Source organism: Salinicola sp. 4072 (genome assembly GCF_036663415.1).
In the GTDB taxonomy this organism is placed as follows: Bacteria; Pseudomonadota; Gammaproteobacteria; order Pseudomonadales; family Halomonadaceae; genus Salinicola; species Salinicola salarius_A.
This window is the reverse complement of the sequence record NZ_JAXOVV010000001.1, coordinates 162,905-220,575: the sequence shown is the minus strand read 5'-3', so window position 1 is coordinate 220,575 and position 57,671 is coordinate 162,905. Positions and strand designations below refer to the sequence as shown.

Here is a 57,671-nt window from a genome sequence, read left to right as displayed (position 1 = left end):
GCAACGTTGAATTCATCGCGTTCGACATTCAAGAGCACCGAAGCGGGTCAGGATGTGGAACGCGGCGATCTGCTGCCGCAGGCCAGCGCCACCGGGAGTCTGTATCGCTATGACTCGCTGGAGAGTCAAAGCTACGCTGGTTCGAGCGGTAGCCAGGCCGCCGCCGGTACCGGCTCATCATCCAGCGGCGAGGATTACAACGGCAGCAGCATCGGTGTCAGCGTTACCCAGGCGCTGTTCGATGCCACCAACTGGTACGAGTACCAGCAGAGCAAGAAGCAGGTCGGCCAGCAGGCGCTGCAGCTGGAAATCGACCAGCAGCAGCTGCTCTACGATGTCTCCGAGGCCTATTTCGAGATTCTGCGCGCCAAGGAAGTGCTGGAAGCACGCCAGGCCCAGGAAAAGGCGATCGGGCGGCAGCTCGAGCAGTCCAGAGAGCAGTTCAACGTCGGCCTGGTGGCGATCACCGATGTCAACGAGGCCAAGGCTGCCTTCGACTCGGCACGTGCGCAGCGTATCGCTGCCAAGAGCGACCTGCAGGTGAGTTTCGAGACGCTCGAGCGCCTGACGGGGCAGCAGTACGACAGCATCGAAGGGCTCGATGACGAGCTGCCGATCCAGCCTCCCGTACCAGCCAGTCGCGACGACTGGGTCGAGCTGGCGCTGTCCAGCAGCCCGTCCATTCAATACGCCCAGGCTGCGGTCGAGCTGGCGAAATCCGGCGTCGATATCGCCGAGGCCGGCCACCTGCCGACGCTGGACGCGTTCGCGGATTACTCCTACTCGAACAACGACCGCGACGAGCTTCGCGGCCATAACGAAGACCTGCAGATCGGCGTGCAGGCCAACCTGCCCATCTACACCGGTGGTTCGACCAGCGCCGCGGTACGCGAGAACACCTACACGCTGGAAGCGACCCAGTACGACTTCGAGGACCAGCGTCGCTACACCATGCAGCAGGTGCGTTCCCTGTTTGCCCAGGTCAGCAACGACGTGGAATCGGTCGAGGCGCAGCGTGAAGCCATCGTCTCCAGTCGCAGTGCCCTGGAAGCGACACGAGCCGGATACGAGGTGGGGACGCGAAACATCGTCGACGTGCTGGATGCCGAGCAGTCGCTCTACGAATCCATCTCCAACTACGCCGACGCCCGTTACACCTACGTCACCGACCTGCTGCAGCTGCGCCAGCAGACCGGCGTGCTGAATCTCGACGTGATCCGTGCGACCAACCGCTGGCTGCGCGACAGCAATCCCGTGTCGCTGACGGAGGTCGACGATGCCGGCGTCTCGTCTTCCGTCGAGGATATCGGTGCGCGGCCCACGCCGCCGCCGGCGTCCTGATACGGTTCTGATAGCGTCCGCAGGAAGTCGCCTCGACGCCGCTGCCCCAGCAGCGGCGTCGTCGTTTCCGGAGGCAGCCTTTATCGTCTCCCGATGCCGCGAAGGCTGTCAGGCAGGGTAAAATGACCACGATCGACCGGTGGCAGCCGCCGGTTTTCCTCTGCCCGTTTCGAAGGAAGTTTCATGGCCCGGCCTCTCATCGCCGATATCGATCTCGACGCGCTGCGCCACAACTACGCCATTGCCAGCGAACTGGCACCCGGAAGCCGTTCCATGGCGGTGATCAAGGCCAATGCCTATGGTCACGGTGCCGTGGCGTGCGCCCAGGCGCTCGAGAGCGCGGCGCCAGCGTTTGCGGTCGCCTCGCTGGAAGAAGCCGAGAGCCTGCGTGAAGCGGGCATCCAGCGGCCGATACTGCTGCTGGAAGGCATCTTCGAGACCGAGGAACTGGCCCGCGTCGAGGCCTTGCAACTGTGGCAGGTCGTACACAGCGACTGGCAACTGGACGCCGTCCTGAACCATCCCGCCGCGCAACCGTTGACGGTCTGGCTCAAGCTGGATTCCGGAATGCATAGGCTGGGTTACGATCCCGAGTCGTTCGTCGACCGCTGGGCGCGATTGAAGGCGGCTTCTCACCGAGTTCGGGATATCCACCTGATCAGCCACTTCGCCAGTGCCGATCAGTCCGACACGTTACAGTTCGAGCGCCAGCGGCGGCTCATCGACCATGTCCGACAGCGTCTCGACGCACCGGTCTGCATTGCCAACTCGCCGGCCACGCTGACCAGACCCTGGGCTCACGGCGAGTGGAATCGCCCCGGGATCATGCTTTACGGCAGCAATCCGCTGGAAGGGGAACTGCCTGCCGATATCTCGCTGAAACCGGTGATGACGCTGCGCTCGCGGCTGATCGCCGTGCAGTCATTGGCCGACGGAGAGCCGGTCGGCTATGGCGCGCGCTGGTACACCTCGCGCCCTTCCCGAATCGGCGTGGTCGCTGCTGGCTATGGCGACGGCTATGACCGCCACGCTGCCGACGGCACGCCGATACTGGTCGATGGTCACCGCTGCCCGCTGGTGGGGCGCGTCTCGATGGACATGTTGACGGTGGATATCAGTCACCTGCCCGACGCCGGCATCGGCAGCGAGGTGGTGCTGTGGGGCCGAGGGCTGAGCGTCGACGAGGTCGCGGGCCACTGCAATACCATCGGCTATACGTTGCTGACCGGGCTGCTGCCGAGGGTGCCGCGACGTTACCACGAAGGCGCGTAGAGGTCGTTTGCTGCAGTTCGCTACACTATTCGGCATTCATAGACCGGCACGCATAGAGAATCGGAAGGAACATGGCCAAGAAAACCTATCCCCCCAATCGCGCTCACCCCCGTTACTGGGGAGCATGGCTCGGCATCGGCCTGATGCGAGCGGGGGCGATGCTGCCCTGGCGTCTCAAGCTGGCACTGGGGCGAGGCATCGGATTGTTGACCTGGAAGCTGGCCAAACGACGCCGCCATATCACCGACACCAACCTGGCGCTGTGCTTTCCCGAGCTGGACGACCGGCAGCGCGCGGCGCTGGTCAGGAAGACCTTCATCGCCAACGGGATCGGCATTCTCGAAACCGCTACCGGCTGGTGCCGCGATCCCGAGCATCTGCGTCACCGCGTGACCTTCAAGGGAACCGAGCACATGGAACGGGCCATGGCGCAGGGAAAGGGCGCGTTGATCATCGGCATCCATTTCTCGACCCTGGATCTCGGCGGCGCGCTGCACTCGCTGTTCTTCCCCGCCGATGTGGTCTACCGGCCGCACGACAACCCGGTGTTCGAGGACTTCATGACCCGCGCCCGGCGTGGCATCTTCGGCGCGGCCATCGACCGTCACGACCTGCGCGGCGTCGTCCGCCGGATCAAGTCGGGCCATGCCGTGTGGTACTCGCCGGATCAGGATTTCGGCCGCGAGGTGAGCGTCTTCGCGCCGTTCTTCGGCATCTCCGCCGCGTCGATCAAGCTGACGGCCAAGATCGCCAGAATGACAGGCGCCCCCGTCATGCCGCTGATGTTTCACCGCAACCCCGACGACCGGACCTACACGCTCGAATACCTGCCGCCGCTGGAGAACTTCCCGAGTGGTGATGATGTGGCCGACGCCGCGCAGGTGAATGCGTTCATCGAGCAGGCGATCCGCCGCCATCCGGAGCAGTACCTGTGGCTTCACCGGCGTTTCAAGACCCGCCCGCCGGGCGAGGCGTCGTTTTACTGAACGGGCACGCGAGCGCGGAACTTGACGAAAATGCAATAAACGACAAGGCTTAGTTTGCCCTCACGGAACGAGAGGGTGGCTTGGCAGGCGGCTGATATCACCGTCGCCAGCAAGTCCAATGGGTCAGCACAGGAAGAGTTGCCATGCTTAGCTATGCCGTGATTTTTCTCATCGTCGCTATCATTGCCGGGGTTTTGGGTTTCGGCGGTATCGCCGGTGCCGCAGCGACGATCGCCAAGGTCTTGTTCGTGATCTTTCTGATCCTGTTCGTCGTCTCGCTGATTCGCGGACGAGGTCGCTGAAGACTGGCAGGACCGCAGTCGCCAATCAACATGGACTTCAACAGGCATAGCCTCCAACAGACATAGTCTCCAACAAATACCCCGCCTTGATGGCGGGGTATTTGGTATTGCCGGATGAAGACGGGCAGCGAATCAGGCGTCGATACGCTTGTACTTCATTCGCTTCGGCGTGTCGTTGCCGACCCGCTTGTGGTAATCCGCTTCGTACTCGGTGTAGTTCCCTTCGAAGAAGACGACGTTGGAATCGCCTTCGTACGCCAGGATATGCGTGGCGATACGGTCCAGGAACCAGCGGTCGTGCGAGATGACCAGCGCGCAGCCGGGGAAGGCCAGCAGGGCCTCTTCCAGCGCGCGAAGGGTCTCGATATCGAGATCGTTGGACGGCTCGTCGAGCAGCAGCACGTTGGCGGCCTGCTTCAGCGTCTGGGCCAGCTGCAGGCGTCCGCGTTCCCCGCCCGAGAGTTCGCTCAGGCGCTTCTGCTGGTCGGTTCCCTTGAAGTTGAACCGGCCGACGTAAGCGCGTGAAGAGACCTCGTAACCATTGATGTTGAGGATGTCCTGGCCGCCGGAGACGGCTTCCCACACGGTCTGGGAGTTGTCGAAGTGGTCGCGCAGCTGTTCGACGTAGGCCACGTCCACCGTATCGCCCAGTACCACTTCGCCGCCGTCCGGCTGCTCGTTGCCGGCGATCAGCTTGAACAGGGTCGACTTGCCGGCCCCGTTGCCGCCGACGATCCCGACGATCGCGCCGGTCGGTATCTGGAAGGAGAGATTGTCGAACAGCATCTTCTCGTCGAAGCGCTTGCTGACATCGTGGAACTCGATGACCTTGTCACCCAGCCGCGGCCCGGGCGGAATGTAGATCTCGTTGGTCTCGTTACGCTTCTGGTAGTCGCCGGACTGCAACTCCTCGAAGCGGTTGAGACGCGCCTTGCTCTTGGCCTGTCGGCCCTTGGCATTCTGACGGACCCACTCCAGTTCCTGCTTGATCGCGCGCTGGCGGCCCGCTTCCTGCTTGGATTCCTGGGCGAGACGCTGCTCCTTGGACTCGAGCCACTGGGAGTAGTTGCCTTCGAACGGAATGCCGTGGCCGCGGTCGAGCTCCAGGATCCAGCCGGCGACGTTGTCGAGGAAGTAACGGTCGTGGGTAATGGCCACGACGGTGCCCGGATAGTCGTGCAGGAAGCGCTCGAGCCAGGCGACGGATTCGGCATCCAGGTGGTTGGTCGGCTCGTCCAGCAGCAGCATGTCCGGGCTGGAGAGCAGCAGGCGGCAGAGTGCCACGCGACGACGCTCGCCCCCGGAAAGATGACCGACGCTGGCTTCCCACGGCGGCAGGCGCAGCGCTTCGGCGGCGACTTCCAGCTTGCGCTCGATGTTGTGCGCGTCGGCCGCCTCGATGATGTTCTCCAGACGCGCCTGTTGCGCGGCCAGCGCATCGAAATCGGCATCCGGCTCGGCATAGGCGGCGTAGACGGCTTCCAGTTCTACCTGGGCCTGCTTGACCTCGCCGAGGGCTTCCTCGACCGTCTCGCGGACATTCTTGCTGTCGTCGAGCTCGGGCTCCTGCGGCAGGTAGCCGATGTTGATGCCCGGCATCGGCCGGGCTTCGCCGTTATATTCGGTGTCGACGCCGGCCATGATGCGCAGCAGCGTCGATTTTCCCGAGCCGTTGAGACCGAGCACGCCGATCTTGGCGCCGGGGAAGAAGGAGAGCGAGATGTCTTTCAGGATCTCGCGCTTCGGGGGGACGATCTTGCCCACCCGGTTCATGGTGTAAACATATTGCGCCATGGAAATCCGATAGTAATTCGCAGTGGATAGAAAGTAATTCGCAGTGGATAAAAACAGGCAGTCATCGCTGCAGCGCCCGTCAACGGGGCCCAGCGTCTGACAGGCAGGGTAAACGAGTCATGCCGACAATGCGAACGGGCGCCTGGAGGCGCCCGTCGGGGGTAATGCGGAAAGCCGCTGTCGGCCTACTCTTCTTCGTCGCCGAAATCGTTGTACCAGTCATCTTCGATGGCACGTTTCAGACGACGCTCTTCCAGCAATGCCTCGACCTGGCGCCTGGCACGCAGCGTATCCGCCTTGCTGCTGCGTGGACGTTCGAACTGCTCGTCGTTGATGGCTTCGGAAAAATCCTGATCCTCGACGTAATCCTCACGGCTCATGTTTTAGCCCTCCCGTGAAATCGCATCTCAGTGACGCTCCGGGCTATATATCGTCGAATGCCGCCGGGTACAAGATTTTCCTGGTTAAAAAAAACTATCGCCGCGCAAGGCGGCGATAAGTTCAGGATTCTGCTGAGGTTTCAGGCCGGATCGCGCTCGGCTTTCAGCGCCTCGAGTTCCTGCAGGGTCTCGATCAGACTGGTGACATCCTTCTGCACGCCGACGAAATAGGTGAGCCTGTCTTCCTCGTCGTAGACCGGCGTGATCGAGAGCTCGTTCCAGAACTGGCTGCCGTCCTTGCGATAGTTGCGCAGCACTTCGCGGCACGGCTTGCCTTCGCGCAGGGCGGTGCGCACCCGGTCGATGGCCGGCTGGTCGCGATCGCCATTCTGCAGAAAGCGACAGTCGCGATAGAGAATCTCGTCGACGCTGTAGCCCGTCAGGCGTTCGAAGCCCTGATTGGCGTAGATCAGAATGTTCTCGTCGCCTTCCTGTTCAGCCACCACGATGCCGTCATCCGAGGCGTTGACGATACGTTCGAGTAGCGCCGGGCTGATCATGGGCGGTCGTTTACTGGTACTGGCCATCCTTGCCTCCAGACTGGGCATTCGACGGGTTGTAGGGTCGATACGATCGAACATCATGCCACGGCGTCTCGGGATTACAACGCTTCACGCGTCGTCCGCGTCCTCGACCTCCGTCAGAGCATGAGAGCTGAGCGCAGCCGCCACGGCCAGCGCCGCAAGCAGCAGCAGAAGGCCGGCGCTGCCCAGCCATTGCGCCAGGCCACCGAGCAGCAGCCCGACGACGAGCATCAGGACGCCGGTGAAGGTATTGGAAAACGCGACGTAGAGCGCCCGGGTGTTGCTGTCCGACAGATCGACGACGTAGGTCTTGCGGCCCAGGCGTATTCCCGCATGGGCGATCATCAGCAGGCCGTAGATCAGCGCATAGGGCCAGACGCTTTCGCGTGCCGCTGCTGGCAACCACACGCAGGCGGCGCCCGCCAGGCAGCATACCGCCGCACCGATGGCGCTGTTGCGCATCACCCGGCGGCTGGAGCGATCGGCCAGACGCCCCCAGATCGGGCCGGCGACCATGCTGGCCGCGCCGGAGGTCACGATCAGGATGCCGAGACTGGCCAGGTCGGTGCCGCTGTTCTGCTGGCCCAGCAGGGCGAGGTAGGGCAGGGCGAGCGCGCTGGACAGCAGCAGCGCCCGCGAGAGATTGAAATGCAAAAAGCGACGATCGCGGCGCATCAGCGAAACGCCCTGCTTGACGCTGTCCCAGGCGTTGGCACCGCCTTCGGTGGCCCCCGGCGCTTCGCGTATCGCGGCGGCGCAGAGTGCGTTCAGGCCCCAGCCCAGCGCGGCGGCGAACAGCAGGATGGCCAGCGCCCAGGTGCCGGGCTGATCCCCGATGACGACCATGGCGGCGCCGACGAGCAGGGTGAGCGCCCCCGCGACGCTGGCGCTCCATCCCATCAGCGTGCCTCGGCGCTGCTTGGCGATGGTCTTGCCCAGCACGTCCTTGGTGGAAACCGACGACAGCCCCCGGCCGAGCGACAGCCCGGTCAGCGCGACCAGTACCAGCGCGCCGCCCCAGCTGCCGTGACCGAAAAGCGCCAGTAGCGCCAGCAGCAGGGCGCCGATCGCCTGGACGATGCCGCCGGTGACCCAGACCCATTTGCGGATCGGGCGCAGCCGGATGTAGCCGGCGATCAGCAGTTGCGGCAGCAGGGCGCCTGCCTCGCGGATGGGTACCAGCAGCCCGACCATCCACACCGGTGCTCCGATCGCGCCCATCAGCCACGGCAGGATCAGGCGAGCGTTGGAGAGTTCGTCGGCGAGCTTGTTGCCGAGTGCGGCGACGAGATGACGGAAGAAGTTGCCGGGTTGTTCCTGACACGCCTCGTCGGAGATGTCGCGACACATGCGGCTGTCTTCATCACCGGTGACGCGTTCGAAGAGGCGAGTGAGGCTGGCTTCATTGGCTGACATGCAAAACGTTCCCTGTTTTCTGTTATCCCAGTGACAAGCTATTGGCGACAGGCAGTCTACGAGGAACCCTGGGCGCCGAACGCGACGCTGCCGACACGACGTTTCCCTCTCTCTGCTTGAGCGAGCCGTCCGGCCGAGCGCATCATGGGCGTTTTCAACGCTGTCGGCATGAGTGCGGCAGATTCGTGCCACCGGCTCGGGAGAACAGAGAGATGGCCAAGGTTCGTATTCATTATTGTACCCAATGCCAGTGGTTGCTGCGTGCGGGCTGGTATGCCCAGGAACTGCTGCAGACCTTCGGCGAAGATCTCGAGCAGGTAGCTCTGGCGCCCAGCCACGGCGGGCATTTCGAAGTGCTCTACGACGAAGAGACGCTGTGGGAGCGCAAGCGCGACGGCGGCTTTCCCGATATCAAGGAACTGAAGCGGCGCGTTCGCGACCGTCTCGATCCCGAACGGGATCTGGGGCATACGGATAGAGTTTGAAGCTGGAAGAGCGGCGCTACGCGTCTGGAAGCGGGAAGAAAAAGCAAAGCCAACCCCTTACGGCAATAGCGATAATCGCATCCTGTCTTCGAGCTTCGAGCTTCGAGCTTCGAGCTTCGAGCTTCGAGCTTCGAGCTTCGAGCTTCGGGCTTCGGGCTTCGGGCTTCGGGCTTCGGGCTTCGGGCTTCGAGCTTTGCGGATTTCCGGAGGCCACACTCTGCTTTTCGCGGCTCGCGGCTCGCGGCTCGCGGCTCGCGGCTCGCGGCTCGCGGCTCGCAGCTCGCAGCTCGCAGCTCGCAGCTCGCAGCTCGTCTCACCACCAATGCTTACGCTTGAGCAACCACATCACCCAGCCGCCGACCAGGACGGTAATGGTGAGGAAGATCATGAAGCCGTAGGGGCTTTCGGCGCCGGGGATGCCGCCGACGTTGATGCCCAGCAGGCCGGTCAGGAAGCTCAGCGGCAGGAACACGGTGGTGACGATCGCCAGCATGTACATCCGCTGGTTCAGGCGCTCGTTGTGTTCGCTGAAGAGTTGTTCCTGCAGGATCAGCGCGCGCTCCTGCATGGCGTGGAAGTCTTCCACGTAGCGTGAAAGCTGGTTGGCGCTCTCGCGGATCGATACCTTGGTGTCTTCGTCGAACCACTCCGGCCCATGGGCGATCTGGTCCAGGCAGTCACGCTGCGGGCCCATGAAGCGCCGCAAGGTGATCAGCGAACGTCGCAGCCGGGAAAGGTCGTCCGGCTCGATCTCGCGATCGCTCAACTGATCCTCCTCGAGTTCACCCAGGCGGTCGTCGAGTTCGTGGGCGACATCGCCGACCCTGTCCACCAGGGTCTCCGTCAGCCATGCCAGCAGGTCCGGCACCGAAAGCGCGCCGTCGCCGTTGTCGATACGTTCGCGCACGTCACCGACCGATTTCAGTGGTCGTCGGCGCAGGGTGATCAGGCGGTTGGGGGAAATCCAGATACGCAGTGAGATGAGATCTTCTGGCGCGGCGCCGGGGTTGAGGTTGATACCGCGCAGCGTGCTGACGGCGCCATTGCGAAACTTGGCGACGCGGGGGCGAGTGTCTTCTTCCAGTAGTGCCTCGACCGGTGCCTCGTCGAGCCCGGCGATATCCACGAGGTAGGTGCGAACGTCTTCATGCCGAAAGTCGAGATGCATCCACAGCGGACGCTGGGGATCGGCCCAGGCCTCGCGCAACTGGCGAACGCTGAGCAGGGTGCCGCCGCCTTTTCCATCCAGTTCGTAGGCTGCGACCAGCGCCGTTTCTGCCTCCATCGTCAAACTCCTCGTCGAAGCGTGTCTCGTCTCGCCATGCTGCGAGTCTTTTCAAGGCGTTAACGATAGCATGCCGGCGAAATCGGCGGGCATGAGGGCTGGCGCAGATCCAGTCCGACGGACAACAGACTCGACGCGAAGAGGATCACTCATCCTCGTCCGAGGAGGAGAGCATTGGTTCCAGTTGCGACCAGACGTTCTCGAGGATGATCGGCTGTGCCTCGGCAGTGGGGTGGATGCCATCACTCTGGAGCATGCCGTCGAGGTCGACGCCCTCGAGCAGAAACGGCACCAACGGCACGTCGTGCTCGCTGGCCAACTGCGCGAAGACTTCACGGAAGGCCTGGGTATAGGCGGGACCATAGTTGGGAGGGACCTCGATACCGAGCAACAGGACCTCGGCGCCTTTCTCCTGGCTACGCTCGATCATCTTGGCCAGATTGACCTGCATCTGCTGGGGGGAGAGCCCGCGCAGGCCATCGTTGCCACCGAGCTCCAGCAGAACGATATCGGGATGGTATTGTCCCAGAATGTCGGGTAGCCGTGCCGAGCCGCCGGATGTCGTCTCGCCGCTGATGCTGGCGTTGACGACCTCGTGCTCATCGCCGAGCCGCTGTTTCAGGAGATTGACCCAGCCCGCCTGCGGGTCGATGCCGTAGGCCGCGCTCAGGCTGTCGCCCATGACCAGAACGGTATCGGCACGCGCCGCGCCGGGCGTCAGCGACAGCACGGCAAGACACAACAATAGCGCGGCACCTGCACAGCGCCTTGCCATCCTGGCGAAAGGCATCTTGGTGAAAAGCACCTTGGTGACAGGCATATTGGCGAAAGGCAACTCGAACTCAGGCACAGGGAAACCAGGCACCATGTCTCACTCCTCGGACGATCAGCAAAAGCGAATTTTATACGCCAACCAACTCGGTAAACGGGTGACGAGCGGGGAACGAGAGCTCGTTATCCTCGAATCGCTGGCGCTGGATGTCGAACGCGGTGAGAGTGTCGCCATCGTGGGAAGTTCCGGTGCCGGCAAGTCGACGCTGCTCGGCCTGCTCGCAGGGCTCGATTCGCCCAGCTCGGGAGAGCTCGAAATGTTCGGCCAATCCCTGAGCGCTCTCGACGAAGACGGGCGGGCGGCACTGCGTGCGGGGCGCGTCGGCTTCGTTTTTCAGAACTTCCAGTTATTACCCACTCTTACCGCCATGGAAAACGTTATGTTGCCGTTGGAACTGTCGCCACGGCAAGACATAGCGGCCAAAAGTCGTCAATGCCTGGAGCGCGTTGGCCTGGGCGCGCGCCTCGACCACCTGCCGAAGCAGCTTTCCGGTGGCGAGCAGCAGCGGGTGGCGGTGGCGCGTGCCTTCGTGACCGACCCTGACCTCGTCTTCGCCGACGAGCCGACCGGCAACCTCGACGAGGCAACCGGCAAGCGTATCATCGATCTGCTGTTCGAGCTCAACCGAGAGTCCGGCACGACTTTGATCCTGGTGACGCACGACATGGCCCTCGCCAGACGATGCGATCGCTGCCTGCAGCTCGAAGGCGGCAGGTTGCAGGCGCTCGAACGGCAGCGGCAAGAGGTCGATGCATGAACCTGATCGCACTATCGCTCAAGGGGCTCCGGCGCGATCTGCGCGCTTCCGACGTGCGGGCCCTGTTCGTGGCGCTGGCGCTGGCCGTAGCCGCAACCACCATGATCGGCTTCTTCCTCGACCGGCTCGACCGCGGGCTGACCCGCCAGGCGGGCCAGCTGCTTGGCGGGGATCTGGTGCTGGAGCAGGGCCAGGCCTTCGACGACGAACTCCGCCAGACGCTGCGCCAGGCCGGGCTCGAATTGAGCGATCAGGTCGACCTGGTATCGATGGTCAGCCAGGCGGATGCCTTCCAGCCGGCCGGGCTCAAGGTGGTGGACGACCATTATCCGCTCTACGGGCAGGTTCGCGTCGACCGGGGCAACGGTATCGAAGGGCTGGCGCACGGCCCGCCACCTGGTAGCGCCTGGATCGCGCCACGGCTGGCGCAACTGCTGGATGCCGGTATCGGCGACACGGTGCAGGTCGGCTCGCTTTCGCTGACCGTTGCCGGGCTGATCGAGCGCGAGCCTGACCAGCAGGGCGGATTCTCCGGCCTGGCGCCGCGCATCATGCTCAACCTGCAGGATCTCGAGGCGACCGGATTGGTCCGGCCCGGCTCGCGGATCGAATACGAGATACTGGCCGCCGGGCCGCCGGCGGCGATCGATGGTCTCGAAAGCCGGCTCGATGCGCTGCGCGACGCGGGCGTCGAGATTCGCGACGTGCGCGTGGACCGCCCCAGCCTGGGCCGCTCGCTGGATCGGGCGCAGAAATATCTGAGCCTCGCCGGGCTGGCTGCGGTGCTGCTCGCCGGTGTCGCGGTCGCCATGGCCACGCGACGCTATGTCGACCGCCATCTGGACACGGCGGCGCTGCTGCGCTGTTTCGGCGCGTCCCAACGCCAGCTGGGTCAGCTCTTCGCCTGGCAGCTGGCGTGGCTGGGGCTGGTCGCGGCGGCCGTCGGGGCGCTGCTGGGGCTCGCTGGGCAAGCCGCGCTGCTGGCACTGCTGACGCGTTTCCTGCCGCTGGAACTGCCCCCGCCCGGCGGCATGCCCTGGCTGATGGGCGTACTCACCGCGCTGGCGGTGCTGGTTGGCTTCGCCGGCCCGACCCTGCTGCGGCTCAAGCGGGTCAGCGCACTCAAGGTACTGCGCCGGGAGCTCGACCCGATCCCGGCGTCGGGCTGGGTGGTGGTGGTCGTCGCCAGCCTGGTCTTCGGCGCGCTGCTCTGGCTCTACTCCGGCGATCCGCTGCTGTCGGTGGGCATTCTGCTCGGCGGTCTGGTGGCGCTGGTCGTGCTGTGGGGGCTCGGCCAGTTGATGCTCACCTTGCTGCTCGCCGTGCTGGCGCGGCTGCCGCAACGCAGCCAGAAGGGCAGGGCGTGGCAGCTCGGCGGCCGCCAGCTGGCGAGACGACGCAACGCCAGTCTGGGCCAGCTGCTGGCGTTCTCGGTCACCTTCGCAGCGATGGCGATCATCGCACTGGTGCGCGGGGACCTGCTGACGACCTGGCAGGCCCAGCTGCCGGCGGATACGCCCAACTACTTCGCGATCAACATCCAGCCGCAGGAGCGCGACGGCGTCGAAACGTTGATCGACAGCGCCGCCGATACCACTAGCGGCCTCTATCCCATGGTGCGGGGGCGGCTGACCGCCATCGACGGCGAACCCCCGCAACAGCAGGTGCCGGAGGAACATCAGACCGACGGCGCGTTGCGGCGTGACCTCAACCTCACCTGGCGCGAGACGCTGCCGGAAGGCAACCGGATTACCGAAGGGGCCTGGTTCGACGCCGAGAGCGGCTCCGATGCCGACAGTGCGACAGCGAGCGACGGCTCGGTGCCGATATCGGTCGAAGAGGAGCTGGCGGGCCGGCTCGGCCTTTCGCTGGGCGACGAGCTGACGTTCACCATCGGCAGCGACAGCGTGACCGGCCGGGTCACCAGCCTGCGCCATCTCGACTGGGAGAGCTTCCAGCCCAACTTCTTCATCATCTTCCCGCCCGGCGCCCTGGACGGCTTCGGCCACAGCTACATCACTTCGTTCCACCTGCCCGATGCCGGCAACGAGATGCTTGGCGAGAACGAGATGCTGGGCGAGATGGTGCAGCGGTATCCGGGGGTCTCGGTGCTCAATGTCGAGGCGCTGCTGGAACAGGTGCGCGGCATTCTCGGCCAGGTGACGCGGGCCATCGAGTTCGTGCTGGGCTTCGTGCTGCTGGCCGGCATTAGCGTGCTCTACGCGGCGCTCACCGCCAGCCGCCCGGCGCGTGCCCACGAAGGCGCTTTGCTGCGGGTGTTCGGCGCCGGCAACCGCACCCTGGCGCGCATGCAGTGGGCCGAGTTCGCGCTGCTCGGCTTTGCCAGCGGGCTGCTGGGCGCGGCACTGGCCGAGGCGTCTGCCCTCGGCATCTACGGCTGGCTGGGTCTGGCGCCTCGGATGCACTGGCTGATGTGGGGCGTCATGCCCGTACTGGGCGCAGCGATCGTGGGCGGGATCGGCTATCTGCTCTCGCGGGGCTGCCGCCGCCAAGCGCCGATGGCCAGCCTGCGGCTGCTGGGAGAGACCTGAGCTGCATGTTTTAACGAAGCTAAAGCCAACGTGAGAAATTATGGTCCAGCGCATGACCCACTTTCATAGGAAAGGGTGTTGGCGCTGGGGTATCATGCGCCCACCAAATCCGAGCCTGTGCCGTCAGTAGCGGTTCCCTGTTGGCGCCAGGACGAATCATCCCCGAGCCGAGGATACCCGCCGATGTTCAACCGAGACATGCAGATTGCCGGATTCGATGACGCCCTCTGGGACGCGATGCAGCAGGAAGTCGCGCGCCAGGAAGCCCACATCGAGCTGATCGCTTCCGAGAACTATGCCAGCCCGCGGGTGATGCAGGCCCAGGGCACGCAGCTGACCAACAAGTACGCGGAAGGCTATCCCGGCAAGCGCTACTACGGCGGCTGCGAGCATGTCGACGTGGTCGAGCAGATGGCGATCGATTACGCCAAGGAGCTGTTCGACGCGACCTACGCCAACGTGCAGCCGCACTCCGGCTCCCAGGCCAACGGCGCGGTTTTCCAGGCGCTGGTCAAGCCCGGCGACACTGTCCTCGGCATGAGCCTGGACGCCGGTGGTCACCTGACCCACGGCGCCAAGCCGAGCTTCTCCGGCAAGCACTACAACGCGATCCAGTACGGCATCGACGAGAGCGGCCGGATCGACTACGAAGAAGTCGCCAGGCTGGCGCGCGAGCATCAGCCGAAGATGATCATCGCCGGCTTCTCCGCCTACTCGCAGATCATCGACTGGTCGAAATTCCGCCAGATCGCCGATGAAGTGGGCGCCTTCCTGCTGGTGGACATGGCGCACATCGCCGGGCTGGTCGCGGCCGGCCTCTATCCGAGCCCGCTGCCGCATGCGCACGTGGTCACCACCACCACCCACAAGACGCTGCGCGGCCCGCGCGGTGGCCTGATTCTCTCCGCCGAGAACGACGCCGACATCGAGAAGAAGCTGCAGTCCGCCGTCTTCCCCGGTGGCCAGGGCGGCCCGCTGATGCACGTCATCGCGGCCAAGGCGGTCTGCTTCAAGGAAGCGATGGACCCCGAGTTCAAGACCTACCAGCAGCAGGTGATCAAGAATGCCCAGGCGATGGCCGGCGTGTTCATCGAACGCGGCTTCGAAGTCGTCTCCGGCGGCACCGAAGACCACCTGTTCCTGCTGTCGCTGGTCAAGCAGGGCCTGACTGGCAAGGACGCCGATGCCGCGCTCGGCCGTGCCCACATCACCGTCAACAAGAACGCCGTACCCGGCGATCCGCAGAGCCCGTTCGTCACCTCCGGCCTGCGTATCGGCACCCCGGCGGTGACCACGCGTGGCTTCGGCGAAACCGAATGCCGCGACCTGGCCGGCTGGATCTGCGACATCCTCGACGCCATGCAGCAGGGCGACTCCAGCCAGGCGGAAGCCGCAGTCAAGGCCAAGGTCGAAGCCGTCTGCTCGCGCCTGCCGGTCTATCGCTGAGTGGTGTCCCGCAGCGCGCCAACGGCGCGCTGCGGTAAATGATACGTGTTAGTAAACGACACGTGCAGTAAACGACACGTGCAGTAAACGATAGAAGGGGAAGGCGATGGAGATCCGTTGGCAGCAGCGATTTTCCAACTATGTCAATGCGCTTTCTCAGCTGGAACAAGCTGTTGAAGCTTACGGCGACACGACATTGGATATCATCAAGGAAGGCGTTATCCAGCGCTTCGAGTTCACTCACGAGCTGGCCTGGAAGGTCATGAAGGACTACCTGGAGCATGAAGGTATCCAGAACGTGACCGGATCACGCAGCGCGGCCCGTCATGCCTTCAATATCGGCCTGCTGGAAGACGGGCAGGTATGGATGGATATGATAGAAACCCGTAATCATACGGTGCATGCGTACCGCCACAGCATTCTGGAGACAGAGTTCAGGAACATCGTCGAGCGTTATTACCCGGCTCTGAAACAGTTTCGGGAGACAATGGGGCGGTATCGCTGATGTTTGGCTTACCAGAAAGTGCGATAGAGGCCATTCGTCGGGTCTTGGCTGAATGTCCCGGTATAGAAAAGGTCGTCATCTATGGATCGAGAGCCAAAGGCACGTTCCGCCCCGGCTCCGATATCGATCTGGCACTGTACGGCGATATCCCCGATGATGACTTGTCCGCGCTCATGAATCGCCTGGACGAGCTCAACACTCCCTACCTGTTCGATATCGTGCGCTATCGCGATATCGATAACGAAGCGCTACGCGACCATATAATACGGGTAGGGCAGAGGTTCGATGAGAGCCACTCGCCGCGTAGCCCTGGCTGAGCACTCCGCCTGCCTGACCGGCGATCTCTTCGAATATATGGCGTCAAATTGGCTATGAGCAACGTCGCAACTCGACCTGACAGAACGCCTTGCCGGGATGGATGAACACCATGCGCCTGACAGATACCCAACGACAGACCATCCAGAATATCGTCACTGACGAGCTTGGCCCTGGCGTCTCCGTAAAGCTATTCGGCTCACGGCTGGACGATGCCGCTCGTGGTGGCGACATCGACTTGTTCATCGAGCTCGACGAGCCAGTGAAGCATCCCGCACAGCTTGCTGCCCGGCTAAGCGTACGCATCACACGCGCCATGTACGGGCGCAAGGTAGACGTGCTTCTGAGTGCGCCGAACCTCAGCGAGCAGGCGATACACAGGCTGGCGCGAGAACAGGGAGTTTTTGTATGAACGACAATCTTTCGGAGCGGCTGCGCTTCCTGAAACGCGTGGTCGAGCGTGAGATTCACCATCTTCGCTACTCATCGGGTAGCGTATTCGTCTCGCCGTTTACCGAGAAGCGTGCCGCCATGCTGGGTGAAGACGAAGCATTGGCAGAAAAACTGGAAGCCTATACCAGCCGCTTTTGCCGGCTTCAGGATACGACCGGAGACAAGCTGCTTCCGCTCTGGCTACGTGCCTTGGGCGAAAGAACGGGCGCCGTGGCCGATAACCTGGACCGCGCCGAGAAACTTGGCGTACTCGATTCTGCCGACAAATGGCTCGAGATTCGTCAGACACGCAATCAAATGATCCATGAATATATCGAGTCTCCTCAGGTTCTGGCCGACGCGATCAATACGGCTCATGGCTATGAGGAAACGCTTGTGGCGTTTGCCCTCGCCATGCTCACTGATGCCGAGCAGAGGAACCTGCTGGAATAGGCCGTGAAAATCCGGGCCGTTCCTGAAGCGACCCACAACCCGCTCAAATCGCCGCCTGCGAACGGGTCAATCGGCCGATCGATCGAATAGCCGTATTCCGGACCAGCTAATCGAGGCGTCGCTTGCGACGCCTCGATCTATTCTATGACTTCTCATGATTCCCTCTTACGATGCCGCCCTCATGATGCGGATGAGAATCTGGTATCCTTTGCGCCCTGTCAGCATTGGCCTGGACGCCTACTGACCTTACATCCTCCGTTTTATCGTCCTTATAGCGAGCGATTGCATGGCCACCCAGAAAGAAGCCACCGATCTGCAACGCGCCCTCAAGGTGTGTCGCGGGTCATTCTTCTCGGTGGGGTTCTTCAGCATGTTCATCAATTTGTTGATGCTGGTTCCCCCCTTGTACATGTTGCAGGTTTACGACCGCGTAATCAGTTCCCGCAGTGAAGAAACCCTGTTCATGCTGACCCTGGTCGTGGTCTTCCTGTTCATGGTCATGGGTGGGCTGGAGCTGGTGCGCTCGCGGATTCTGATTCGCGTCGGCAACCGGCTGGACAAGATGGTCAACCAGCGGCTTTATAGCGCAATGTTCCGGCGCAGCGTGCTGACCCAGGGCAAGCAGACGGCCCAGCCGCTGAGCGATCTGACCAACCTGCGCCAGTTCCTCACCGGCAACGGCCTGTTTGCCTTCTTCGATGCGCCATGGGCGCCGATCTACCTGGCCGTGCTCTATCTCTTCCACCCGTGGCTGGGTGTTTTCGCCACCGTGGCAGGTCTCATTCTGCTGACGCTGGCGATCGCCAACGAGAAGGCCACCAAGTCGCTGCTGGCCGAAGCCAACAGCGACCACATCAAGGCCCAGGATCTCGCCAACTCCAACCTGCGCAACTCCGAAGTGCTGCACGCCATGGGTATGCTGCCTGGCATCATGGGGCGTTGGGCCGGCAAGCATCATGAATTCCTCTCCAAGCAGTCGCAGGCCAGCGACCGTGCCGGGGCGTTGACCAACGCGTCCAAGGTGCTGCGCATGCTGTTCCAGTCGCTGATTCTCGGTCTCGGTGCGCTGCTGGTACTCGAAGGCGAAATGACGCCGGGCATGATGATCGCCGGCTCCATCCTGATGGGCCGGGCACTGGCGCCGATCGACCAGATGATCGGCAGCTGGAAGGGCTTCGTCAGCTCGCGCAGCGCCTATCATCGCCTCAACGAACTGCTCGAGCAGATCCCCGAAGAGCAGCGTCGCATGTCGTTGCCCGCCCCGCGTGGCGATATCGCCATCGAGACCGTCGCCGCAGCGCCGCCGGGCGTACGCATGGCGACGATTCGCGGCATCAACTTCAACGTCGACAAGGGCGAGCACATCGGCATCATCGGCCCCAGCGCCGCCGGCAAGTCCACCCTGGCGCGGGTGCTGCTGGGTATCTGGCCGTCGCAGGTCGGCACGGTGCGCCTCGACGGTGCCGAGATCGCCCAGTGGAACCGTGACGAACTCGGCCCCTATATCGGCTACCTGCCGCAGGATATCGAGCTTTTCGACGGCACCATCAGCGAGAACGTCGCCCGCTTCGGCGAAGTCGATCCCGAGAAGGTCGTCAGAGCGGCCAAGAAGGCTGGCGTCCACGAGATGATCCTGCAGCTGCCCAACGGCTACGACACCTATATCAGTGCCTCCAGCGGCGCCTTGTCCGGCGGCCAGCGCCAGCGCGTCGGGCTGGCGCGTGCGCTCTATGGCGATCCAGTGCTGGTGGTGCTAGACGAGCCCAACTCGAACCTCGACGACAGCGGCGAGCGGGCGCTGGGCGAATCGATCAAACAGCTCAAGGCCGAAGGCGTCACGCTGTTCGTGATCAGCCATCGCAATAGCGTACTCAAGCATGTCGACAAGCTGCTGGTACTCAAGGACGGGCAGGTCAGCATGTTTGGCCCGCGCGATCAGGTGCTGGCCCAGTTCGCCAAGACCCCGGCGCAGAAAGGCCGCAGCGCTCTGGGGCGGTCGAATGCCGGCCGGCTGACCGCCGTTTCGGGCGCGAACCATTCTGGCAACGCCGACAATTCCGGTAATTCTGGCAATTCCGACAAGCCGCAATCTCGGGGGCATGAGTAGCATGGCAGGCGATAATTCCCGCAGTATCGATATCACCCCGCCCAAGCAATCGACGCCCGACGAATCGGCACCGGCCAGCCCCTTGCCCACCAGCGGCAAGGGCTATCTTCGCCTCGGGCTGGTGATCCTGCTGATCGCCTTCGGCGGCTTCGGTGGCTGGGCGGCCAGTGCCGATCTGGCGGTGTCGGTGGTGGCCCCCGGTGCGGTCTCGGTCGAATCGTTCAAGAAGACCATTCAGCATCTCGAGGGCGGCATCGTCGACGAGATCAACGTCGACGATGGCGACCACGTCGAGGCCGGCGACACCCTGCTGGTGATCGACAACACCCAGGCACGCTCGCAGCTCGCGATTTCGCGCTCCCAGTACCTGATCAACCGTGCTGCCGAAATTCGCCTGCTCGCCGAGCAGAAGGACGCCGACACGCTGACCTTTCCCGATGAACTGCTCGAGAGCGACGCCCAGCGGGTCAAGGAAGTGCTGGCCGTCCAGCGGGCGCTGTTCCAGGCACGTCGCGGGGCGCTCGAAGGCGCCCTCAGCGCGCTCGACGAACAGATGGCCCAGATGCGCGAGCAGATCGATGGCCTGCAGGACGTGATCAACGTCAATCAGGAGCGCATGAACTCGTTGCAGCAAGAAGCCCAGGACTATCGCTCCCTGTTCAAGGAAGGTCTGGGCGACAACCAGCGCCTGCGCGAGCTGGAGCGTCAGGCTCTGCAGTTCAAGGGCGATATCGCCCAGAGCCGATCCAGGATCGCCGAACTCAAGTCCCAGATCAGCGAGAACAAGGTTCAGAAGCAGGTCAAGATCCAGGAATTCCAGAAAGAAGTCGGCGAGCAGCTGCGCGAGGCCCAGGGCAATATCGCCGATGCCGAGGAACGCATCACCGCACTCAGCGACCAGGTCAAGCGAACCACCGTGACCGCGCCGGTATCCGGCACCGTCGTCGGGCTGAAAGTGCATACCGTCGGCGCCGTCATCAAGCCGGGCGAGCCGATCATGGAGATCGTGCCCTCCGGTGATGACTTCATCGTCGAAGCGCGCGTTCCCGACCGCGACATCGACAACATCTACCCCGGCCAGTACGCCGAAATCCGGTTCAGCGCGTTCAACCAGCGACTGTCCAACGTCATCGACGGTGAAGTGACCAACGTCAGCGCCGACTCGTTCGAGGACGAAGCCACCGGCGCCAAGTACTACAAGGCGCGGGTCAAGGTGACCGAAGACGGCAAGCGCGAGATGACCGAGAACATGCAACTGCTCGCCGGCATGCCCGCCGAGGTGATGATTCGGACCGGCGAACGCACTTTCGCCAGCTACATGACCAAGCCCATCACCGACATGCTGGCACGCGCCATGCGGGAGGAGTGAGCATGGGTCAGGACCGTAAGCTATGGACGACGCTGCCTGGCCTGTTGTTGCCTGGTCTAGCACTGCCTGGTCTAGCGCTGGCAGCGCAGCTGTTCTCGCCGCTGGCCGCTGCCCAGACCTCGATGATGGACGAAGTCGACGCCAGCCTGCCGGCGCTGAACGGCCAGACGGTCGCGAGCAACGAAGCTGCGCCCGTGGTCGACGAGGACGCCGCTCTGCCGTCGCTGCCGCGGTTGTTCGCCCTGGCATTGCAGAACGACGCCGATCTCACCAGCCAGCGCTTCGAGGCCGAAGCCGCTGCACAGGACGTGCCCATGGCGCAGGCCGCGCTCAAGCCGCAGATTCAGGCCTCCGCCGGCTACGTTTATCAGGAGTCGGACAACTACTACACCGACAACCCGTCCTATAACCCCGACAACGAGCTTGGCGGCAACGACGACTACGAAGCGCGCTATCAGGGCACGACCCGCGATCAGACATGGCAGGTACAGCTGTCGCAGTCGCTGTTCAGCCTCGAACGCTGGCGCAAGGTCGGCAAGGCCGAAGCGCAGAGCGATGCCGCCGAGTTGAAAGTGGCTGTTGGCGAGCGCGATCTGGCGCTACAGGTTGCCGAGGCGTATCTCGATGCCTTTCTCGCCTCGCGCAAGCTCGGCCTGCTCGACTCCAAGCAGGAGTCGCTGAATCTACAGGTCAAACAGGCCAGCCGCGCCTACGACCTGGGCGTCGGCAACCGTATCGACCTGCTCGAGGCGCAATCGCGGCTCGACCAGGCGGTCGCCGACACCGTGAGCGCCCAGAACGAACTCGACAACGCCTTGAGCCTGCTGGAACGCCTGACCGGCGAGCTGCCCCGGTTCAGCGGGGCCACGCTCGGCGACCTCGGCGAACTGACGCTGCCGGGTGACTGGGATGACGCCGATCCCTGGCTCGAGCGCACCATCAACAACGTCGAAGTCGCCCTGGGCAAGCAGCAGATGAAGGTCGCCGACGCGGAAACCGACGTGCGGCGCGCCGGGCACTATCCCGAGCTCGATCTCACCGTGGGCTACTCGGACCGCGACTCCAACGACCCCTTCCGTGAAAGCAAGGACGCCTCCGCCAACCTGCGCCTGAGCGTGCCCCTCTACGAAGGTGGCTATACCAGTGCCAGCGTCAGGCAGGGCGAACTGAGCCAGCAGGCCGCCAAGGCGAGTTACACCAACGCGCTCAACCTGGCACGCCAGGAGGTTCGCCAGCGTTTGCGTGGCCTGCGCGGTGACGAACGCCAGATCGAAGCGCTCAAGCGCTCCATCGAATCCAGCAACCTGTTCCTGCAGGCGGCCGAGAAGGGCGAACAGCTCGGGCTGCGCGACCTGGTCGACGTGCTCGATGCGCGCGCCGATCTGTATGACCTGCGTATCCAGTTCGTCGAAGTGGTCCGCCAGTACCTGCTCGACCGGCTCAACCTGCAGGCAGCCGTCGGCGATCTGGGCACCCAGGATCTGGTCGATACCATGGCGTTGCTATCGCGCGTCACCGGTTGAACCGGCATGGCGTCGCGAACGAGCAATGAAATGTTGCGTCTGGTCATGCGCGGCTTCGATGCCGCGCTGGCCATGCTCGTTGGTGCCTTGTACTTGTGGTGCCTGCCCGAACTCGACTCCATACAGGGTATCGAATATCCGCTGCTGATCGTGACCGGCGCCTTGCTCTTGCCGACAGTCGGCGAAATGCTCGGCCTTTATCAAGCGTGGCGCGGGCGGAGCATATTCAGCATGTTCGGCACCTTTCTGGTCAGCTGGGCAATGACGGGGCTGCTGATCAGCGCCTTCCTGGTCGTCACGCAAAGCGGTGGTGTCTATTCGCGGCTCTGGATGGGGCTATCCTGCCTGAGCGTGCTGGTGATCGGGCTGCTGGCCCGTGGGCTGCTGTACGTCTATCTGCGTCGGATACGGGCCGACGGGCGTAACCTCAAATCGGTGCTTTTTATCGGTCGGCCCGAGAATGCGGCCTACGTGCATCGACGGCTCGCGGCAATGCCCTATGCAGGCTATCGCATCGACCGGATGATCGTGCACGAGGATGAAGCCCAGGTTCTCGAGCAGGTTCTTAGGCTGGTGGAGGATTCCGTGTTCAGCCGTTCCTTCGACGAAATATGGCTGAGCTATCCCCTGAATCACGGCAACACCGTCAAGGCTCTGGCCGATCAGCTCATTGCCGTGCCTGTCAGCGTGCGCTACTTCCCCGATCTTTCGGACGTGCGGCTTCTCAACCACCGCATGACGCAGGTCGCCGACATGTTCTCGATCGACCTGAACTACAGCCCGCTGCACGGACCGGCGCGAATCGTCAAGGCGATGGAAGACCGGCTGCTGGGCACGCTATTATTCGTTCTTTTTCTACCGGCCATGCTACTGATAGCCATCATCGTATGGGCGGTAATGGGACGTCCGGTACTGTTCAAACAGCACCGCCACGGACTGGATGGCAAACGCTTCAGAATTTACAAGTTCCGCACCATGCACAAGCATGAGCCGGGCATCAGTAACCGCCAGGTCCGGCATCAGGACGGCCGTGTTACCCGGTTTGGCCATTGGCTGAGACGAACCAGTCTTGACGAGCTTCCGCAGTTCTATAACGTATTGCAGGGGCGCATGTCACTGGTCGGACCCAGACCACACGCAATGGACCATAATGCCTTGTACAAGGATATGATCGGTGCTTACATGCAGCGTCATCGTGTCCGGCCGGGGATGACCGGCTGGGCGCAAGTTCATGGCCTGCGTGGTATCACCGAAGATGTCAGCGACATGGAAAAACGTATCGACTACGACCTGTATTACATCAACAACTGGTCGTTGGGATTCGATCTCAAGATACTGTTACTGACAGTTACGCGGGGATTTGTCAACGACAAACCCTAAATCCAGGAGTTTTCATGATCATACCCGTCATTTTGTCCGGCGGCTCCGGCTCGCGTTTGTGGCCGGTCTCTCGCGAGCACTATCCCAAGCAGTTTCTCAAACTGAACTCCGATACCCACAGCCTGCTGCAGGAAACCGTATTGCGCCTACAGGGCCTTGCGGATTGTCGGGAACCATTGATCGTCTGCAACGAGCAGCATCGCTTTCTCGTCGCCGAGCAACTCAACAGCCTTGGGGTTCAGCCAGCGCATATCCTGCTCGAAAAGGAAGGCCGCAATACGGCGCCGGCACTGGCCCTGGCGGCTCTGGCGGCACTCGAGCTGGAAGATGACCCCCAACTGCTGGTCTTGCCGGCCGACCATGTCATCGAACAGACGGAAGCCTTTCTTGCCGCCATATCCAATGGCGTTTCCATGGTCGAAAGCGGCAACCTGGTGACCTTCGGTATCCAGCCGGCGAATGCCAATACCGGTTATGGCTATATCCGCAAGGGTGAGCAGCAGGGCGCCGGCTTTACTGTCTCCGCGTTCGTCGAGAAGCCGGATGCGGAGCGTGCCCAGCAATACCTGGATAGCGGCGACTACCTATGGAACAGCGGTATTTTCCTGTTCCGGGCGCGGCAATACCTGGCCGAACTCGCCGAGCACGCGGCAGACATCCTGCAGTCCTGTGAAACTGCCTATCATAACCGCCGCGAGGATCTCGACTTCCTGCGTGTCGATAACGACGCCTTTGGCAAATGCCGCAGCGACTCCATCGACTACGCGGTCATGGAGCATACCCAGCACGCGGCCGTCATCCCCATGGATCCGGGCTGGAACGATATCGGCGCCTGGGATGCCCTCTACGACCTCAAGGCGCGACATGCCGGAGCCGAAGGTAACGCGATCCAGGGAGACGTGCTGCTGCATGACTCGCACGACAACTTCGTGCGCAGCGAATCGCGACTGGTCGCCGCTGTCGGCGTAAGCAACCTGATCATCGTCGAGACGGATGACGCCGTCCTGGTCGCCGATCGCGACCACGCCCAGGACACCAAGCAGATCGTCAACGTGCTCAAGGCCCGCAAGCGTAGCGAATGCCAGAGCCACAAGCGCGTCTATCGGCCCTGGGGGCACTATCGCACCATGGTGATCAGCGAAGGTTTCCAGGTGAAGGAGATCGTCGTCAACCCGGGCCAGACGCTATCGCTGCAGATGCACCACCACCGTGCCGAACACTGGATCGTCGTCCAGGGCACCGCCCGTGTTACCCAGGGCGAAGACGGCAGCGACACGCTGAAGGACTTTCTGCTCTCCGAAGATGAGTCGACCTATATCTCGCTGGGCACCGTGCATCGGCTGGAAAACCCCGGCAAGATCCCGCTGCGGCTGATAGAGGTTCAAACGGGCAGCTACCTGGGAGAAGACGACATCGTCCGTTTCGACGACGTGTACGGCCGCGTAGAGACTCAAGCTGCCGATGCGAATGCATGACGTGGCGATAGATCCCCAAGAGGCTCACGAAACGACGGTAGTGAATTCGCTCGAATCCTTGCGCCAATCGACAGCGTCGATGCGCGTGGCAATCGTTCACGACTGGCTGGTCGCGCGCGGCGGGGCCGAAAAGGTGCTCGACGCGCTGCTCGATGCCTTTCCCCAGGCCGAGATATTCACTGTCGTCGACTTCATGCCTGAATCGATACGCGAACGGATTGGACGTCACCGCGTCCATTCCAGTCTGATTCAGCGCCTGCCGTTTGCGCGGCGTCATTACCGGCGCTATCTGCCGCTGATGCCCTACGCCATCGAACAGCTGGACCTGCGTGACTTCGATCTGGTCATCTCGTCCAGTCATGCCGTGGCCAAGGGTGTCATGACGCATTCCGGCCAGGTGCATGTCTGTTACTGCCATACGCCGATGCGCTACGTATGGGAGATGAAAGAGGCCTACCTGGCCGATGCGGGAATCAAGTTCGCCCCGCTGGAATGGTGCATGCGCTACACGTTGCATCGCCTGCGCCAGTGGGACTACGTGACCGCCGGCCAGGTCGACCTGTTCATCGCCAATTCGCACAACGTCGCGCGCCGCATTGCCAAGTACTACCGGCGTTCGGCAGCCGTCGTACCCCCGCCGGTCGACCTGGATGCCTTCCAGTTCAACCCCGGCCCGCGGGAAGACTATTACCTGACCGCATCGCGAATGGTCCCCTACAAGCGTATCGACCTGATCATTGAAGCCTTCCGCGAAACACCGCAGAGGCGGCTGGTCGTGATCGGCGACGGCCCCGAGCGAAAGCGGCTGGAGCAGTTGGCGCAAGGGGCCGGGAATATCGAGATTCTGGGTTACGTCCCCATCGCCGATCTGCAACATCGGCTTTCGCACGCGCGAGCGTTCGTCTTTGCCGCCGACGAGGATTTCGGTATCGCACCGCTGGAAGCGCAGGCGTGCGGCACGCCGGTCGTCGCCTACGGCAATGGCGGGGCACGGGAAACGGTGCGGGGGGAAGAGGGCGACATCCATGCCACGGGATGTTTCTTCCAGGAGCAGAGCATACCCAGCCTGTTGGCGGCGCTCGAGCGTTTCGAAGCGCGCACGTTCGACCCCATGGATTGCCTGACTCAAGCTCGGCAATTCCGGCACGATGCTTTCTTCGAACATCTCCATCAGCAGTTGGCTGGCTGCATGCCGGCGCTTGTACCCAATGACTGAGTAGCCCATGCAAGTCATCGTCAATCTGCAGCCCTTGCTGAGCCCGTTGACGGGTATCGGCCATTACACGCGGGAGCTCACCCGCGAACTGGTGGACCGGCAGCACTCGCCAGACGGTGTTTCCTCCGTGCTCGGCCTGGCCGGGCTGCGTCTGAACACCGTCACGGCCGATCACCCGTTGCTGGTGGGTGCCGGTGCCTCGCAGGGCGCCGATAAAGCGGCCGCTGTCCATGCCACCCACACTGCCCGCACCACGTACGCTGCCACGACCCATGGCGCCCGCGCCCGTGCCTGGCGCTTCGCCAGGCGGTATCTGCGCAATCCGGCTACCCGGTTCGTCTATCGCCAGGCCTTCGCGCAGCGACTGCGTCTGCATGCTGCGCTCAGTCGCGACATGCAAGACACGCTCTACTGGGAGCCGAATTTCATTCGGCTGCCCTGGCCAGGGCGTAGCGTCGTCACGCTTCACGATCTGTCGCACTGTCGATTCCCCGAGTACCATCCCAGGGAGCGAGTTGCCTTTTTCAATCGCTATCTGGCGCAGAGCATCGCCCAGGCAACGCGGATCAACGTGGTCTCGCAGTTCACCGCCAACGAAGTGACCGAGCTGTTCGATGTCGCACCCGAGCGGATCGATCTCGTACCGCCCGGCGTGGCCGCGCGGTTTTTCGAGGTCGATCCGGCCCAGCGGGAGCGCGTTCGCGAGCTTCATGCGCTGCCGGCCCGCTATTGCCTGAGCGTCGGCACGCTCGAACCGCGCAAGAACCTGGCGACATTGCTGCGTGCCTTTTTAAGCCTGCCCCTCGAGCGGCAGCGCGACTGCCCGTTGCTGGTCGTCGGCATCGCCGGCTGGGGTGATGAATCGTTACCCGAGGGCGCCACGCGAGCGCTGGAGGAAGGGCGGGTTCGTCGGCTCGGTTATGTCAGCGACCGGGACCTGCCGGCGCTCTATGCCAACGCCACGCTCTTCGCCTATGTCTCGCGCTACGAAGGCTTCGGCATGCCGGTGATCGAAGCCATGGCCGCCGGCGTGCCGGTCATCACGGCGGATCAGACAGCCACGCGCGAAGTGGCCGGCGATGCCGCGCTCAAGGTGGGCGCAGACGATGCCGAAGCGATCCGCGACGCCCTGATCCGGTTGCAGGACGACACCGCTCTGGCCCAGCAACTACGGGAAGCAGGGCGACGACGCGCCCGATCCTATACCTGGCAGAAATCCGTCGGTGCCCTGGAAGCTTCGTTCCTGGCAGCCATGCGTTAACTAGCCACCCTTTAATTAGCGATACGTTTCCATGCGACAACACCTTCGCGCCATCCGCGCCAGCCTGCCGGTCATTCTGCATTTGACCCGGCAAGACCTCATCGAGCGCCACTCCGGCTCACTGCTCGGGGCCACATGGACCTTCATCGCGCCGCTGGTCAATATCCTGGTCTTCGTGCTCGTCTTCTCGCGGATCATGGGCGCCAAGCTGGAAGGCTTCGGCGCCGAAATCGACCAATACTCCTACAGCATCTACCTGATCTGCGGTGTGCTCGCCTGGACAGCTTTCGCCAACAGCCTTGGCCGCATCACCAACCTCTACAAGGACCAGAGCCATCTGGTCACCAAGGTCAACGTATCGCTGCTGGCGTTGCCGCTGTCGGTACTGCTCGCCGAAACCATCGTCTACCTCATCAGCATGGGGTTCTTCATCGGCTTTTTGCTGTTGATCGACTTCCCACTATCCGCCTACTGGATCGGGGTGCCGATCGTCTATGGCCTGCAGTGCCTGAGCGTCTATGCCGTCGGCCTGAGCCTGGCGATCATGGCCGTCTACCTCAAGGACATCAAAGAGGTCGTCGCCGTGGTGCTTCAGGTCTGGTTCTGGGTCACCCCGATCGTCTACGTCACCCAGATCCTGCCCCCCTGGGTGCTGGGCTGGATGCAGCTCAATCCGTTCTTCACGCTGGTCAACGCCTACCGCGACCTGATCATGTACCAGCGCTTGCCCGAGCTGTTGCCACTCGGCATCTTTACCGCTGTCACCGTGCTGATACTGTGCCTGTCTTTATGGTTGCTGGGTCGGACCGAACGCGACCTTCGCGACTGCCTCTAGCTTCGTCCGAAAATTAGGCGAGCGATGCTCAGACAAGGCAAAAATCAGCGAGAAAGAGGAGTTTACATGGGGTAAATGAGCATTTTGAGCTGATTTTTAACGCCGTATGAGTGAGCGCAGACATTTTTCAGGCTAAGCGTAGGGAGAGAGCCATGATCGAAATCCAGGGACTCAGCAAGACCTTCAAGCTCTTTCACCGCCCGCTCGACCGCCTTTTCGAAGCGGTGACCGGCAAGTGCCGGCATACCAGCTATCCTGCCCTGCAGGACATCAGCTTCCAGGTCGCGCCCGGCGAAGTGCTCGGCGTGCTGGGGCGTAACGGTGCCGGCAAATCGACCCTGCTCAAGCTGCTCACCGGCGTGTTGCTGCCGGACAGCGGCACGATCCATATCGACGGCCGAGTCACCGGCCTGCTCGAGCTCGGCACCGGCTTCAACCCGGAGCTTACCGGCCTGCAGAACATCACCGCCAACGGCCTGATGCTGGGCATGAGTCATGAAGAGATCGACGCCAAGCGCGACACCATCGTCGAATTCTCCGAGCTCGGCGGCTACATCGACGAACCGCTGCGAACCTACTCGTCCGGCATGTCGATGCGTCTGGCTTTCTCCATCGCCATTCATGCCGACCCGCGCTGCTTTCTGGTCGACGAGGCGCTCTCCGTGGGCGATGGCTACTTTCAGCAGAAATGCATGAAGCGCATCCGTGAATTCAAGGAAAGCGGCGGCTCGATCCTGTTCGTCTCGCACGACCTCAACGCCGTCAAGATGCTCTGCGACCGCGCCCTGGTCATCGAAGGCGGGCAACTGGCCTACAACGGCAACGCCGACGATGCCGTCAATCTCTACAACCGCATCATGGCGCGCCAGGCCGAAGAGGAAGAAGGGCGCCACCAGCAGCGAAACGACCGTTCCTACGGCAGCGGCGAGATCAGCGTGATCGACGGCTCGCTGTGGGGCGAAAACAGCCTCAGCACGACGCTGGCCAGTGGCGAGCGGCTCGAACTGGACCTCACGCTGGAAGCCCGCGAGGCGGTCGAAGACGTCACTCTCGGCGTATTGATCCGCGATCGATTCGGGCAGGACATCTTCGGCGTCAACACCTTCCAGCTCGGCCAGACGGTCAGCCTCCAGGCGGGCGAGCGCCAGCAGGCCCGGCTGAAACTCGACGCCAACATCGCCCCCGGCAAGTACACGGTGACCGTGGCGCTGCACAGTCGCGAACATCACCTCGATGACTGCTACTGGTGGTGCGATAGTTACCTGCAATTCGAAGTGGCCGGTTTCAAGCAGCATCTCTTTTCCGGTATCTGCCGCCTCCCCACTGATATCCAGATGACCCCGGTCGCCGCCGCACCGCAGGCAGGCCAGCCGACCGAACGCCAGGAAAGCCAGTCATGACCCAGACTTTCGATTCCATCGACAGCCTGATCGGCCGTCTCAAAGCCGTGGCCCGCCAGATCGAGGCCGACGAAACCACCACCGAGCCGCCGCCGTTCGCCTATCGCGAGCGTTTTGCCGAACTGCTCGACGACTCCGTCGACCCGTTGCGCGTCAGCGACCCGTGCCGGCCGCGCCTCGAAGAGCTCGTTGCCGCCCGCTACGGCGATGAAGTCTTCCTGCAGCGCGTCTATCGCACCCTGATGGGCCGCGACGCCGACCAGGACGGGCTCAGCCATTATCTCGGCGTGCTGCCCCGTGCCGGGCGCTTGTACGTGCTTGCCGAACTGCTGTGTGCCGACGAGGCGCGTGATTATCTGGCTCGCCACGGCGTGACCATACCGCGGCGTGGCCTGCTCACGCTGCCATTGCGGCTGGCCGGACGCCTGGGGCCGCTGGGCCGCGTGCTGCGTCCGCCGATGCGCTTCGCCTACCGGCTGGCCTCGATCGCCCTGCGCCCGCGCATGCAACTGCTGGAGCGCATCGCCTCGCTGGAGGATCGCGCCGAGCGTCGCGACACCCTGGTGCGCGATGTGCTGATCGAGCTCGACGGCGAGCTGCAGCGCCAGCAGCACGCCGGCAGCGCGCTCGACGAACGCAGCGCCCGGCACGACCGACAGATCGACGAGATCGAACGCCACCAGCCGGCGCTATGGAGCGCCTTGCAGCAGCATCGGCGCGCCGTGGAGCGGCTTGTCGAGCCCCCCGCGCCAGCGCCCACGGCGCAAGCGGGCAAACTGCTCGACCAGGACCTGATGGACGCCTACTACCTCGCCTTCGAAGATGCCTGTCGCGGTAGCGAAGCGGCGATCTACACCCACCTGCGCCAGTACCAGCCGCAATGGGAACAGGCGCTGGAAGCCGGCAACCGCGCGCTGGATCTGGGTTGCGGGCGCGGCGAATGGCTCCAGTTGCTCGCCGAGCAGGGTTTCAGCTCCCACGGCGTCGATCTCAACATCGCCATGATCGACCACTGCCGCGACGCCGGTTTCGAGGTCGAGCACGGCGACGTCATCCAGGCGTTGCAGAAGCAGGGCGAAGACACCCACGCGCTGATCAGCGCCTTCCATCTTGCCGAACACCTGCCGTTCGACGTGCTCTACACCATGGTCGACGAAGCGCATCGCGTGCTCGCCCCCGGTGGCGTGCTGATCCTCGAGACGCCCAACCCCGAAAACGTGCTGGTGGGCAGCCACACCTTCTATCACGACCCCACGCACCGCAACCCGCTGACCCCCACGGCAATGACGTTCCTGCTGCGCTACCTGGGCTTTGCCGATGTCGAGGTGCGCCGCTTCAACCCCTACCCGGAAGAAGCCAAGGTGCCGGGCGACGACCCGCTCACCGAGCGCGTCAACGGCCACCTGTGCGGGCCTCAGGACTTCGCCGTCGTGGGCCGCAAGGCCGCACCGGCCGATACCCGAGCGCTTCGGGCCGCAAGCCGCGCCGACGACACCCCGACCGACGACACGTCAAGCGGGGGGACGCAACCGTGAAAGTGCTGGTAACCGCCAATCTCGTTCCGTTCATGCGCGGGGGCGCCGACTACCACATCGAAGGCGTGACCCGCGCACTGCGCCAGCACGGCCACGAGGTCGAGCTGCTCAGGCTGCCGTTCCGCTTCCAGCCCGAATCCGATATCCGCAACGCCATGGATTACGCCGAGACGCTGGATTTCACCGCCCCCAACGGCGTCGCCATCGACAAGGTGATCAGCCTGCAGTTTCCCGGCTACGGCGTGCAGCACCCGGATCATGTCGTGTGGGTGATGCACCAGCACCGCGCCGTCTATGAGCTCTGGGAAGACGAGCAGGGGAAAGACGAGCAGGGGAAAGACGAGCAGGCCACCGCCGCCCAGCGCGAGCTGCGCGACGCCATTCACGCCTACGACAACCGTCATCTGGCCCGCGCCAGCCGGCTGTTCGCCAACTCGCGGCGGGTCGCCGAGCGTCTGGCGCACTACAACGACCTTGCCGCCACGCCGCTGTATCACCCGCCGTTCGACGCCGAGCGCTTCTACTGCGACGAAGACTGGGGCTACGTGTTCTGCCCCAGCCGGCTCGAAAGCCTCAAGCGCCAGGACCTGCTGATCGAAGCCGCACGCCATCTCAAGACCCCGGCGCGCATTCTCATCGCCGGGGACGGCGGCCAGCGCGGACGCTACCAGCAGCTGATCGATCGTTATCGCCTGCAGGACCGCGTGCGCCTCACCGGGCGCTTCAGCGAAGCCGAAAAGCGCGCCTGGTACGCCCACGCGCTGGCGGTCTTCTTCGGCCCGCGAGACGAGGATTACGGCTACATCACCCTCGAAGCGATGCTCTCCGGCAAGCCGGTGATCACCTGCGAGGATAGCGGCGGCCCGCGTGAATTCGTCGAGCACGACGAAACCGGCTGGGTCTTGCCGGCCGAACCCGAGGCGATCGCCGCCGCCATCGACGAAGCCTGGGCCAACCGCGCCCGCAGCGCCGAAATGGGCCGCGCCGGCCAGGCCGCCTATTACCGCGCCGGCATCGGCTGGCCGCAGGTCGTTGCCACGCTGCTCGGGGAGGGCACATGAAGATCGCCCTCGTCGCGCCCAGTGGCGTGCCGTTTACCGTCGGCGGGGCCGAAAAGCTCTGGTGGGGCCTGCAGCATCACGCCAACCAGCTCAGCGACCACCAGCTCGAACTGATCAAGCTGCCCAGCGCCGAGCGCAACTTTCCCGAACTGATCGCCAGCTACCAGCGCTTCGCCGAGCTGGATCTGAGCCATTTCGACCGGGTGATCTCCACCAAGTACCCGGCCTGGATGGTCGAGCACCCCGATCATCACCTGTACCTGCAACACACCCTGCGCGGGCTCTACGATACCTACCCCTGGCCGCAGCGGGCCGAACACGCGCCGTTCGAGCCCGAAGCCTGGCCGGGCGAGAAGGGCCGCCAGGCCATTCGCCTGCTGCGCCACCACCCGCGGCTCAAGCGCCTGAAACGACTGCTCGAGGCCACGCCGGAGCGTGCCCAACTGCCTGAGCTGTTCGGCCTCGTCCACGCGCTGCTGCACGGCAGCGGCCTGCCGGAAGCCGCCCGCGACGGGTTGTTCGCCTTTCCCGGCCCGCTGACCCGCTCGATCGTTCACCATCTCGACGCCATTGCCCTGGCGCCGAGCGCGATCCGCCGTTACGCCGCCATCTCGCGCAACGTCACCCGCCGTGCCGACTACTTCCCGCGTGGCGTGCCGGTGCAGGTGATCCATCACCCCTCGGATCTGCCGGTGTTCGAAGGCCGCAACCACGATTACCTGTTCACCGTCAGCCGGCTCGACGGCCCCAAGCGGATCGATCTGCTGCTGCGCGCCTTCCTGCGCAGCGACGCCGATATCGAACTGCGCATCGCCGGCACCGGCCCGCAGGAGGCCGAACTCAAGGCGCTCGCCGGCGATGACCCGCGGGTACGCTTTCTCGGCTTCGTCCGCGACAGCGAGATCGTCGCCCAGTACCGTGATGCGCTCGCCGTACCGTTTTTGCCGTTTGATGAGGACTACGGGCTGATCACCGTCGAAGCGATGGGCGCCGGCAAGGCCGTGATCACCTGCATCGACGCCGGCGGGGTCAACGAATTCGTCGAACACGGTGTGACCGGCTGGAGCGTCGCCCCCACCGAGCAGGCGCTGGCCAACGCGCTCAGCGAAGCGGCCGCCGACCGTGACCGCACCCGCCAAATGGGCGAGCAGGCGCGAACGCGCGTTGCCCACGTCAACTGGCGCCAGACCGTCGATCACCTGCTGGCGGACACCCCGGCCCAGGGCGACCCGCAATTTCCCATCGTCACCGGCATCGGCGGCGGGGCGCACTGGCTGGTGCTCAACACCTTCCCGGTCTACCCGCCGATGGGCGGCGGCCAGAACCGCATGTTCCATCTCTACCGCCATGTCGCCAGCGAACTCGGCGTGCGCGTCACGCTGCTTTCGCTGACCGGCCCCGACGACCCGGAGCGCGAACAGACCATCGCCCCCGGCGTCTGCGAGCATCGCGTGCCGCTCAGCCGCGCCCAGGCCCGCCGCCTGCAGGACATGACCCAGGCGCTCGACGCCCCGGTCGACGATATCGCCGCCATTCAGGGCTGGCGCGACAACCCCGCGTTCATCAGTGCGCTCCAGCGCCACGCCGCCAACGCCACGCTGGGCGTCTGCGCCCACCCGTATCTCGTTCACGCCTTGAGCGAGCATTTCGACGGCCCCTGGCTGTACGAATCCCACAACGTCGAAACCGATCTCAAGCGGGCCATTCTCGAAGACGCCCTGAACCATGGCGTGGCCGAAGCCGAAGCCGCGCTGGCCGAGGTCGAAGAGGCCGAGCGCCTCGCCTGCCGGCAGAGCCGCGACGTGCTGGCCTGCGCCGAGGGCGACCTGCGGGTCTTCCGCGAGCGCTACGACCTGCCCGCCGACAAGGGCCGGGTCGTGCCCAACTGCGCCGACCTGACGGCGCTGCCGATGATCGATATGCCAACGCGGCGGCGCTGGCAGACGCGGCTCGACCAGCACCAGCCGGTGGCGCTGTTTCTGGGTAGCTGGCACGGCCCCAATCTGCAGGCGGCGGAGTTCATCTGCCGGCGGCTGGCGCCGGCCCACCCCGGGGCGGTCTTCTATCTCGCCGGCAGCCTCTGCGAACACCCCGGCTTTCGCCATCTGCCGCCCAACGTGCGTGCGCTGGGCCGGGTCAGCGATGCCGAACTGCGCGTGCTGCTGGCCAGTGTCGATGTCGCGCTGAACCCCATGACCAGCGGTTCCGGCAGCAATCTCAAGATGCTCGACTACACCGCCAGCGGCGTGCCGGTGCTCACCACGCCGTTCGGCAACCGCGGGCTGGAATTCCCCGCCGATGCCGTCTGGCTGGCCGAACTCGACGCCTTCCCCCGCACCTTCGAAGCGCTGCTCGCCAGCGACGACGACACCCGCCAGGCGTGGGTCGCCCGCGCCCGCGAGCGCACCGAACGCCACTTCGCCTGGGGCTCGGCGGTTCGCCCGCTCGCGGGCCTCGCCTGAGCGACAGACCACCCGGCCACCCCATATCGGCATATCGGCTTTTCGAGGCGCCTTCCCCGGCGCCTTTTTTATCTCGGCTCGGAGCGCCTGGCTGCGGCATTTTCCTACACCGCTCGCCCGCTGGCGCCACGCGTTTATAAAGCGTTTATTGGCCTGTAAACAACGCGTTATCACCGTTTACATGATGCGGAAAAACCGCGAATTCCTTGGTGCTTTTGGGGGCGGCAAAGGCTCGTGTAGGATATTTCCTACAACTAAAGTAGCCATCGTAGTACGACGCTTTCAGCGAACCCCCTGCGATCCTTAGGGAGGTAAGTGAGCGCTTCCTTTGCGGCCCACGGGAATTCAGGGGTGAGGGAAACAAAAATTAATACGGGAAGGGAATTTCTCATCCCGGCGCTGAAATAAAAGCACACATGCACTATGCTATAGATCGATAGAGCGAAGGCTTTCTCAACGAGATCAGACGCTTACGCCAGTCAGTCGAAAGTTTCAGAAAAGTAAGCGCTCACTCTCGCCATGAGCCGTGATATCAGCTAGTCTCAGGGTAAGTGGCAAGCCAATGGTGCGGCGGGGTGGCCCCAATGGCATCGCAAGGTCGGCCATTGGCATGCCATGAAAAGAAAGGGAATCTGTCGATTGTTCGTCGGGATCATTCGTTGACTTGATGCCAGTCGGATCATTACATTAGCCGGTATCCGCATCCGTAACGGTGGTTAATGTGGTGACCGATCCCGAGGAACATGGTTGGCACGATATAAAAGCGATCACTGATATGGGTGTGGCTCACTGAGCAGAGCTCGAGCGCTCAAGCAGTGTGAACGGTTGGCGTTACTAGGCCGCCAACTTTGCAAACGTTAGGAGACTATAGTCCCATGGCAACACAAGCTTCTTTGGATCGCGTACAAGAACTCTACGTCGCTTACTACGGCCGTCCGGCCGACCAGGAAGGCCAGGAGTACTGGGCTGACCGTCTCGACGACGAAGGCGAAGGCGCGATCATCAACGCGTTCGGCAACTCCGCCGAGTACGACGAACTGTCCGAAGGTCAGGGCAACGCCACGCTGGTGGATAACCTTTACCAGCAGATGTTCGGCCGTCATGCCGATCCGGAAGGTCTGACCTACTACACCGGCGTTCTGGAATCCGGCGACAAGACACTGGCCGAGATCGCCACGACTATCCTCAACGCTGCCAGCGGCGTTGACATGAACGAGTTCAACGCCAAGGTCGAAGCGGCTGCCGACTACACCGAGACTTACGGCTCTGCCGACGACTACGACGTCGTTGCCGGCAAGGACGTCGTCGACAGCGCCGAAGGCGGCCTGTACACCCCCGAGCTGACGCCGGCTATCGAAGACTATCAGGACGCACAGGAAGCGCTTTCCGACTACCTGCAGGACACCGTTGCCGCCAACGAGACAGTTGCAGACGAGCTGACTGTCGATGTTGAAGATGCGACCGACGGCGATATCAGCGGTGCGCTGACAAGTGCCATTTCAACAGCTGCAGGCAAAGTCGAAAGCAACGGCTCTTACTTTGATGACAGCGATGCCGAAGTAGCGCTGACCCTGAACTCCAACGCTTCTGTTGCTCAGGCGCAGATTGCTGCTGTTAAAGAAGAGCAGGCAGCAGACTTGGCGGATGCTCAGGAAGCCATCTCCGAAACCAACGGTCTGCAAGCTGCCATCAGCTCCATGCTGGCTGCCGGTACTCGCTACGAGACTGCTCTGAATGCACAGGCTGAAACATCCGAAGAGCTGGGTGGTGAATTCGCGAAGTTTGGAGCGCTTAACAGCGACGACACGTTCGCAGAAGACACCAATGCCGATGACAACGTTCTGTTTACTATTGAGCAGGACGATGGAGGCACGCCTACACCTGTAAGCTTCCTGGAAGTTAATGCTTCTGGCGAAGTGGTTTTGGCTGAAGACTTTCAGGCTTCCGACTATGAAGGTCTCGATGCGCTGATCTCTGACGCCCAGGCGCAGTACGATGCTGAGCAGGCAACGGACAAGAGCCTGACCGCACTCAATGGTGCAATCGATCGAGTCGAGACTCTTGACGACAGCACTGATGAGAACGGCATTACTATTACCGGTGATGGTGATAATGACGCAGATGAGAACGGTGAATTCGAAGTTGGCTTCACCTTCAATAACGGTTCCGATGCGGGCGCATTTGTAAATGCCCAAACTGCAGTCGACAACTTCGACGAAGCCGTTGCCGACTATCAGGAGCTGACCGGTCTGCAGGATCAGGTCGACGATCTGAACGATGCAGTTGATGATGCAAAAGACGCCATCGAAGAGCAGGATGTCAAGCTTGCCGAGTTTTCTGTTGATACAGATGCAGATACAGCCACGGCTGACGCTACTGATGGCAACGACCTGTTCATCTTCGATGCCGACGCAGCTGACACGCAGACCATTGGTGTCACTACCGATTTCGGTGGCGAAGACCAGATCTACGTTGGCAACAGCTTCACGGCCGTCAATCTGGATCTGGATTCTGGCGACACGCTGAACTCCACTGACCAGGGCGACGTCAACACGCTGGAAGTCTTCTTCCAGCAAGGCGATGACGGTGCTGTTCTTTCCTTCGAGAACAAGGCCTTCGCCGGTAGCGCCGAGAACGGTTTCGACGGTACTACCGTCACTCTGACCGGCGTCAATGCAGAAGATCTGCAGCTGGAAAACGGCTACATCTCCATCGCCTAACGGCACCGCGATTTAACGGCAACGTTAATCGTGACCAAACCCCCGGCCTCGGCCGGGGGTTTTTTGTTGCCTGCTCATTTCCCCGCTCGAATCCGTGCCATCCAGCCCTCTCTGGGGCAAACGGTCATGATTGGGCTCGTCACTGCACCCCATTGGCCTGATCGCCAATCGAGGCAAATCGGGCACCCACCCGTCTACGGTCATCGCCGTCATCCTCCTCGATACCGCCACTGTAAAGTTCTGCCCGCGCGGCGCCGATGTAATGATTCTATCCATGACTGAAAAAAGGGAACCGCGATGCCGACCTCCACTTCGCTCGAGCAGGTTCAGGCGCTTTATGTGGCCTATTATGGCCGGCCCGCCGAACCCGGCGGCCGGGACTATTGGGCCACGCGGCTGGACGCCAACGGCGGCGATCTGAATGCCATGATCAACGCGTTCGGGCAGTCTCAGGAGTATCTGAACCGCTTCGGTGACATGGACGATGCACAACGCATCGAGACTCTCTATGAGCAGCTGTTCGGCCGAGCGGCGGATGAAGAAGGCCGTGACTACTACGTCGGTGTATTGGCTCGCGGTGAGAAAAGCCTGGCGGAAATCGCGCTGACCGTCGCCAACGCCGCGCAGGGCGAGGACCGCGATGTGCTCGATGCGCGTGTCGAGGCGGCCGATGCGTTCACCGCCACGCTATCCACCCCGGAGGCGGTCGAGGCATATTCCACGGCGCCTGGGCTGGCCGCGGCCCAGGCGACTCTCGCCCGGATCACCGCCGAATCGCTGACGCCGTCGCAAGGTGGTGATTCAGGCCCGGCCGATGGCAATGGCGAACTCCCGGCTTTCCCGGAGACCTCGGGGCAGGATGTGACATTCGACGCGGGCGGCTGGTTGCGACTGGGCAACGGGGCGGATATCAGCGAGATGCCGCTGACGGGCGCAAGGCATCTGGATATCGCGGATGCCGCCAGCGTCGCCATGACGCCGAGCCAGTTGGCGCTTTTCGATTCCCTCAACGCCGGCCGGGCGGGAACGCCGGGGCACGAGACGATATTCTTCACCGCAGGCGGCACGATCGATCTGACGGATGCCGATGTCAGCTACGACTACGTGGAGGAGTATCGTCTCAGCGATGCGGGCAATACCGTCCTTACCGGGGCCGATGGCTATTACTGGATCGTGGGCGGCGCGGGAGAAGACAGCGTGACGGCGGGGGCGGGGAACGACATCTTCACCTATGCGGTCGGCTCGGGCGGGGCGGATACGCTGGTCGGCTTCGAACTCTCCCATGGTGGGGCCGATGAGCTGAACTTCATCAACGTGGCGGATATCGACGCACTGGCGGCATCGATCGACTCGCTACGCTTCATCGATAACGGCAGCCTGGCTGCCGGCGAGCCCGGCCTCGACCTAGAAATCGCTTTCGCCACGGGCGGCTCGTTGACCCTGACGGATCAGTACGCCGCCGGACTCGACGTCACGGAGCTGGGCCTCTCCGCCAACGAGGCAAGCGTGGTCCCGGCGGGTGGCAGTGTCGCAGTGACCGGCGTTACCGGCAGCGAACTGTCCGCGCTGTTCGGAGACTCGCTGTCCATCGGGTATTGAGCCAAGGCAAGCGCAAAGCCCGTTGTAACGGCCTTTGCGCTGTAGCCGGGCGGGGCGGTGGCAATCTGGGCGTTGGAAGCAACTGGTAGCGACGAGCCCGGACATGTTCGACCGAGACGGATACCCGCCCGGCATTCGATGTATCGTTTCGTGGCAGGCTTCGGTTTCGCCAGCAAAACCCTCGACCAAGGTCGAGGGTTTTTGTTTGCATCTTGCTGAACGTCGCTAGGTGATATCGCTTTACCCATGCCTGCTCTGCTGGCCGGCGGGCCGACTGATGTCGTTACCGGTTGGCGCTGGCATCTCGAGGAGAGTCTGGCGGCGCCCGAAGTGGGGGCGCTCGGTCGCATGGTAGACTGTTCCGCCGAGTCGCCGGTCGGCGTATCGCCAGGCGCCGATCGGGCGGCACTGGCTGGCATCGATCGCTTCGAGCCAGGCCGAAAGCAGGCGACCGAGTGTTTTTTCGATTACGGAGTATCCATGAGCGACTATGTAGCCGTCTCCCGCAAGCACCACGCCGATAACGGCTGGCTGCCGAGAGAGCGCTATTCCTTCACGGCCGGGCAGCCGGTCGCGTCGATCCTGATTGCGGAGATCAGCCGGCTGTTGCCGTATTACCTGCTGGGATTCATCGAACAGGGCGACGGTTTCGAAGCCGTGGCGTTGTTGGGCTTGAGCAACGAGCAGAATCTCTACCTGCATCCCGATGGGCGCTGGCTGGCGGATTACGTGCCGGCCTCGTTGCGGGGTTATCCCTTCGACCTGAAGATGGCGGGTGGCGATAAGCAGGTGTTGTGTCTCGAACGGGGCAGCATGACCGACGGCGGCCAGGGCGAACCGTTATTCGACGAAGGCGGTGAGCTGGCAGGCCGGGTACGGCAGACGATGAACTTCCTGCAGCAGCGCGAGCGGCAGCACCAGACCACCCGGCAGGCCACGCGCCTGCTGCAGGAGGCTGGACTGATCAAACCCTGGGCCTTGCAGATCGAGCGGGGAGAAGGCCATGCGCCCTACAAGGTGGAGGGGCTGCATTATATCGATGAAAAAGCCTTGAATGCCTTGCCGCCCGACGCGTTTGCCGCGCTACGCAAGCAGGGCGCGCTGGCCCTGGCCTTCGGCCAGCTTTTCTCCACGACCCAGGTCGACAAGCTGGCGGAACGTGCCGAATTCCAGGCCCGCTTTCAGCCGGCACCGGTCGATGACAGTTACGATAGGCTGTTCGATGGCGACGACGATGAACTGACCTTCGATTTCGGGGATTGAACGGGTAGTTTGGCGGCAAATTGCCACAGATTAACGGGTCGGGTAACCTGACGATCACCGATGTCGCTAGCGGGGTAGACCTGTCCAGCCTGTCCGTCGATAACGCCCTGAACGTGACACTTGAAGTCACCGAATCGCGCGAAATTACCGATCTGGACAGCAGTTGGATCGATAACCTCGATCTGGCAGCGGACACTGTCGTGACCATGACGGTCAAGCAATATAACGATATCGAACGCAGCGGTGAGGGCAGCTACGCGCTGGCAGACACGGCCGAAGAGCTGGCTACCGTTACCGACAGCATCATGGGCATCGACATCACCGTGACCGACGCGGTATCGCTCGCGCAACTGCAGGCGCTGGACACTGCCAATGGCGCGGATGGACTGACTTACTTTACCGTCAGCGATACGTCGGAAGAGCTGGTTGCTAATGCCAATGGCGAGGATGACGTTACCTATATCCTCAATGACGTAGATGTTGTTGTCACTGATAACATCACTATCACCGAGCTTGGTGATGTGAAAACTGCAATCGGCGGCGGCACGGTCACGGCGCAAACTATCGAAGGTAGCATCGCTGAGCTGATGCCCGAAGAGGTAGTGATCCCGTATGTAGGAGAGGGTACGAACGTTACCGTCACCGGTTCCGTCACCATCGATCAAATCAAAGCCATCGACGAACAAAATGGCGATGGCGAGCTGACCTATGTCCTTACGGATAGTTACAGCGAGATTGCCGACGATCTGGCTGACGATAGCTTCGATTACTTGAGCGATGCCACAGCTATTCAATTAAGTGACTACACTCTCGGTGAACGTACCGTGGCCGATATTCAGGCGTTACTGGCACTGGATAACATGGAGTATGTGAGCGGGGACGATCTGTCCTATACGCTCAAGGATACCGCTGCCAATCTAGCATCTTCTTCTGATGATATGGATTCCATTCTGGCACAGGCAACTTCTATAACCGCGTCTACGGATGCCTCCGTCAGTCAGGCCAAAACGATCTATGCACGGGATAATGCAGCTACTTATAACATCAGTGATTCTGCGTCCAGTCTGGCGAATGGTGACAGTGCTGCTGCAGTAACGCAGGCTGGCGATTTGACCGCAACAACCACCGCGACTGCGGCACAAGCCACGACTATTGCCGAGCGTGATGGCTCAGTGGGTACGCTGACCTATAACGTGGCGGATACCTATGAAAATCTGACAAATAGCGCCAACAGCGCCGGTATGGTTAGCGCGACGGACGTGACTGTCAACTGGGGCGGCTCCTACCTGACAACGAGCCAGGCAGGTGAGATCGTTGATTTCACCAATGGTGGACTGACCACGATACCCTATATTCGCGATAATGCTGCCAATATCAACGGTTTCGTCAGTGGTAATGGGGAAGACGAAAATCTGCGCTACGATTTCTATGTAGAGGACTCGGCAGCAAACATCATCACCCAGATAGGTGATGCTTCAGCGGCCAACCTCTATTTTGCAACAGGCAATGCCACCAGCGATGTCGCAGGCGATCAATCGGTATCGCAGATTTACGTCGATGGCACGTTCGATGTTGCTGACGCCAAAACGTTCTGGGAAGCAATCAACCCGGTCTTCGATAACAATATCGAGACCACTGCCGGCAAGACGTATTATCGTATTTACGATGCGATTGGAAGTTACGACGACGAAACGGTCGCTCAGGACTGGATAACGAAGTCCGACCAGTTGGGTGTTAGTGGCAGTGCTGCTGATATCTATGCGGCACAGAATGGTTCGACAGCCGGATTCGACGATGTCTTTGCGCTGATGAACAGCCGCGGTAGCGACTATATTAACGTTACTGGCAGTGTCGGCAGTCAAACGATTCAAGGTGCGCCGGGCAGCGATCAGATCAGTGTTGGCGCCGACAACGACTGGGTTGATGGTAAGGCAGGCGACGATACTATCCGTGGTGATGCCGGTTCCGATCGGCTTTATGGTGGCGACGGCTACGATACGATCTATGGTGGTAACGACAGCGATGTCGATTACCTCTACGGTGGCAGTGGCCGGGATACGATTCATGCAGCCGATACCGATGCTAATACGGTTTACAATACCGCCGACGACTATAGCGCTAACCAGATCACCGGGGGCGAGGGCGGTGACAATATGTACGGCAGCACCTACTTCGATACGTTCTATTACGCGGGAAGTGATCGTAACTCGTTGGCCAAGGAGTCGGGAACGACTCAATCGACTCGCGATTACATCACGAATTTCGATCTAGGTGACAGAATCGTATTTTCAAACGTGTCCAGTGAGAACATCCAGTTTTTCGGCAGTGGTTCGGCTAACGCCAGCGCCGTAGAGGCTGGCACTCTGGCGCTGTCGATTCGTTATGAGGAAAATGTACAGGCGCTGGATTGGAATGGTAGTGCGGTTAAAGATTCAACTCAGATACTGATCGATATTGCTGATCAGAATGGCCGGTTCGACGATCAGGCTGATATGCACATTATCTTGGTTGGCAGCGATATCGGCGTCAACTGGGATGGCAACAGTATCACCTTTGGTGCATGATCTATTCCGAGCCATAATCATCATAAACGCCCCGCTTCTTGCGGGGCGTTTTTCGTTTGAAGCGCGATAAATCGCGGGTGGATATTGTCTCGTGACGAAAGAGGACATCCCGTTCGTCTCAATGACGGTCGATTGTCTTTTCCAAGCTGGGATCGGCCATTCTGACACGGCTGTGGAGGCAGCCAAAAATCGCCTTGATCCCTGCGTTCGATGGGCACTTCTATGACTCATTCGTCTTCTCACCTGCTTTTTCATAACTTTTCAGCATGCGAAAGACATTGCAGGGTGGGGCATGGCAACTAGACTGCCTCTCGGGCTACATGACGTAGCCTGGTTTTACTCAAGGCACATGGATCGGCCTGATAGGGCTGGCAGCATGCCAGATCATCCGGGCAGCGCGTTTCGGGCTCTCGGTTAGCCGCATTCATGCGCTCCGATATGGAGATCAACCGCATGGCATCACAAGCTTCTCTCGACTTTGTGCAAAGCCTTTATGTGGCGTACTACGGCCGTCCGGCTGATTCAGCCGGCCAGATGTACTGGGCCGAGCGTGCCGATGCCGAAGGCCAGGGCGCGATTCTGGACGCATTCGGCAATTCGGAAGAATTCACTCAGGAATATGGCGATCTCGGGAACGATGAGCTCGTCGACTCGCTGTATCAGCAGCTGTTCGGTCGTAGCGCTGACGCGACAGGGCAGAGCTATTACGCGGGGATACTGGCCAGCGGTGACAAATCGCTGTCGGAAATCGCTGTCACCATCATGAATGCCGCGCAGGGTTCTGACATCGATGCCATCGACGCCAGGACGGAAGTCGCCCAGTACTACACGGATAACGTGGCGGAAGGCGAGTACGACGTGGATGAGGCGCAGAGCCTGATCTCCGAAGTCGACGGCGAGACTTCCGAGCAGCAGATCGCTGCCGCCAAGGCTGAGATCGATGCCTCGACTGGTGACGAGCAGACACCTCCGGCCGATGGTGGTGATGAGCAGACACCTCCGGCCGATGAGCAGATTCAAGTTGTCGATGGCGGCGAGATTACGGCTGATAACAGGAGTTTCTCGCTCGGCGATAACCAGGCCATTCGTTTTACTGGCGTCGACAGCAATGAAACGATCAATGTCGATGGTTTGACCGCCGACAAGACCCTCATGGTCGAGGGCAGCAAGAATATCACTCTCAATCTGGACACTGGTTCGGCTGCGTCAGCCCAGTTGGGAATCGCGAATTCCGCCGTGACGCTTTCGGGAATTCAGCAGGACAGCACGTTGACTTCGCTGGCCGTGGACGCGGCAGGTGACTCTTCTCTGGAGATGAATGGCTCCATTGCCGGGCCGCTGGAGAATCTGGAGATTACCGGTGATAGCGGTAGTTTCGAGCTGACCGGTGCCGCTGTCGGTTCTGCCGAGAACGGGGCGGATATCGATGCCTCGGGGTATGGCGGCGATGTCACGATCGGTGATGGCGTGCTCGATAATGCCACTAGCGTGACGACTGGTAGCGGTGACGACACGCTCACGGTCGACGATATCAGCGGTGGCGATACTGCGATGGCTATCGACGGCGGCGAAGGCAACGATTCGCTGACGGTGACGGACAGCCTGTCGCCCGATAGCGGTTACATCGAGAGCAATGTCAGCGGTTTCGAATCCTTCACGTTCGAAGGCTATTCCAAGGTCGATGCCGAGCAGCTATCCGACGCTCAGAGCTTCAGCTTTCAATCCGGTGGGGATCTCGCTCACCTGACTGCCGATCAGAATGTGGTTGCCACGGCCGCTGGCATGGGTGAAGACGGCTCCCCGATGATCCTGCGTGATGCGGGAGATTCGGTGAATGTCGAAGCGGTCAATGCCGAAGGGGCGGATAGTACGCTCGACCTGAAGGTGCTGAAAACGGCCGATGAGTTCACCGGTGGCACGATGAATCTGACGGGCGATGCCAACGTCAATTATGAAGCGTCCGGCCGCCAGTTCGATGATTTCGATGCTTCTGGACTGGATGGCGACTTGACGTATACCGGTGCCGATTACGCACAGGAAAATATCGAGCTGGGTAGCGGTGCGGCGTCAATATCGGTAGCGACAGAGGAGACTGATGACGAAGGCGTTGCGACGGGAAATATGCTTGCTACTTCCAGCTACGAAAACATGGATGTCGTGACCGGCTTCGATCTCGATGGCGACGATACGCTGACCGCTCTCAATGGTGATGCCGTTACGCTCACCGATGTGACCAGTAACGTCAGTGATAGCACCGATCTGGATGCCGCGTTCACCGCTGCCGCGGATACCAGCGCTGCTGCGGATGCTGGCTACGTCTCCTTCGAGTTCGATGACGCGACTTACGTCTACTCGAATAGCGACGGCGAAGGCGTGACAGCTGATGACTTCGCACTGAAGCTGGGCGTTCAGGAATCCACGGCGGCTGACGCTGTAGCCTGATGACTCGTTAGACTAAGCGAAGGATGAAGCCCGAGGCCTCCGGCCTCGGGTTTTTTTGTGTCAGCTGACAGTTTGCGGGTCAGGCAATCCACCAGTCCTGGTGGTTGTCGGTCTGCAAGCCATTCAACCAGTCTCCGGCGTTGATGCGGTTTTCGGCGGGCCGGATTTTCATGGTGTGTCCCGTTTGGTGCCGGGATGGCTTTCCCCGGTTCAGGGGAGTACGAAGGCTTTGCCTTCGCCGGGTTGGGGGTGCTGCTGTTGGCGAGTCTGGCACTTGCCTGTAAATTGGCGGGCCGAGGTTTGGCGTCCGGTGATCGCTGGGTTTTCGGCCGCTGGTCGTTCGAGTGGCGATATCCGGCATTGCTGGAACCGGTGATGCAATATCTGCGTTCCAGCGGCCGCATGGCCTGGCCGTTGCTTTATGTCGTCGTATTCCTGTCGCTGCTGTCTTTGCTGCGGCGAATGCCTGCGCGTACTGGCTTGCGGTGTTGGCTGCCTGCGTGGCACTACAGTGGGATCTGGCGCCTTGGCATGGCTTCGTGCGTGGCAACATGCAGGCGCTGACGCCCGCTGGACATTCCTGCGAGCCCTTCCCCTGGCTGGCTCGCGAGGACTTGAATGCGCTGGCCGAGGGGGCGTTCGCCGAGCGCGAGCCGAATCACGATACGTTGGATGTCTTGACCGATGAGTCGTTGGTCGAGTCTGTAAGCCAGTTGCCGGAAATGCGCTGCATTGCCGTGGACAGGATCACTTTTGCCGGTTGGGAGCGAGCCGACAATGACAGCGAAACATAGCGGCATGGCACGGTTCGGTTCGGCCATGGCGTGTCATGATCAGGCGTTGGCGATTGTCGCTTCCGCTCTGTTGGGGGCTTGGCTGGCGTTTCATTTATACGGCTGGGCGACGATCGATCCGACCCACGTTCGGTGGTTGCTCACCGAGGGCGACCCGTTTCAGCATTTCATCGGTTGGGATGCGTTTCGTCGCGACGAGTGGCGCTGGCCGTTGGGCGCGATTCCGCAGTTCGGCACGCTCATCGATTCGAGTATCGTCTTTACCGATTCGATAGCGCTTCTGGCGTTGCCGCTCAAGCTGTTTCACGACGTTTTGCCGGATCCGTTCCAGTATCAGGGTCTGGTGATGCTGTTGAATCATGTCCTGAATGCGACGTTCGCCTGTGGATTGGCGTTGCGGTTGCGGTGTCGCCCGGTGGCTTCGGTGCTTTTCGCTGCGCTGGTCATCATGCTGCCTATCGTCGCGATGCGGGGCCTGGGGGGGCATGGGCATGAGGCGTTGACGGCGCATTGGCTCATCCTGTGGGGGCTGGGGTTGGCGCTGCGCCCCGGGGGCCGGGTCGGTCATCATGTCGGCGCCATGGTGCACTGGCTGATCTTGATGCTGATTGCCGTACTGGTGCATTTCTATCTCTTTTTCATGGTCGGGACGCTGTGGGCCGCCTGGTGGGTCTGCCAGTTGTTCAGGTCGGTGACGGGCCGAAGGATCGATACCGGCGTGAGCCTGGGGCTGGGGGCCGTCATCAGTGTGGTTTGTGTCCTTGCGACTATGTGGCTGGCGGGGTATTTCCAGTATGGGCTGGAGGTCGGCCCGGGTTCGGGTTTCGGCTATTTTTCCGCCGAGGCCATGACTTACATCAATCCGCTGTCCGAGGCCTGGTTCTTCAAGGGGACGGAAGTGAGCGGGGCGTCGCGTGTGCTGCCCGGCTGGTTGACGCCGATTGCCGGTCAATACGAGGGCCAGGCCTATGCCGGAATCGGGGCGTTATTGTTTCTCCTGGCCGGGTTCCTGGTCGCGGTACGCCGGCTGCGGTGGGCACAGCTGTATCCTCTGCGCGGGGAAGTCTGGTTGGTCGCCGTGGCGCTGCTCGGACTTTTCGTCTTCGCCCTTGGCGACCGGTGGGTGATCGGCAAGCTGGTCTGGTCGGTGGACTACCCCGCGCTGCTGGCGCCGTTGACCGAGTACATTCGCTCTAGTGGTCGCATGGTGTGGCCGCTGCTGTACGGGCTCATGCTTCTCGGCATGGTTTATCTCTCCAGAACGGTCCTCAATCGAAACCTGGTCGCCCTGTTGGTCATTGCATGGCTGGTGCAGTGGGCTGATCTGAAGCCCTTTCATCATTTCGTTCACGCGGGGCTGGCCGGCCGTGTGGCATCCGTGGCGAATGGCTCTCCCTATCCCGCGCTGGAAGACACTCGGTTGGCCGCCTTGCTGGACTCGCACGAGTCGCTTAGCTACCTGCCGGGAGACGACCTGGGCACGCTGAAGCCTTATGCCTGGCTGGCGGTTCGTCATGACGTGGCGTTGAATGTGGCGTATTTCGCACGTATCAATGCGCAAGTATTGAAAGAGGCAACGGCTGCTGAAGTGGCGCGAGTGGCCCGTGGTGAACTGGAAGCGAATCGAGTCTACGCGATTACCGACAACCAACTGGCGGACCAGGCATGTGGTGCCGTAGGTGTGGAGTGCTTCGTGGTCGACAAGGTGACGATCGCGGTACGCGCACCTTGATGTTGGTACACGCACTTTGATGGCGCTTGGTTATGGCGTGGCTTCGACGACTGGGTCCGGTATCGAATGAACTCGACAGGTAGTGAAACTCTGATGGCTGAGCGGCGCGCAAGAATCTCTATTAACGGTTGGCTGGGTTATCTCGCCGCCATTGTGTTGGGCATGTTTTGCCTCTGGATCGTATGCGGATCGCCGGCTCATGTCCTGGCGGGCGGCTTGATGATCGATACCGATTATCCCAATGCGGCGGCCGCCTTCGAGATTTTCGTGCGCGACCAATGGCACTGGCCGTTGGGAGAGAGCCCGGACTTCGCCGGACGTCGAATCGTCATTTAAGGCCAAAAAATCATGAGCAAATTAGTCACATTGGTTGTGGCCGTAAAGAACGAGGATGAGGCGATAGCGCCGTTCCTCGAGGCTATTGATCGCGAAGTCGATTACCCGGATGTCGAACTTGAGATTCTCTTCGTCGACGACGGCTCCACCGATAACACGCTGCAGGCGCTGCAGTTGGCCGCGCAGCGGGATAGCCGCGTACGCTGGCTGAAGCTGTCGCGCAACTTCGGCAAGGAAGCGGCAATGACGGCCGGCCTCGATCACGCTCGTGGCGATGGGGTGATCCCCATGGATGTCGACCTGCAGGACCCCCCGGCGTTGATCAACGATTTCATTCGGCTATGGCTCGATGAGGGCTACGCGATGATCTACGGCGTTCGCGTATCGCGCCACGAAGACACGCGTCGTAAACGCACCTCGGCGAATCTCTTCTATCGCCTTTTCAATCGTATTTCTCCGACGCCTATCCCGGATAATGCCGGCGACTTTCGTTTGCTGGACCGCCAGGTCGTCGAGGCGCTTAAACGTCTGCCCGAGCGAAACCGTTTCATGAAAGGGTTGTTTGCCTGGTCCGGCTATCGGTCGGTGGGTGTGCCTTACGAACGCCCGGCTCGGCAGGTCGGGGAGTCGAAGTTCAATCTCTGGAAGCTCTGGAACTTCGCGCTCGATGGCCTGGTGGGGTTCTCGACGCTCCCGTTACGAGTCTGGAGCTATATCGGTGGTGGCGTTGCGCTACTGTCTTTCGTCTACATATTGGTGATCGTTTTCAAGGCGCTGGTGTTCGGACGCGATACGCCGGGCTATGCGTCTGTCATGTCGGCAGTGCTGTTTTTCGGCGGTATGCAACTGCTGTCGATCGGCGTGCTGGGGGAGTACATGGCGCGGCTGTTCGTGGAGGTCAAGCAACGCCCGCTGTATCTGGTGGAAGTGGATAGCCTGGGTAGCAACAAGGCCGAGTCGATACAGCACGGCAAAACCTTCGAAGGAAGCGACAAGCGCATAGAGGATGCAGACGATCCCGCTCACGGGGAGCGTGAACGATGAGGCGTTGGACCGAGGAGCTGGCCACGCTGATGCGGTTTGGCGGTGTGGGGGTGCTCGCGACACTGGTGCATATCGCTGTTGCCGCCGCGGTGTTCTGGTGTTGGGCTTCGGTCTCTCCCTTCCTGGCTAATGTGTTGGCCTTCCTGGTCGCTTTTCAGGTCTCACTGTGGGGACATCGACGGTTCACCTTCCGACGCCGAGGGCGCTCGGGGCGTTTCTTCCTGATCGCGTTAGCGGGCTTTGCGGCCAACAACGGGATACTGGCCAGCCTTTTGGCCACGACTTCGATCTCGGGGTTGCCGGCTGTCGCCATCTCGACATTACTTGTCCCGTTGGCGATGTTCGTGGCCGCTCGGTTATGGGCTTTTGCCTGATTCGACGGGTCTTTCGCAAGATCAAAACTTTCACTGGCTTGATGTCATGATCCGCTATCCTGGCGCCTGCCGGCATTCGCAGCTCAGCCTACGGCAGGCACTATCGATCAGCCTGGCAATCTGTTGCTGCAGGTCGCCGCTCGCGGCACGATGGATCCGTACTTCGCCACGGCTAGGGGTTGAGGCGGTCTCGAAACGTTTCGACTGCTGACGAGCAATAACTAGCCGATATCCAGTATCGGCAATTTAAGGTGCATTGCATCGTGGCTAGCCCCTTGCTCCCCAACGAGCCCCGTATTCCCGATGAGCAGCGCGAACAGGCGCTGACCGTGCGCTTTCTATCGCCCGCATTGGCGGCGCTGGAGTCGCTGTTTCTGGCGCTGCGTGGCGAACTCGACCCGGCATTGCGTCAGGCCCGGCCGGTCAAGCAGGGTAAGCCGTTTCCGCTGGGCCAGTGTCTGGAAATTTCCCAGGCGGTGCAGCGCCAGTTGCAGCAGCTCGACCCGGCGACACTCGGTGGCGAGGCAGCGCAGGGCTACCGGGCGCTGGCGGCGTTCATGAAGCACGGCGGCAATGTCCGGCAGGTCTGGGGCGATCTGCGCGGCGAGTATTTTCAGAACGCCTTTCTGATCGGCACGCTCTATGTCGATGTCGCCAACGATACCGTCGATCCGGCCAAACCGCCGGTCGAGGTGCTGCCGTTCGCAGCCTCGCGTCTCGTCCCGGTGGCCGATTATCGCCACTTTGCCCGCGTCGCGGCCCGCTACTGGCAGGCGCGGGTCTATCCCAATCATCTGCTTCCCGAACTGGCGCCATTCTTTCCTCTAATCACCGTGACGGCGGCCGGGTTCGTGCAGTTGCAGGCGGCGTCCAACTACATGATCGCGCTCACGCTGGCCGGCGCCTTCCACCCCGCTGAAACCGTGCTGGCGGAGGCGCCGAAGAATGCCAGCCTGTTCGGTCTTCTCCGTCAACGTCTCGCTTCACAGCCCTGCGCGCTGCCCGTCGCATTGGCGGCTCATCCCGAAGCTGGGCGGGCTGCTGCGCTCGCGATGTGTCAGGCGTATCGGGAGCAGGGCATGGCGGAAGATGCGCAGCGGCGCGATGCGGCCGTGAAAGCCGTCTTGCGGGTCAATGGCGAACTGGCGCGTTTCACGGTCGTGGCGAGTGGGGGGGAGGTCGCAGGGCGTTCTTGCCCGCAATGATGGATGACACCAATCGCAGGAGAGTTGCCATGGCATCGCCGGAAACAGGCTATGTGACCGACCAGGAATATACCCACGGCTATTACGCCGAGCTGAACCCGTTGCGTCTGCGTCTGGCGCTGCTCAATGCGGGGTTGAAGCCGCCGGTCATCGAGCATGCTTCCAGCATTCCCTTCGCTTCAGTATTTCCTCTTACTTTAAGTGCAGGTCATCGCGCCGCGCACTATGTTGTTATAGAGTCGCTGACATTTCCGTCATGGATGACTTGAACGGCCGATGAGCGTTTCGAGACAACAGAGAAGTATTACCGAGCGATATCCGGCTCAGATATTCGTACCCTTGATCGATGCCGGCGCTGTGCTGTTGTCGGGTTTCCTGGCCCACTGTATCCGGTTCGGTACGCTGGCTGTACATGATCGTTTTCTGCTGGCCATGATGATCATGGCCATCTTCGTCGTGATGGCCAACTTCATCGCTGGCGCTTACGTGCGTTGGCGCACCACCCGGCTCTCCAACATTCTGTTTCGACTGGTGGCCGTTTGGGGCATCGTTGCGTTGTTGGCGACGTCGATCATCTACCTGGCCGAAGCCTCGGTTCGCTATTCGCGCTTGTGGCTGGGGATGACACTGCTGTTCTCGCTGGGGCTGGCGGCCGGCTTTCGCGTACTCGTGATGTTGCTGCTCAAAAGCGCGAGGCGATCGGGCAAGAACCTTCGGGGCGTCTTTCTCGTGGGGCCTGCCCCGAACCTGCTCAAGGTGGCCAGAAGCATGCGCAAGACGCCGGGGGAGGGCTTCGCGATTTCCGGCGTGCAGCGCTTGAAGGAGGCACCGGATTCGGCCTTCCTCAGCTGTCTTGCCCGCCGGGTGCAGGATTCCGGGGCCCGCGAGGTGTGGCTCTGCCTGCCGCTGGAAATGGGAGGGGCGGTGCGCGAGATCATGCATGCGCTGCGCCACCAGACGGCGGAGGTGCGCTTCATTCCCGAGTTTCAGGATATGCGGCTTCTCAATCACCGCATCAGCGAGGTGGCGGGGAACTTCGCGCTCGATTTGAGCGTGACCTCCATGGGGGAAACGTCGCGCTTCCTGAAGCGGGTAGAGGACCTGGTACTGGGTAGCTTGTTCCTGCTCTTGTCGCTGCCTGCCTGCGCTATTATCGCGGTGGTTCTCAAGCTGCAGTCGTCCGGGCCGGTCCTTTTCAAGCAGTACCGCATGGGCAGCAACGGCCGTCGCTTCAAGGTCTACAAGTTCCGTTCGATGGAAGTGCATACGGAGGCCGATGGCGCCGTGACCCAGGCCAGGCAGGGTGATCCTCGCGTGACCCGATTCGGCGCCTTTCTCCGGCGTACATCGCTGGATGAGCTGCCGCAGTTCTACAACGTGTTGCAGGGGCGCATGTCCATCGTCGGGCCGCGGCCCCATGCGCTGGCGCACAACGAGTATTACAAGGACGTCGTCGAATCCTACATGAAGCGCCACAAGGTGAAGCCGGGGATCACCGGCTGGGCGCAGGTCAATGGCCTGCGGGGCGGGACGGAGGATGTCGAAAAGATGCGGCTGCGTGTAGAACACGATCTCTGGTACATCGACAACTGGTCGCTATGGCTAGATCTAAGAATCATTGCGTTGACCGTCGTCAGAGGCTTCTGCGATCCGAACGCCTTGTGACAGTGCTTTGAGATAAGGCTTTTCGCCCGTTACCGGCACGGGGCAAGGTGATTTGCCACATTTGGCGCTGCTGATGCTCGGGGATATGAAGTACATTGCTGCTTTGGCCCTGGAAAGGCATTGCCGCTCTGAATCCAGCCTGAGCATCGCTCGCTGACTTTTCAGGCAGATCCTAACGAGAGGTAGCCGTTCGAGATCGGGGCGCCCGGCCCGTATACTTCCGCCTGGCATTATCGGCTTGTTGTTTCTGGTTAGCGGAAGAGTCTCGTGATCAACGTATTGGATCGTCATAAAGGGGTAGGCGCCGTGGCTTCGGCCTACACCCATATCGCCGTGTTTCTGATGGGCGCCATTGCCCTGGTCGTGCCTACCGGCTATTCGCTGGGGCCGGCCTTGCTGTTGCTGGCATCGCCGGTACTGCTGGCCTTGCGGCCCGGGTTCGATCTGAACCGTCAGGACAAGGCGATCATCGCCATTCTACTGGCGTATTTCGTGGTCGCTGCGTCCCGGGCGCTGGTCGATGGACAGGGCTCTAGCGGTCTGGATAAGCCCAGTCGCTTCCTGTTGGCGGTGCCGGTGCTGTTTTGGCTCGTGGCCTATCCGCCGCGGCTGTCGGTCATGTGGTCCGGTATCGCGATAGGGGCTATCGCTTCGGGCAGTTGGGCGGTGTGGCAGAAGCTCATCGAAGGTGTGGCGCGGGCGGGTGGCTATACCCATGTCATTCAGTATGGCGACCTCAACATGTTGTTTGGCGTGCTGTGCCTGGCCGGCCTCGGCTGGGCCTTCACGCAGCGCAATGCCAGGTATTGGGTGCCTCTTCTAGCGCTGGGCGCGCTCATGGGGGTAATGGGGTCCCTGATGTCCGGCAGCCGGGGTGGCTGGGTAGGCTTTCCCTTCGTGTTATTGGTGCTTTATCGCGGCTATGCCCGCTATTTTGCTCGGCGCTGGCTGGTCGGCCTGGGTGTGCTGGTGGTCGCTATCGGGGTAACCGTGTATGCCGTGCCGCAACTCGGGGTGCAAAGCCGCGTCAACGCTGCGTTTTCCAACGTTCAGCAGTATCTCGAAGAGGGAAATACGCGTACTTCTTTGGGGGCGCGTTTCGCCATGTGGCATGCCGCGGTGGAGTTGATCCCCGAGAAGCTCATCTTCGGTTGGGGGGACCAGGGCTACGAACAGGCTCGGGATCGATTGATCGCCGAAGGGCGGGCTGCTCCCATTATCAAGAATTGGGGCCACGTTCATAACGAGTACCTGGATGCCTGGCTGAAACGGGGTGTCTTTGGGCTGCTGGCCTTGCTGGCGCTCTACCTCGTGCCGATGCGTCTCTTCGGCAAGCGGTTGTCGAGCGATGATCTTGCACTCAAGTCCATTGCCATAGCCGGAATACTGTTGCCGGTGACCTACATGGATTTCGGGCTGTCGCAGGTCTTTCTGGCCCATAACAGCGGGGTGATGGTGTACCCGTTCTGGCTGGTCCTGCTATGGGGGCTATTGAGGCACCGCGAGGCTCATCTGGCCTCGGGCATGCAACCGCGGGAGCGCTGAAGAAACCTGACGTGCCGCGAGTGGAATATTTCGCTGTTTACTGGAAGGGTCGGTCTCGATGACCGGCCCTTTTTGTTGTTGTGCGCCAGGCCTGGCGCGCAGCGCCTGACTGACGCTGTCCCCGCATGGTGGTAAAGTATGCTATGTTGCATTGGTGCTTACTTCCATTACCCTCAAAAAAGGAGGGTGTCATGAAAGAAAACATCCTTGAAAACGAAGGTTATGTGCTGATCGGCTCGGCTAAAGAGATCCAGGCAAGGCTGGGCCGCCCACTGGAAACTGATGTCATCGCCTTGTTCCGAGACAGTGGGGATGATGAGCAAGCCACCGTGCTGACCGAGCTGGTCCGTCACGTGACCATTGATTTTGAACGCAAGCTGCACCAACGCAAACGCCAAGCCATGTCCAGAGTGATCGATTCCTATGTGGAGTTCGTCAGTCTGGACAAGACCGCCCTCCTCGAGGCCGAAATGGAGGGGCGTGCCCGGAAGGCAGCTTTGGAAAGCACGAGCTGGCTCACAGCCCGCGAAATTGGCCAGATGGCAGGGCTGGCATCCGACAACCCGAGCGCCCAGACGAGCAAGTGGAAACGGCAGCATAGGATCTTTGCTATCCAGCATCGTAATGTCGATCTCTTCCCTGCCTACGCTCTGGACAAGACGAACGGGTACCGGCCCCTGAAAGGGCTGAAACCGATCCTCGAGCTGTTTGGCAATAGCAAGGATGGTTGGGGGCTGGCCTATTGGTTCTCCTCCGTCAACAGCTATCTCGGCGGGCAGAGGCCACAGGATGTGTTGGATACCGATCCAGAGCGCGTGCTCGCAGCGGCCGACCAGGAACGGGTCGGTGTTGAGCATGGCTAGACGCGAAACGTCGGTCGCGTCCGGTGCTTTGTCGACACCCAAGCCTCCGGAGAAGATTCTGCTTCACACGGTGACGATCAAGCCGGGGGTAGTCCTGCATCGGGTGCATAAAGCTGAATATGCCGGTACTGCCTTCAACCCCAGCTTACGGGGCAGTGCTCGCTTCAGTCCGCTGCTCGATGACAACGGAGACGTGATTCCTACCCTTTACGCGGCCTATACCTTCGATGGGGCAGCAATGGAGACAGTGTTTCACGACGTACCCTTTACCCCTGGTCCCAAGTCGTTTCCCCGATCTCGACTCCTGAAGCGTCAGTGCTCGCGCATAGAAGTCACGCAACGGTTGGTGCTGGCGGATCTGACCAGCAAGTCTCTACGTGCCATGGGTATAAAGCGGAACGAACTCATCGACACGGAAGCGGATCAGTATCCGGCCACCAGGGAATGGGCTCGCGCGATTCATGCTCAGCATCTCGATGTTCAGGGATTGTTCTGGGTCTCGCGCCAAGACGATACCGATCGGGCTCTGATTCTGTTCGGGGACCGCGTGGCGCCAGAGGCAATCCGCCAGGTAGAGGAGCCTCTTGATCTCACTGATCGCAGATTGTTCCCGTCCGTGCTGATGCTTGCTGACCGAATAGGCGTGAATGTTGTGCCATAAAAAACCAGCAGAGCGGCCGAGGCCGCCCCGCTGGGTTGATGGTGAAATAAAGTTCTCAGCCGCATATACCCTTTTTGTTTGGCGGCTTGTTTGCCGACCAAAGTCTAAAGGCAAGTCGACGGCGTTTGGTTGATCCTATGTCGGACATAACCTGTACCTAGTCCTACAAGGAAGCGCGGGATCCCATGAGTCATGCCACGGCCGCTACGAGTCGTAGTCAGCGACCGGACATCGCCGAAGCCCTCGCCGAGGCCGTTTTCAGCGGCCATTACGCGATCGGCGAGACGATCCCGCGGGAGATCGACCTCTGCGAGCGCTTCGGTGTCAGCCGAAGTACCGTGCGCAGCGCACTGCAGAAGCTGGTCAACGTCGGCTTGCTGGTGCGGGTTTCCGGGCAGGGCACACGGGTGCGCGAGCTTTCGGCTTGGCATCTGCTCGATCCTCAGGTCAGCGCCTGGATGGCGCGCTACGCCCAGCCCAACCCGCGGCTGCAGCGGGAAGTCTTCGCCTTTCGCGTGGCCGTCGAGCCTTTCGTGGCCGGCCTGGCCGCGACCCATGCCACGGCTTCGGATCTGCTCGCCATCGAGACCGCCTACGAAGGCATGATTCGTGCCCTCGAACAGGCCGATCTGCGCTGGCAGGGCCAGAGCCACGACGACTACGACGTGGCCTTCCACGAAGCGATCTTCGCGGCCTCCCACAATCTTATCTGGGCACAGATCAGTCACGTGCTCAGACCCGCCATCGCCCTGATCGTCGAGCGCTCCAATCACAGTGCCGATGAACTCGACGACAGCATGGCGCGCCATTTCCGGATGATGGAGGCGATTCGCCTGCGTCAGCCGGAAGCCGCCGAGCAGGCGGCGCTCTCGGTGCTGGAACGTACCGGCCGGGATCTGGGAATGGAGGACATCTTGCAACGATCGCCTTCGATCACGCTGTCCCCAACGACATTCGAGCGATAACAAACGCTACTGGAGACTCACAATGACTTTACGCATGCCACTTCAAGGGTTGGCCATCGCTGCGCTTGGCGCGTTCGCGCTCAATGCCCAGGCTGCCGACTATGAATGGACCTTTCAGACGTCCGAGACCGCCGGCGAGCCGCAGTTCGAGATCAAGAAGGAGTGGGCCGAGAACGTCGAGAAGATGTCGAACGGGCGTATCGCCATCGAGATCCTGCCGGTCAATGCCGTGGTGCAGGCCAACCAGACTTTGCAGGCGGTGAGTTCCGGCATTCTGCAGGGGCACCTGACCGATCCCAGCTACTTCTCGGGCCAGGATCCGGCCTTCGGCATGATCGGCAACCTGGTTGGTGCCTGGAGCGATCCGTACCAGTTCCTCGACTACATGAAGTATCACGGCGGCGAGCAGATCTACAACGAACTGGTCGAGCCCTATGGCGTTCACCTGATCGGTGCCGCGGCGACCGGGCTGGAGTCCTTCCCGAGCTCGCGTCCGATCGAGAAGGTCGAAGACCTGAAGGGCCTCAAGGTGCGCGCGCCGGAAGGCATGGTCTACAACATCTTCGAGAAGGCGGGGGCGACGCCGGTCAACCTGCCGGGCTCCGAAGTGTATACCTCGCTGGAAAAAGGGGTAATCGACGCGGCGGACTACACGGTATTCGCGACCAACTACGCCCAGGGCCTGTACGAGTTCGCCAACTATCCCAACTATCCGGGCTTCCACTCGCTGCCGATGGTCGCCGTTTCGCTCAACAAGCAGATCTGGGATGGCCTGCCGGACGATCTCAAGTCGATTCTGGAAGTCTCGGTCGATCAGATGGCCTACGAAATGGTCGCCAAGCTGAAGACGCTGGATCTCGAGGCCGTACGTGAAGCGCGCGAGGATCCCAATATCCACCTCGTCGACATGTCCAACGAAGAGCGTGCCAAGTTCCGTCGCATCGCCCAGGAAGAGTGGCAGAACTGGGCCGGCCGCAACGACATCACCCAGGAATTCTACGACTCGGTCGTGGGCTACCTGCAAGACAACAACCTGATGTAACAACGCCGGCATCCGTCATCGCCGCGCCGGGGGGAGCCGGCGCGGGGGGGGTGGACGGGGGGTGGGGGGAAAACCACCCAGAGACCAACCCCCCCG

At 61.8% G+C, this 57,671-nt stretch carries 48 protein-coding genes (1 of these 48 cut by a window edge); 42 read left to right on the top strand and 6 right to left on the bottom strand.

From position 1 onward, the window contains the following. From R3F72_RS00945 to R3F72_RS00930, 4 genes are all read left to right on the top strand, one after another. On the top strand, window positions 1-1,341 hold the 3' portion of the coding sequence (locus R3F72_RS00945) for a TolC family outer membrane protein (RefSeq protein WP_071231583.1). It extends 135 nt beyond the left edge of the window; the window shows 1,341 of its 1,476 coding nt (coding positions 136-1,476); its start codon lies off the left edge, out of view; the stop codon is at window positions 1,339-1,341. A gap of 183 nt (window positions 1,342-1,524) precedes the next feature. Further along, window positions 1,525-2,613, top strand: a complete 1,089-nt coding sequence (alr, locus tag R3F72_RS00940; RefSeq protein ID WP_332778687.1) for an alanine racemase — start codon at window positions 1,525-1,527, stop codon at window positions 2,611-2,613. A gap of 71 nt (window positions 2,614-2,684) precedes the next feature. Next, window positions 2,685-3,599, top strand: a complete 915-nt coding sequence (gene lpxL / locus R3F72_RS00935; RefSeq protein WP_332778686.1) for an LpxL/LpxP family Kdo(2)-lipid IV(A) lauroyl/palmitoleoyl acyltransferase — start codon at window positions 2,685-2,687, stop codon at window positions 3,597-3,599. Window positions 3,600-3,742: 143 nt separating this feature from the next. Then, the gene (locus R3F72_RS00930) at window positions 3,743-3,901 is read left to right on the top strand and encodes a DUF1328 domain-containing protein (RefSeq protein WP_071231586.1); all 159 of its coding nucleotides are present in this window, start codon (window positions 3,743-3,745) and stop codon (window positions 3,899-3,901) included. Between the two features lie 132 nt (window positions 3,902-4,033). On the opposite strand, the gene ettA is transcribed toward R3F72_RS00930, so the two are convergent. The 4 genes from ettA to R3F72_RS00910 form a co-directional block, all read right to left on the bottom strand. Then, a complete protein-coding gene (gene ettA, locus R3F72_RS00925; RefSeq protein ID WP_332778685.1) occupies window positions 4,034-5,695 on the bottom strand; it encodes an energy-dependent translational throttle protein EttA in 1,662 nt (553 codons plus the stop codon). Window positions 5,696-5,880: 185 nt separating this feature from the next. Beyond that, window positions 5,881-6,075 (bottom strand): PA3496 family putative envelope integrity protein, encoded by a 195-nt coding sequence (locus R3F72_RS00920; protein ID WP_071231588.1) that lies wholly within the window; start codon window positions 6,073-6,075, stop codon window positions 5,881-5,883. Window positions 6,076-6,215: 140 nt separating this feature from the next. Beyond that, on the bottom strand, window positions 6,216-6,662 hold the full coding sequence (locus R3F72_RS00915; RefSeq protein ID WP_332778684.1) for a PAS domain-containing protein: 447 nt from the start codon (window positions 6,660-6,662) through the stop codon (window positions 6,216-6,218). Window positions 6,663-6,746: 84 nt separating this feature from the next. Then, on the bottom strand, window positions 6,747-8,075 hold the full coding sequence (locus tag R3F72_RS00910; RefSeq protein WP_332778683.1) for an MFS transporter: 1,329 nt from the start codon (window positions 8,073-8,075) through the stop codon (window positions 6,747-6,749). A 212-nt stretch (window positions 8,076-8,287) separates the two neighbouring features. Here R3F72_RS00910 and R3F72_RS00905 point away from each other — a divergent pair, with 212 nt between their 5' ends. After that, entirely contained in the window at window positions 8,288-8,560 is a 273-nt protein-coding gene (locus tag R3F72_RS00905) for a SelT/SelW/SelH family protein (protein WP_087717790.1), read from the top strand. Between the two features lie 313 nt (window positions 8,561-8,873). Here the strand turns inward: R3F72_RS00905 and R3F72_RS00900 are convergent, their stop codons facing one another. After that, window positions 8,874-9,845, bottom strand: a complete 972-nt coding sequence (locus tag R3F72_RS00900; protein WP_332778682.1) for a zinc transporter ZntB — start codon at window positions 9,843-9,845, stop codon at window positions 8,874-8,876. Window positions 9,846-9,990: 145 nt separating this feature from the next. Continuing rightward, window positions 9,991-10,713 (bottom strand): arylesterase, encoded by a 723-nt coding sequence (locus R3F72_RS00895; RefSeq protein WP_442978317.1) that lies wholly within the window; start codon window positions 10,711-10,713, stop codon window positions 9,991-9,993. On the opposite strand from R3F72_RS00895, the gene R3F72_RS00890 reads away from it, so the two are divergent. The 37 genes from R3F72_RS00890 (at window position 10,712) to R3F72_RS00710 (ending at window position 57,575) form a co-directional block, all read left to right on the top strand. Further along, window positions 10,712-11,434, top strand: a complete 723-nt coding sequence (locus R3F72_RS00890) for an ABC transporter ATP-binding protein (RefSeq protein ID WP_087717792.1) — start codon at window positions 10,712-10,714, stop codon at window positions 11,432-11,434. The two genes, R3F72_RS00895 and R3F72_RS00890, sit on opposite strands and share 2 nt — an antisense overlap. After that, the gene (locus tag R3F72_RS00885; protein WP_332778681.1) at window positions 11,431-13,986 is read left to right on the top strand and encodes an ABC transporter permease; all 2,556 of its coding nucleotides are present in this window, start codon (window positions 11,431-11,433) and stop codon (window positions 13,984-13,986) included. Before R3F72_RS00890 ends, R3F72_RS00885 begins: the two co-directional genes overlap by 4 nt. A 183-nt stretch (window positions 13,987-14,169) precedes the next feature. Beyond that, window positions 14,170-15,432 (top strand): serine hydroxymethyltransferase, encoded by a 1,263-nt coding sequence (glyA, locus tag R3F72_RS00880; RefSeq protein WP_332778680.1) that lies wholly within the window; start codon window positions 14,170-14,172, stop codon window positions 15,430-15,432. 106 nt (window positions 15,433-15,538) lie between these two features. After that, window positions 15,539-15,937, top strand: coding sequence for a nucleotidyltransferase substrate binding protein (locus R3F72_RS00875; RefSeq protein WP_332778679.1), 399 nt, complete (start codon window positions 15,539-15,541; stop codon window positions 15,935-15,937). Then, window positions 15,937-16,254, top strand: coding sequence for a nucleotidyltransferase family protein (locus tag R3F72_RS00870; RefSeq protein ID WP_332778678.1), 318 nt, complete (start codon window positions 15,937-15,939; stop codon window positions 16,252-16,254). Before R3F72_RS00875 ends, R3F72_RS00870 begins: the two co-directional genes overlap by 1 nt. Window positions 16,255-16,364: 110 nt before the next feature. Continuing rightward, window positions 16,365-16,664, top strand: coding sequence for a nucleotidyltransferase domain-containing protein (locus tag R3F72_RS00865; protein WP_087717797.1), 300 nt, complete (start codon window positions 16,365-16,367; stop codon window positions 16,662-16,664). Then, on the top strand, window positions 16,661-17,137 hold the full coding sequence (locus R3F72_RS00860) for a hypothetical protein (protein WP_087717798.1): 477 nt from the start codon (window positions 16,661-16,663) through the stop codon (window positions 17,135-17,137). Before R3F72_RS00865 ends, R3F72_RS00860 begins: the two co-directional genes overlap by 4 nt. A 286-nt stretch (window positions 17,138-17,423) precedes the next feature. After that, window positions 17,424-19,244 (top strand): type I secretion system permease/ATPase, encoded by a 1,821-nt coding sequence (locus tag R3F72_RS00855; RefSeq protein WP_332778677.1) that lies wholly within the window; start codon window positions 17,424-17,426, stop codon window positions 19,242-19,244. Window position 19,245: 1 nt separating this feature from the next. Next, a complete protein-coding gene (locus R3F72_RS00850) occupies window positions 19,246-20,613 on the top strand; it encodes an HlyD family type I secretion periplasmic adaptor subunit (RefSeq protein WP_332778676.1) in 1,368 nt (455 codons plus the stop codon). Window positions 20,614-20,615: 2 nt separating this feature from the next. Further along, window positions 20,616-22,136 (top strand): TolC family outer membrane protein, encoded by a 1,521-nt coding sequence (locus R3F72_RS00845; protein ID WP_332778675.1) that lies wholly within the window; start codon window positions 20,616-20,618, stop codon window positions 22,134-22,136. A 30-nt stretch (window positions 22,137-22,166) separates the two neighbouring features. After that, window positions 22,167-23,516 (top strand): undecaprenyl-phosphate glucose phosphotransferase, encoded by a 1,350-nt coding sequence (locus R3F72_RS00840; protein WP_332778674.1) that lies wholly within the window; start codon window positions 22,167-22,169, stop codon window positions 23,514-23,516. A 14-nt stretch (window positions 23,517-23,530) separates the two neighbouring features. Then, the gene (locus tag R3F72_RS00835; RefSeq protein ID WP_071231598.1) at window positions 23,531-24,991 is read left to right on the top strand and encodes a mannose-1-phosphate guanylyltransferase/mannose-6-phosphate isomerase; all 1,461 of its coding nucleotides are present in this window, start codon (window positions 23,531-23,533) and stop codon (window positions 24,989-24,991) included. Between the two features lie 79 nt (window positions 24,992-25,070). Then, the gene (locus tag R3F72_RS00830; RefSeq protein ID WP_332778673.1) at window positions 25,071-26,207 is read left to right on the top strand and encodes a glycosyltransferase; all 1,137 of its coding nucleotides are present in this window, start codon (window positions 25,071-25,073) and stop codon (window positions 26,205-26,207) included. Window positions 26,208-26,214: 7 nt separating this feature from the next. Further along, entirely contained in the window at window positions 26,215-27,468 is a 1,254-nt protein-coding gene (locus tag R3F72_RS00825) for a glycosyltransferase family 4 protein (protein ID WP_332778672.1), read from the top strand. Between the two features lie 31 nt (window positions 27,469-27,499). Beyond that, window positions 27,500-28,303 (top strand): ABC transporter permease, encoded by an 804-nt coding sequence (locus tag R3F72_RS00820; RefSeq protein WP_332778671.1) that lies wholly within the window; start codon window positions 27,500-27,502, stop codon window positions 28,301-28,303. 152 nt (window positions 28,304-28,455) lie between these two features. Then, the gene (locus R3F72_RS00815; RefSeq protein ID WP_332778670.1) at window positions 28,456-29,703 is read left to right on the top strand and encodes an ABC transporter ATP-binding protein; all 1,248 of its coding nucleotides are present in this window, start codon (window positions 28,456-28,458) and stop codon (window positions 29,701-29,703) included. Continuing rightward, window positions 29,700-31,238 carry a methyltransferase domain-containing protein gene (locus tag R3F72_RS00810; protein WP_332778669.1) on the top strand — a complete coding sequence of 513 codons (1,539 nt, stop codon included), beginning with the start codon at window positions 29,700-29,702 and terminating at the stop codon, window positions 31,236-31,238. The genes R3F72_RS00815 and R3F72_RS00810 overlap by 4 nt, the downstream gene beginning before the upstream one ends. Beyond that, a complete protein-coding gene (locus tag R3F72_RS00805) occupies window positions 31,235-32,299 on the top strand; it encodes a glycosyltransferase family 4 protein (RefSeq protein ID WP_332778668.1) in 1,065 nt (354 codons plus the stop codon). Before R3F72_RS00810 ends, R3F72_RS00805 begins: the two co-directional genes overlap by 4 nt. Further along, complete coding sequence (locus tag R3F72_RS00800; protein ID WP_332778667.1) at window positions 32,296-34,761, top strand: glycosyltransferase family 4 protein; 2,466 nt, start codon at window positions 32,296-32,298, stop codon at window positions 34,759-34,761. The genes R3F72_RS00805 and R3F72_RS00800 overlap by 4 nt, the downstream gene beginning before the upstream one ends. Before the next feature lie 875 nt (window positions 34,762-35,636). Then, window positions 35,637-37,481, top strand: coding sequence for a DUF4214 domain-containing protein (locus R3F72_RS00795; protein ID WP_332778666.1), 1,845 nt, complete (start codon window positions 35,637-35,639; stop codon window positions 37,479-37,481). Window positions 37,482-37,778: 297 nt separating this feature from the next. Next, window positions 37,779-39,080 carry a DUF4214 domain-containing protein gene (locus tag R3F72_RS00790; protein ID WP_332778665.1) on the top strand — a complete coding sequence of 434 codons (1,302 nt, stop codon included), beginning with the start codon at window positions 37,779-37,781 and terminating at the stop codon, window positions 39,078-39,080. 246 nt (window positions 39,081-39,326) lie between these two features. Further along, complete coding sequence (locus R3F72_RS00785; protein ID WP_332778664.1) at window positions 39,327-40,343, top strand: SapC family protein; 1,017 nt, start codon at window positions 39,327-39,329, stop codon at window positions 40,341-40,343. A gap of 20 nt (window positions 40,344-40,363) precedes the next feature. Continuing rightward, on the top strand, window positions 40,364-42,907 hold the full coding sequence (locus R3F72_RS00780) for a hypothetical protein (RefSeq protein WP_332778663.1): 2,544 nt from the start codon (window positions 40,364-40,366) through the stop codon (window positions 42,905-42,907). 426 nt (window positions 42,908-43,333) lie between these two features. Beyond that, window positions 43,334-45,349 (top strand): DUF4214 domain-containing protein, encoded by a 2,016-nt coding sequence (locus R3F72_RS00775; RefSeq protein ID WP_442978316.1) that lies wholly within the window; start codon window positions 43,334-43,336, stop codon window positions 45,347-45,349. A 500-nt stretch (window positions 45,350-45,849) separates the two neighbouring features. Next, complete coding sequence (locus R3F72_RS00770; protein ID WP_332778661.1) at window positions 45,850-46,143, top strand: hypothetical protein; 294 nt, start codon at window positions 45,850-45,852, stop codon at window positions 46,141-46,143. Next, on the top strand, window positions 46,127-47,875 hold the full coding sequence (locus R3F72_RS00765) for a DUF6311 domain-containing protein (RefSeq protein WP_332778660.1): 1,749 nt from the start codon (window positions 46,127-46,129) through the stop codon (window positions 47,873-47,875). The genes R3F72_RS00770 and R3F72_RS00765 overlap by 17 nt, the downstream gene beginning before the upstream one ends. A 66-nt stretch (window positions 47,876-47,941) precedes the next feature. Next, the gene (locus tag R3F72_RS00760) at window positions 47,942-48,211 is read left to right on the top strand and encodes a hypothetical protein (RefSeq protein ID WP_332778659.1); all 270 of its coding nucleotides are present in this window, start codon (window positions 47,942-47,944) and stop codon (window positions 48,209-48,211) included. Between the two features lie 12 nt (window positions 48,212-48,223). Then, window positions 48,224-49,255 carry a glycosyltransferase family 2 protein gene (locus tag R3F72_RS00755; protein ID WP_332778658.1) on the top strand — a complete coding sequence of 344 codons (1,032 nt, stop codon included), beginning with the start codon at window positions 48,224-48,226 and terminating at the stop codon, window positions 49,253-49,255. Beyond that, window positions 49,252-49,629 carry a GtrA family protein gene (locus tag R3F72_RS00750; protein WP_332778657.1) on the top strand — a complete coding sequence of 126 codons (378 nt, stop codon included), beginning with the start codon at window positions 49,252-49,254 and terminating at the stop codon, window positions 49,627-49,629. The genes R3F72_RS00755 and R3F72_RS00750 overlap by 4 nt, the downstream gene beginning before the upstream one ends. 263 nt (window positions 49,630-49,892) lie before the next feature. After that, the gene (locus tag R3F72_RS00745) at window positions 49,893-50,834 is read left to right on the top strand and encodes a hypothetical protein (protein WP_332778656.1); all 942 of its coding nucleotides are present in this window, start codon (window positions 49,893-49,895) and stop codon (window positions 50,832-50,834) included. A gap of 29 nt (window positions 50,835-50,863) precedes the next feature. Continuing rightward, entirely contained in the window at window positions 50,864-51,103 is a 240-nt protein-coding gene (locus R3F72_RS00740; RefSeq protein ID WP_332778655.1) for a hypothetical protein, read from the top strand. Window positions 51,104-51,110: 7 nt separating this feature from the next. Further along, the gene (locus tag R3F72_RS00735) at window positions 51,111-52,499 is read left to right on the top strand and encodes an undecaprenyl-phosphate glucose phosphotransferase (protein WP_332778654.1); all 1,389 of its coding nucleotides are present in this window, start codon (window positions 51,111-51,113) and stop codon (window positions 52,497-52,499) included. Window positions 52,500-52,766: 267 nt separating this feature from the next. After that, complete coding sequence (locus tag R3F72_RS00730) at window positions 52,767-54,044, top strand: O-antigen ligase family protein (RefSeq protein ID WP_332778653.1); 1,278 nt, start codon at window positions 52,767-52,769, stop codon at window positions 54,042-54,044. 191 nt (window positions 54,045-54,235) lie between these two features. Then, entirely contained in the window at window positions 54,236-54,907 is a 672-nt protein-coding gene (locus tag R3F72_RS00725) for a hypothetical protein (RefSeq protein WP_087720971.1), read from the top strand. Then, on the top strand, window positions 54,900-55,568 hold the full coding sequence (locus R3F72_RS00720) for an RES family NAD+ phosphorylase (RefSeq protein WP_332778652.1): 669 nt from the start codon (window positions 54,900-54,902) through the stop codon (window positions 55,566-55,568). The genes R3F72_RS00725 and R3F72_RS00720 overlap by 8 nt, the downstream gene beginning before the upstream one ends. Before the next feature lie 185 nt (window positions 55,569-55,753). Then, window positions 55,754-56,533 carry a FadR/GntR family transcriptional regulator gene (locus R3F72_RS00715; protein ID WP_303855756.1) on the top strand — a complete coding sequence of 260 codons (780 nt, stop codon included), beginning with the start codon at window positions 55,754-55,756 and terminating at the stop codon, window positions 56,531-56,533. 22 nt (window positions 56,534-56,555) lie between these two features. Then, window positions 56,556-57,575 (top strand): TRAP transporter substrate-binding protein, encoded by a 1,020-nt coding sequence (locus tag R3F72_RS00710; protein WP_332778651.1) that lies wholly within the window; start codon window positions 56,556-56,558, stop codon window positions 57,573-57,575. Window positions 57,576-57,671 lie beyond the last annotated feature (96 nt).

Bases quoted from the DNA above. Each gene is read 5' to 3' on its own strand.
- alr (WP_332778687.1), top strand. From the start codon at position 1,525: ATGGCCCGGCCTCTCATCGCCGATATCGATCTCGACGCGCTGCGCCAC.
- lpxL (WP_332778686.1), top strand. From the start codon at position 2,685: ATGGCCAAGAAAACCTATCCCCCCAATCGCGCTCACCCCCGTTACTGG.
- R3F72_RS00930 (WP_071231586.1), top strand. From the start codon at position 3,743: ATGCTTAGCTATGCCGTGATTTTTCTCATCGTCGCTATCATTGCCGGG.
- ettA (WP_332778685.1), bottom strand. From the start codon at position 5,695: ATGGCGCAATATGTTTACACCATGAACCGGGTGGGCAAGATCGTCCCC.
- R3F72_RS00920 (WP_071231588.1), bottom strand. From the start codon at position 6,075: ATGAGCCGTGAGGATTACGTCGAGGATCAGGATTTTTCCGAAGCCATC.
- R3F72_RS00915 (WP_332778684.1), bottom strand. From the start codon at position 6,662: ATGGCCAGTACCAGTAAACGACCGCCCATGATCAGCCCGGCGCTACTC.
- R3F72_RS00910 (WP_332778683.1), bottom strand. From the start codon at position 8,075: ATGTCAGCCAATGAAGCCAGCCTCACTCGCCTCTTCGAACGCGTCACC.
- R3F72_RS00905 (WP_087717790.1), top strand. From the start codon at position 8,288: ATGGCCAAGGTTCGTATTCATTATTGTACCCAATGCCAGTGGTTGCTG.
- R3F72_RS00900 (WP_332778682.1), bottom strand. From the start codon at position 9,845: ATGGAGGCAGAAACGGCGCTGGTCGCAGCCTACGAACTGGATGGAAAA.
- R3F72_RS00890 (WP_087717792.1), top strand. From the start codon at position 10,712: ATGTCTCACTCCTCGGACGATCAGCAAAAGCGAATTTTATACGCCAAC.
- R3F72_RS00895 (WP_442978317.1), bottom strand. From the start codon at position 10,713: ATGGTGCCTGGTTTCCCTGTGCCTGAGTTCGAGTTGCCTTTCGCCAAT.
- R3F72_RS00885 (WP_332778681.1), top strand. From the start codon at position 11,431: ATGAACCTGATCGCACTATCGCTCAAGGGGCTCCGGCGCGATCTGCGC.
- glyA (WP_332778680.1), top strand. From the start codon at position 14,170: ATGTTCAACCGAGACATGCAGATTGCCGGATTCGATGACGCCCTCTGG.
- R3F72_RS00875 (WP_332778679.1), top strand. From the start codon at position 15,539: ATGGAGATCCGTTGGCAGCAGCGATTTTCCAACTATGTCAATGCGCTT.
- R3F72_RS00870 (WP_332778678.1), top strand. From the start codon at position 15,937: ATGTTTGGCTTACCAGAAAGTGCGATAGAGGCCATTCGTCGGGTCTTG.
- R3F72_RS00865 (WP_087717797.1), top strand. From the start codon at position 16,365: ATGCGCCTGACAGATACCCAACGACAGACCATCCAGAATATCGTCACT.
- R3F72_RS00860 (WP_087717798.1), top strand. From the start codon at position 16,661: ATGAACGACAATCTTTCGGAGCGGCTGCGCTTCCTGAAACGCGTGGTC.
- R3F72_RS00855 (WP_332778677.1), top strand. From the start codon at position 17,424: ATGGCCACCCAGAAAGAAGCCACCGATCTGCAACGCGCCCTCAAGGTG.
- R3F72_RS00850 (WP_332778676.1), top strand. From the start codon at position 19,246: ATGGCAGGCGATAATTCCCGCAGTATCGATATCACCCCGCCCAAGCAA.
- R3F72_RS00845 (WP_332778675.1), top strand. From the start codon at position 20,616: ATGGGTCAGGACCGTAAGCTATGGACGACGCTGCCTGGCCTGTTGTTG.
- R3F72_RS00840 (WP_332778674.1), top strand. From the start codon at position 22,167: ATGTTGCGTCTGGTCATGCGCGGCTTCGATGCCGCGCTGGCCATGCTC.
- R3F72_RS00835 (WP_071231598.1), top strand. From the start codon at position 23,531: ATGATCATACCCGTCATTTTGTCCGGCGGCTCCGGCTCGCGTTTGTGG.
- R3F72_RS00830 (WP_332778673.1), top strand. From the start codon at position 25,071: ATGCGCGTGGCAATCGTTCACGACTGGCTGGTCGCGCGCGGCGGGGCC.
- R3F72_RS00825 (WP_332778672.1), top strand. From the start codon at position 26,215: ATGCAAGTCATCGTCAATCTGCAGCCCTTGCTGAGCCCGTTGACGGGT.
- R3F72_RS00820 (WP_332778671.1), top strand. From the start codon at position 27,500: ATGCGACAACACCTTCGCGCCATCCGCGCCAGCCTGCCGGTCATTCTG.
- R3F72_RS00815 (WP_332778670.1), top strand. From the start codon at position 28,456: ATGATCGAAATCCAGGGACTCAGCAAGACCTTCAAGCTCTTTCACCGC.
- R3F72_RS00810 (WP_332778669.1), top strand. From the start codon at position 29,700: ATGACCCAGACTTTCGATTCCATCGACAGCCTGATCGGCCGTCTCAAA.
- R3F72_RS00800 (WP_332778667.1), top strand. From the start codon at position 32,296: ATGAAGATCGCCCTCGTCGCGCCCAGTGGCGTGCCGTTTACCGTCGGC.
- R3F72_RS00795 (WP_332778666.1), top strand. From the start codon at position 35,637: ATGGCAACACAAGCTTCTTTGGATCGCGTACAAGAACTCTACGTCGCT.
- R3F72_RS00790 (WP_332778665.1), top strand. From the start codon at position 37,779: ATGCCGACCTCCACTTCGCTCGAGCAGGTTCAGGCGCTTTATGTGGCC.
- R3F72_RS00785 (WP_332778664.1), top strand. From the start codon at position 39,327: ATGCCTGCTCTGCTGGCCGGCGGGCCGACTGATGTCGTTACCGGTTGG.
- R3F72_RS00775 (WP_442978316.1), top strand. From the start codon at position 43,334: ATGCGCTCCGATATGGAGATCAACCGCATGGCATCACAAGCTTCTCTC.
- R3F72_RS00765 (WP_332778660.1), top strand. From the start codon at position 46,127: ATGACAGCGAAACATAGCGGCATGGCACGGTTCGGTTCGGCCATGGCG.
- R3F72_RS00760 (WP_332778659.1), top strand. From the start codon at position 47,942: ATGAACTCGACAGGTAGTGAAACTCTGATGGCTGAGCGGCGCGCAAGA.
- R3F72_RS00755 (WP_332778658.1), top strand. From the start codon at position 48,224: ATGAGCAAATTAGTCACATTGGTTGTGGCCGTAAAGAACGAGGATGAG.
- R3F72_RS00750 (WP_332778657.1), top strand. From the start codon at position 49,252: ATGAGGCGTTGGACCGAGGAGCTGGCCACGCTGATGCGGTTTGGCGGT.
- R3F72_RS00740 (WP_332778655.1), top strand. From the start codon at position 50,864: ATGGCATCGCCGGAAACAGGCTATGTGACCGACCAGGAATATACCCAC.
- R3F72_RS00735 (WP_332778654.1), top strand. From the start codon at position 51,111: ATGAGCGTTTCGAGACAACAGAGAAGTATTACCGAGCGATATCCGGCT.
- R3F72_RS00725 (WP_087720971.1), top strand. From the start codon at position 54,236: ATGAAAGAAAACATCCTTGAAAACGAAGGTTATGTGCTGATCGGCTCG.
- R3F72_RS00720 (WP_332778652.1), top strand. From the start codon at position 54,900: ATGGCTAGACGCGAAACGTCGGTCGCGTCCGGTGCTTTGTCGACACCC.
- R3F72_RS00715 (WP_303855756.1), top strand. From the start codon at position 55,754: ATGAGTCATGCCACGGCCGCTACGAGTCGTAGTCAGCGACCGGACATC.
- R3F72_RS00710 (WP_332778651.1), top strand. From the start codon at position 56,556: ATGACTTTACGCATGCCACTTCAAGGGTTGGCCATCGCTGCGCTTGGC.